The organism is Streptomyces sp. BRA346 (genome assembly GCF_052851135.1).
In genome coordinates this window covers 281,224-337,149 of record NZ_JAIWIH010000003.1, presented here as the reverse complement: position 1 = coordinate 337,149, position 55,926 = coordinate 281,224, and the positions used below count along the sequence as shown (strand labels likewise).

Here is a 55,926-nt window from a genome sequence, read left to right as displayed (position 1 = left end):
GGAGACCAGTCCGGAGCGCTGGACGGCGTCGAAGTCCCACAGCCGCCGGTCCGGCCACGGCGCGCCGGAGCCGTCCACGGCCAGCACCACCAGCGAGCCGGCCGCGCCCTTGGCGTCCGCGGCGCCCAGCACCGAACCGGGCCCCGGATCGGGCCAGTCGACCTCTCGGCCGAGCAGCCGGTCGATGAGCATGCCGATGAGGTCCACCCCGAAGACCTCCTCGATCTGGGGGACGGTCATCGCTCCGCCGAACCGGGCGGCGGTCTCGATGACCCACATCCGTCCGTCGGCGCCCAGTTTGATCTCGGTGTGGGTGCCGCAGGTGCGCAGGCCGAGCGCGTCCACGGCGGCCGTCGCCAGCTCCACCACCTTGTGCTGGGCGTCCTCGGGGAGCAGGGCGGGGGTGATCCCGGCGCGTTCGGTGAACGGCTCGACGGTGGGCATCCGCCCGCTCAGGCATACCGGGTGATGGACGCCCTCGGCCACGACGCCCTCGACGCTGACGTAGTCGCCCCAGCCCGGCTCCTCGAACCAGTCCCCTGCCGTGCCCGTCACGATCTCCTCGACGAGGAAGTCCGCGTCGGCCCCGGCCACATGGAGCTCGGCGTAGCCCTGGCGTGCGGACTCCTCCATCACCTCACGGGCCCGGGCCAAGGCGGGCGCGATGTCCTCCGGGCCGCGCAGGATCTGATGGGCGGTGGACCCGGCGCTCCAAGCGGCCTTCATCAGCATCGGGTACGGGATCTCGGCGGCGGCCTCGTGCAGATCGCGCTCGGTGGCCACGGTGCGGAACCGTGGCTGGGACACCCCGTGCGCGTCCCAGGTGCGGCGCATCATCCGCTTGTCCCGGGCCAGCACGCAGTGCGCACCGGCCCCGGCGAGACCCAGCCGCTCGCAGGCGTCGGCCACCGCCACCACGGCGTACTCGGACGGGGTGAACACCGCGTCGGCGCCGACGGCCCGTGCCTGAGCCGTGATGAGTGCGACGAGGTCCTGGGACGCGGTGTCCACGGGGGCGACCACCGAGGCGCACAGCCGGGTGGCCACCTCGTGGGCAGAGGGCGGAAGGGGACTGAGCACGAGCAGATGCACTTCGGCCTTCGCGGCGACCCGGGACAGCGCGTATTCCAGCGGCGGCCCACCCTTGGCGTGGACAAACAGCACCTTACTCACAGATAACGACTCCTCGGTTCAGAGTTTCCCGACGGCTCAGCAAAAACCGGCGAGCCGGCACATCCGCCGCGATCCGGGCCCGTCAAGCGAACCAGTCGGGCATGACGCCTACCCGCCGAATCGGGGGTGGGCACTCAGGCAAATGCCTGAGTGTCACGAGGAGTTCACGGTGAGCGAGGTCGTCGGGTATGGGGTTTCAGCCCTTCTCGGCCCCTTTTGCGTACCGGCTGGTTACGCCGCATGTGAGCGTGGGGCCTGGGCAATCCTTAGCCATGCCTTCGGCGGTTCGTACCCGGAGGCCGGACCGGAAAGGCGGCTGGTGTCCGATATGGGCCTGAGTACGCTGCTCGAGCGCATGCCCGTGTCATGGTGGGAAGCCGATGAGGGGCTGCGCATCGTCAACTGCGGCGGGGGCGCCTTCCATGACCCCGGCACCGCACAGCGGTTCGTCGACAGTCTCGGCGGCGCGGCCGGCGCCGCGCGGGAAGAGGCGGCCGCCGAGGGCCGGGAGTCGGGGATCGACCGTCGCCAGGTCCGTTTCGGCGGGCGGCTGTTCGACGTCACCTCCTATCCCGGCCGACTGGCCGGTGACGGCCGGGGCGGGGTCAGCGGGCTCGCGGTGGACATCAGCGCCCTGGAGCTCGGACGCCACGGCTACGCCGCCTTCACCGACTTCGCCGACTTCGCGCCCGCCGCGGCGTTCATCCGTGACGCCCACGGCCGCTACCTGTGGGCCAACCACGCCTACGCCCATCTGTACGGCACCACCCCCGACGCCGTGATCGGCAGCAGCGTCACCGACGTCGACGCCCCCGAGGACGTGGCGACCTTCCAGGCCCTGGACCGGCAGGTGCTCAGCTCGGGCAAGCCGGTGCGGCACACCATCGGCTACCACCGCCCCGACGGCTCACCCGGGCGCGCGGTCGGCCATCGCTTCCCGGCGGCCGAGGGTGGCCGGACCTGTGTGGCCGGGATCTACATCGACATCACCGACTACACCCTCGCCCTGAGCCAGCGGCGCGCCGCCGAGGAGGACCTCCAGGCGCTCAGCGAACACAGCGGTCTGCCCTGCGCCCTGCTCTCCCCGGGCGGCCGGATACGCCGGGTCAGCGCCTCGGCCGCGGAACTGCTCCGGGTCCATGTGCCCGATCTGCTCGGCCGCCCCGCCCACCGCTATCTGGCTCCCGCCGACGATCTGGCCGGACTGCGCCACGCCTGGCGGGATCTGGTGAACCGGCGCTGGCGCCGGTTCCAGACCTCCGCGGTCTTCCTCGACGCCCGGGGCGACCAGTGGCGGGCCCAGGTGCTGCTCACCGCCGTCAGCAGCGGTTCACGACGAGCCCGCGGCGTCTGGGCGGTACTGCCCCACCACACGCTGCCGCACCCGCCGCTGCCACCGCTCACCGCGGCGCAGTTGCGCATCCTCACCCTGCTGTCCGCCGGGCACGGCAACAACGAGATCGCCGCCTCGCTCCGGCTCTCCCGGCAGACCCTGGACTACCACCTCGGCCGGCTGCGGGAGTTGCTGGCGGCACCCACCAGACTGGCGCTGGTCAGCCGGGCGTATGTACTGGGCATCCTCGATCCGCAGGCGTGGCCGCCGCGCTCGACGGTCGGCTAACGTTCGGCGGCCGCGCCCCCGAAGAGCACGCGGACGTCGACGATGTCGTCCAGGACACCTAGATCAGGGCCCTCGGCGGGCTCGGCGGACTGCGCGACCCCTCCGCCTGCCGCTCCTGGCTCGTGGCCATCGCGATGAACCAGGTACGCCACCACTGGCGGGAAACGCCTTGCTACGCACCGACGGTTCGCCAGCGCTCCAGCTTCCCAGCTTGAGGATGGGCTTGGGCCGCTCGTGCGAGGCGCGCCGGGCAGGGCGCGGTCCTTGGGACGGCGGTGACGGGTCCTGCCATCTTGCTTTCATGACGCCAGGGGGGACTGATCATGAGACGTTGGCTCTTGCTCTCGACCATGCCTGGCGTTGGTACGAAAACCGTAGGGGGCGTGCTTACCAGGTACTCAATGCGCTGTTGGTCTTGTTGGCTGTCGCGGCTACGGCCTATGCAGCTGCTCTCAATGCGGACATGCACGGCGCAGCGGCGGTGATCAGTCTGCTGGCGGGTGTCGTCCTCGCGGGGGCGTATTCGGAGAGCATGAGGCTTCAAGCTTCGGCGCTCTTGGCTGAGGATGTGATCAAGAAGATTCAGGAGCACTTGGCGGCGACTCTCAACATCGATTGTCTACGCCTCATTGAACGTGAACATGCTCTCCACCAGCCGCCGAGGCTGCGGTGGATGCACCCGGTATCGAGGGTGCTGGTGTTCATAGGTGTGCTCGCGTCGCTCGGTGGTGCCGTCTACACCTGGTTGGCGACTCCGTGATGGAACGTGGAGCGACGGTGCCAGCTTCACGTTGGGCCACCAGGGTCGTCACGGGCGTATCGAGGGGACACGCTTCCTGGCCCCTCCCCCTTCCGTCTCACATACCTCGAGCCTCACGCCCGCCCAGGCCGCCCCGCAGATCGCAGAGGCCGTCAACAGCTAAGGCTTGATCCGCCCGCCACGCGCAGGTGGCAACAAAGAACGACCTCCCGGCGTCAAACGGTGCGAACAGACTCAACCGGGGCCCAGCTCAGTACGGCACCGCGGCGTCATCTGCAAAGGCGCACGGGAACCCGCCAGCGTAGAAATGCACCGCCTGTTCGACCACGCCAGGCAGGATGCTCCCTGTGCACCATGTACTCTGCGGGCTCGCCGCCAACGCCGCCCTGCCCTCCGAATTGGTCGACCGGCTGATCGCGGTCGCGGACACGGACGTCTCCGACAGCCTTGCCAGTCGGACGGGGCTCAGCCACGCGCAGGCCGTTGCCCTGGCCTCGCAGGCCGAGGAGATCGCCGTGCGGCTTGCGTACGAGGGCCTGCTGACCGCCGCCGACATCGATCCCGTGGCGCAGCCGCGTGCCGCGCTCGCCTTGCTCGAGGAGCGTTCCGGTGACCTGGAGTGGGCGCTGCTGTTCGCGTCGGATCCGGATGCCGGGCGCCGGGAAACGGTCCTGATCTCGTGGGCGAGCGTGCGCGGCAATCGCTGGTTGGGATGGGTGCCCGTGTCATATCGCCATCGATCGGGGCGCCGGGGCGCCTCCGTCGTGACCATCTCCGTAGGTCACGGCCAGCGGGCGGGCGAATTTTCTGTGGCCGGAGAGCATGATGAGTTGAGATATCTATCCCGTTGCGCGAATCGACATTTCATGGCCTGCTTCAGAGGCCGGTAGCGTCGGATTCATGGAGTGGAGTTTTCAGACGGCCGAAGAGTTGGCGGCCGCATTGCGTGCCGGTGAAGTGACCTCGGCGCAACTGACCGATGAAGCGATTGCCCGTATCGAGCGCGACGACAAGGTGATCAACGCGATTTGTGTGCCGGACTTCGACCGTGCGCGGGCCGCCGCGCGCGGTGCCGACCAAGCGCGCGCCCGCGGCGGGGTACGGCCGCTGCTCGGTATTCCGGTGATGGTCAAAGAGTCCTACAACATGGCTGGGCTGCCCACGACCTGGGGCATGCCGCAATACCGGGACTATGTGCCGGCCGAGGACGCGGTGCAGGTGTCACGGCTCAAGGCCGCGGGGGCGGTGGTGCTGGGTAAGACCAATGTGCCCTTGGGGCTGCAGGATATCCAGAGCTTCAACGAGATCTACGGCACCACTAACAATCCGTGGGATCACGATCGCACGCCGGGCGGATCATCCGGCGGATCAGCGGCGGCCCTGGCGTCCGGATTCTGCGCGCTGTCCATCGGTTCTGACCTCGCCGGTTCGCTGCGCACCCCCGCGCATTTCTGCGGCATCTATGCGCACAAGCCGACACTCGGACTGGCGGCAACCCGCGGCATGGTCGCGCCGCCGTCACCGCCATTGCCGGTCGACCTCGACCTCGCCGTCGTCGGTCCGATGGCGCGCACTGCCCGCGACCTCACGCTCCTGCTCGACGTCATGGCCGGACCGGACCCGCTGACGCACGGTGTGGCGTACGACGTGACGCTGCCGCCCGCGCGCCACCAGCGGCTCGGCGACTTCCGGGTCTTGGTCATCGACGAGCATCCGCTCATTCCGACCGGGTCCGCTGTGCGGGCGGGTGTGAACCGGGTGGCCGACGCGCTTGCCGACGGCGGCGCCCGCGTCGAACGGCACACTCCGCTGCTGCCTGATCTGACCGAAGCCGCCATGCTTTACAGGCAGTTGCTGTTTTCGGGCTCTGTCGCGCGTTTTCCCGTCGAAGCGTACGAGCAGCTGCGGACCCGCGCCGCCGGACTGAGCGCAGACGACCAGAGTCTCGACGCGGCGGTGCTGCGTGGCATGGTGTCCAGCCACCGCGACTGGATCGAGGCGAACAACCACCGCGAACTCCACCGCCACGGCTGGCGGCAGCTCTTCGCCGAGTTCGATGCCGTGGTGTGTCCGATCACGCCCACTCCCGCGTTCCCGCACGACCACAATCCCAATCCGCTGGAACGCCGGATCGACATCGACGGCGTCGGGTACCCGTACTTCGACCAGCTCGTCTGGGCCGGTCTGGCCACCATGCCCGGCCTGCCCGCCACCGCCATACCAGCGGGCCGGTCCCCCGAGGGTCTGCCGGTGGGAGTGCAGCTCATCGGTCCGATGTTCGAGGACCGCACCCCGCTGCGGCTGGCCGAACTGCTCGAGCAGAAGATCGGAGGCTTCCAGGCACCGAGGTAGGGCGTACTACCGGCTGTCCGTCGATGGTGGCCGTGCTGCTGGGACCGGAGGCCGCGCGCCAGGGGCAGCATCCGCTCGACGCGACCGCCTATGCGTTGGTGGTCCTGGTCCACCTGCCGCTGGTGTTCCGCAGCCGGGCCCCTGTTGTGGTCTCCTCGTGCACGCGACCTGGCTGGTGTACATCACCGCCGATTACTGGCCCGGGGTATGCAGCTTCGGCCCCATGCTCGCCGTCTACACGGTCGCCTCTCTGCGAACGCCGCGCGTTTCCGTCCCCTGCGCCGCACTGATGGGAAGGGGCTGGATCTATGCGGGCGCGGTGTGCCGTCCGCGGGACCAGCGCCGGTGCCGGTCGTAACAGAATGCCGTCGGGCGGTTGCCGCCGGTCTCAGAGGGGGCGAGAAAGGGCTCGGTGAACACCCGACAAAGGCGGTGCTGGGAATGTCGGGTGGTCGGGACCGGTGTCGCCACACGATGGGGGCATGGATGACACGACCTTGGTATCCCGCTTCCTCCGCGACGGCTTCGTGAAGCTGGACGGTGCCGTCGCGCCGCGCGTGGCGGCGGACTGCGCGCGGCTGCTGTGGCGGGAGACGGGCGCCGCCCCTGACGATCCGGCGACATGGACGCAGCCCGTGCACTGGGTGGCGGGCATGGCGCAGGGGCCGTTCGCCGCCGCACCCAACTCCCCGTCCCTGCATCGCGCGTACGACCTGCTCGTCGGCGCGGAGCGCTGGGAGCCGCGCTACTCGCTGGGCACGTTCCCGCTGCGCTTCCCGCATGAGGAAGAGCCGGACGACGCGGGCTGGCACATCGAGGGCAGCTATCTGCCGGAGGGCGAGAGCTGGTACTTCACGAATCTGCGCTCCAGGGGCCGGGCGCTGCTGATGCTGTTCCTGTTCAGCGAGGTCGGTGAGGAGGACGCCCCGACCCGGATCAGGGTCGGCTCACACCTCGACGTGCCGAAGGTGCTGGAGAAGTACGGGGAGGACGGGGCGAGCGGGCTGGCGCTTGCTCCCGATCTGGTCGCTGCGTCCGACCACCGGCCGCTCGCCCTCGCCACCGGGTCCCCGGGCGACGTCTTCCTGTGCCATCCGTTCCTGGTGCACGCGGCGCAACCGCACCATGGGATGCGGCCGCGCTTCATGGCCCAGCCGCCGCTGATGCCGACCGTGCCGTACGAACTGGAGCGGGCCGACGGCGCGTACTCACCCCTGGAGATCGCGATCCGTCGAGGCCTGGGACGGGACACCCCCGGTCCGGACGGGGACGGAACCGACTACAGCTCCGGGTAAGCAACCTTCATCCGGTCCTGGAACTGGGCGGTTCCGGTAACCGGTTCCGAAGCCGACCGGCAGCCCGGCGTCCCCAGTTCCGCCGCGGACAGTGGCGCTAGGAGACGGTAAGCCATCGACGTGCGCACCCTCCGCCCAGCAGGACCACCCGGCCCGCGTATGGATCGGGGGTGCCGGTGCGCCTACGGCGAGGGTGCCCGGCCCCAGCAGTGGGCGGGGCGAGTTTCTGGACTGTCTCAGTGCATGTTCGGACGCCCGTGTCTCAGCTCCGCGGCATCTCGTCGGTATCGGCGTCAGCAGCCATCCGCTCTGCCCACTTACGCTGGGTGACAGCTCGCTCAATACGGCTCACGATGTCCTTCCTGGATGCTGCGTCCAGGGTCTCCGGGACCTCTCCTGCTGTGGTACCCGCCTCTCGACCCCAACCAGTTGACCGTACCGGCGCTGGACAGCCACACCGGAGCCGCACCAGACCTCGACGCCACCGTGCCCGTGGATCACTGGGTCCTGCTCTCCACCGACCAGGCCCCCTCCGACTGGGGCGAACCCGTCGACTACCCCAAGAACATGCGTCACGGCCTGCGCAGCTTCCTCCCCACCACCGTCGTGGGTCGGTACTACGGCCAAGGACAAATGCTGCCCAACGGGGACTTCACCATCAGCCACCGCGCCCTCCTCACCGGCGACCTCGACTCCATCACGCGCCTCCAGCCGACCCGCCGCTGAACGCACCGGCACGCCACTGCCCGTCGGCAGGAGGACTCGTCACGTTGTGATCACCAAATGACGGAAGCACTCGTGGATCAGCCTGGATGAGTTCGCAATGGCGGATCGATGTCGGCCTGCTCGAAGGCTCGGGCATCGCTCACACGGGCCCGCTCGTCGAGTTCGGTTCCGGGCAGCACGTCAATGTCCCACCGGATCGGTAGGCCGTTGCGCTCGGAGCATTGATGGGGATGCCCAAGATTATCCAGGGTCTGCTCGATGCCCCAGTTTGGTTGAGCAGTGAACGATGAGGTCGGGGCCGTGCCCCGGCCTGCCTCCCGCCATGGCTGCGCCACCAACTGCACTTCTTCTGAGAACGCCAGCCCGTCCCACACCCGCCACTACAGCCGCTCGCTCGCGGCCGCGGCCAGCACCCCGCCGACCTCCTCATACGCCTCAGCGAACCGCAGACGCCACGCCGGGCCGTGCAGCAGCGCGAGATTGGTGGAGCAGTGCGCCACATGGAGATCCGCCGGGCCCCAGGAGGCAGCCGCCCCGGTAGTAGACGCCGACCACCCCGAAGAACTCACCGGGCAGAGATAAGTCCGCCAGCAGCGCGTCGACCTCTTCGGACAGCTCACAAGGCCAGCCTTCCGGTTCCTGGCCGCGTGGCTCACTCAACAGGGAGCCCGGCCGCCTGGCGGCGCGCGATGGCTGTAGCGATGTTCTTCGTGGGGAGGGTGCCGTTCAGCGCGACGTCGGTAATCCGGTCGCCCGACGGGTCGGTGTCCGGGTCCGCATGCGGGCGAGGTTGCGGTGGCGTTTGTGGGCCGCCGCGGTGTGGGGCGCCTCGCGGGGGCCGTGTCGGCCAGGTCCTCGGCCAATCTTCCTTCGTCGGCCACCATCACTGAAGTGAGAACGGCGGCGGCCACGAACCCCGCTCGAAGGACTCCAGCAATCCCGAGCTGGGCAGGAGGCCCTGCTTTCATGCCTGCTTCGATTGGACATCACCCAATCGAGACGCCGCACTCGAGGTGTGTGACATGGTGGTTCTGCCCGGAGAGCGCCCCGATCGGCTTTGCTTCGCGTAGGCATGGGGCACGTCGTTGTCGTCGCTGGACGTGTACTCAAGATCGAGGGAGGACGGCTTGGAGGCATCGGAACTCCGTCGCGCAGTTGAGGCCGGGAGGGCGGCTGTTAGTGCGCTGGGCCTTCAGGCCGACGATGCGGTGGTCATGAACAACTCCGACCGCATCGTGGTGCGGCTGCTCCCATGTGAAGTCATCGCTCGAGTCTCACCGTCGGCGCATCGCGACGGCGCTCAGTTCGAGCTGGAGGTCGGCCGCCGTCTCTCCGAGGCCGATGCTCCGGTGGGTGCGCTTGAGCCTCGGGTGGAGCCACGCGTCTACGAGCAGGATGGTTTCGTCATCACACTGTGGACTTACTACGAGCCGACTGCCCCTACGGACCTTGCGGCGGCCGGGTATGCGCAGGCACTCTTCCGGCTCCATGGCGGACTGCGCCGCATCGATGTGGCCGCTCCGCACTTCATGGACCGCGTCGCGGGAGCGCAGACGTGTGTCGCCGACAGGGAGCAGACCCCAGATCTCGGCAGCGACGACCGCGAGCTCCTCGCCGATGCACTCGACCGCTTGAGCAGCGTGGTCAGCGAAGGCGGTTCCGGTGGCCAGCTGCTGCATGGCGAGCCTCATCTGGAGAACGTGCTGAGCACGCGGAGTGGGCTGCTCTTCGTCGACCTTCGGGACCTGCTGCCGGGGCCCAGTCGAGTTTGATCTCGCCCATAGCCTCGTTCCGAGCGCAGAGGGGCACTTGCTGCGGTCGGCCAGTGAAGTCTGTGAGCATTATCCAGGGGCGAACCAGGACCTGGTCGAGCAGTCTCGGCTCCTCATCTTGGCCATGATTACGACCTGGCGCTGGCACCGGGGCGACCAATTGCCGCATGGACGCCACTGGGCCGTGGAGGGGCTCAACCAGCTCCGGGCCGCACTTGCCCGCTGAGCCATGGCCGAGCAGCCGAGCAGACCTCAGTGACCACCGTGCCGGTAGCTCGCAGCGGGCGGAGGCCGACGTGGGCATCGTGCCCGGGACCACCAGCACGGATGCTGTCCGGATCGCGGAGTTGGAGCGGGAGGTGAAGGAACTGCGGCGGGCGAACGTGATATTGAAGTCCGCCTCGGCTTTCTTCGCCGCGGAGCTGGACCATCCACGGCGAAGAAGGGCACCTGGCGGGACCGCGCGGTAGGCGGCCACGGCAACACCGTGATCACCACCGACCCGGGCCTGGAAGGCACGCCGAGCTGATCGCCACCCATGCCCGTAGGAAGAGGTCGTCCTCAAGGTCTTCCACCCCGACTGTATGTCCGTGTACGTCGAGGTGGGCTGCCCGGTGCACCGCGCCCAGGTCGGGCAGCCCAGTCCGGAGTCGGTCGGCCGTACCACCTCGATCGGACAACAGACCGTCGCATGGCCGGGACGCGTCAAGGGCCGGGGCCAGGGTCGGTTGGTGGCTCGGCTTCGGCCAGGTCATGGTTCATCGGGGTTCGACTTCTCGATCCAGCAGTACCGCGGTGACGAGGGTGTCCTTGAGCCATGTTTCGTAGTCCTCGGGGGCCCAGCCGGCGTCGAGGACGAGGCTGTCGTGGACGCCGGCGCTCATCAAGGCGACGGCGATGTCCACGGCCTTTGGGTGGACGTCGCAGCCGGTGGCGCGGACGCGCTCGATGACCCTCTCGACCCCGAGCCTGTTCCGTCGTGCTCCTTCGGCCTGAGTGGTCGCGATGTCCGGGGAGACAGCGGCGCCGGTGTTCAGCATGGTGACGATGTCGCCGCAGCGTTCCCGCACTTGGCGGCCGGCCCTGGCCAGCAGTCCCAGCAGGGCGTCGGGATCGCTCATCTCTTCCGCCTCCGCCAGCAGCTCCGGCAGACCGGCTTCCTCGTCCATCAGGTCGACCAGCCCGTTGAGCACGCCGGCCTTGGAGCCGAAATGCGCGTAGATGGTCTGCGGCGCGACGCCGGCTTCCTTGGCGATGGAACGGATCGGTGTGCGGGCATAGCCATGTTCGGCGAACAGCCCGCGCGCGGTGGTGAGGATCGTGCGCAGCGTGAGCGCCTCGCGCCGATCACGCAGCCGGACGACTCCCGGCAGATCCGACATGTGTATGCTCCCGATTAGAACGCCGTTCCAATTTCTGGAACGTCATTCGGTCAGCCTATCAAGCTGCCACAGCAGGAGGGAGAACCGTATGAAGCTCGTGGTTTTCGGGGCCAACGGCCCGACAGGACGGCTTGTCACCCAGCGGGCGCTGGCGGAGGGCCATACCGTGACGGCCGTGACCCGGCGGCCCGAAGCCTTTCCGATCGAGGATCCGCGCCTGCGGGTGGCGGGCGCCGACGCTCTGAACGCGGCGGCGGTGGATGAGGTGGTGGCCGGCCATGACCGCGTTGTGTCGACCCTCGGCGTCCCGTACACCAAGGATCCGGTCACGATCTACTCGCAAGGCGCGCGGAACATCGTGGCGGCGATGAACCGGCACGGCCTGCGACGGCTGGTATGCGTGACCTCGATCGGCGTGCACCCCCAACTCGCACCCGAGGAGAAGTTCTTCTACCGCAAAGTGGTCGGGCCGATCCTGCTGTCGATGGGACGCCCGCTGTACGAGGACGCCCGCCGCATGGAGGAGATCGTGCGCGCCACCGATCTCGACTGGACGATCGTCCGCCCCTCTGGGCTTTTCGACGCCACGACGGTCACCGACTACCGCATCGCCGTCGCGCCCGAGCGGCTGCCCGGCATGTTCACCTCCCGCACCGACCTGGCCGACGTGCTCCTGCGCGAGGCCACCGGCGACCAGCACGTTCGCGCCTGCATCGAGGTGATCACCACTCAGGGCACCCCGAGCTACGCACGCGTGTTCCTCAAAGAGGCGTTGCACATCGGCACATGACCCCGCACTGGCGGGTGTGGTGGGTACGGGAGATCGACGGTGACGAAGGCGGACGGCTGCTGCGGCTCACCCGGCGGGGTGGCGGGCGTCCGCGCATCCCCGAGTCGAAGGACGAGCGGGCCCACCGGGAGCGGCGCGGCAGCAAGGGCGGCAGGGTCAAGGCTACGACCAGGCTGCCCGCTGACCTGCGCGGACGCGTTACCCGGCAGTCACAGCCAGCCGTTGCGGCGGAGGTCCCGGTGCAGCAGCCCAGCCACCGTGGCCATCACAGTGATGGCGAGCGGATAGCCGAACGTCCCGTTCAGCTCCGGCATATGGGCGAAGTTCATGCCGTAGATGCCAGCGATGAGGGTCGGGCCGGCCAGGATCGCAGCCCAGGCGGAAATGCGGCGCATGTCGTCGTTCTGCCAGGTCCCGACCCGTGCGAGGTGGGCGTCGAGGGCTGAGTTGAGCAGCTCGTCCAGCGAACGCACCTCGGTGTCGGTGCGGTGCATGTGGTCGGCGACGTCACGGAAGTACGGCAGCGCTTCCTCGGGCCATCCGGCGTGGGGTCCCGCGAAATCCTGCACCACCGGGGCCAAGGGCTGGACGGCGTCGCGGAATTCGACGACCTCGCGTTTGAGCGAGTAGATCTCCTCGGTCAGGTCCTCGCGATCCGGGGAGAAGACGCGTCGCTCCAGCGCGGTCAGGTCGGAGCGGACCTGCACGGCGGCCTCGGTGTAGGAGTCGACCACCGTGTCCAGGACGGCGCGCAGTACGGCGATGGGCCCGAACCGGAGCATATCCGCGTCGCCGTTGAGCCTCTGAGCCGCCGCTGAAGTGGGGTCGACCGGGCCGTGGCGGACGGTCAGGGCGAACCGCGGACCGGTGAAGACCATCACCTCGCCGGTTTCCACTTCACAACCGTCCTCGACGTACCACAGCGTCTTGAGCGCCACTGCGAGCACATCTCCGTACCGCTCCCGTTTGGGCCGCTGATGCGCCTGGACGGCATCCTCCACCGCCAGCGGATGCAGCCTCGACGCGAGCGCACGTGCCCGTCTCCATCGGGCGGTCGCCGCTCCCGTCCTGCACCTGCTGGACAACCCGGGGCGCTCCTGGCGCCCCTACGTCGCCGCGGTCGGCGCCCGAGCGGGCGGTCGCCTCGCGCAGGACCCGGTGGTCGTCTGGGTCGTCCGAAAACGCCCAGGTGTGCAGGGCCTCGCCGCCGGTGCCCAGACCGTTGTCCGGGCCGGGGTCGGGCCCGGTGACGAAGCTGTCAAGGGAGACCGAGATGTCAGCGATGATTCGAGTCATGCCAGGGTAGACCCGAACCGCCGCCCGAACTCATCGCTCAGCATGAAGCGTGTGCCGGAGGGCTGCCGGTGCACCGCCGGTGAGGCGGCTGTCCGGGGACCCTCGTCGCGAATGCGGGGGCATGGGCACATGGCAGACTCGTCCTGAAGGATGCAGCCGGGTGAAAGCACTCTCGGTCAGTCCAGTCGCCGGGGCAGGGAGGGTCCATGGGCGGGAACGATCCGCACATCCACGTTCAGTCGAAGGTGGTCCACGGCGATGCCGCTACCCGCAACGTTTTGGCATCCACGTTCGGTCTGGCCGGTGACCTGCCGAGTCTCGTCGCTACTGGATGCGGGCTGCGGGTGCCCTACGCGATGACCTCTCCTCGCCCTGATCGTGTCACCTGCCTTGCCTGCCGTGAGCATGCGCGGCGCGAACGCCTGCGCTTCTCGGAGGAGGTCGAACGCTTGAGCCGCATGGCTGGATCGACCATCAGCCCTGCCCAGGGGAAGTTGGCCGCAGAGAAGCACCGCAATCTCGCGCAGAGGTTTTCGGACGCGGAGGGCTGAGTCCGTAGCCGGACGACGGCTGGCACAACGCCACGCGCACCTGCCCATGCGGACCTGACCCTGGGAAACGTCACCACCTGCGCCGACACCTCCGTGTGGAGGCGCGGCGGTGCGGCGTGCTTTTGGTCCTGGGGCTCGTACGCTCCGGACAAGGCCACCGCAAAAGCATCCAAGCCGGGGTTCGTGGTCATCGTCGAGGTCCCGGACGGGTCGTTGTGTGCCGTGGTTCCTGGGGCGGGCAGGCGAGAGCAGTCGCCTGGTCAGGGTCGGTTGGTGGAGATGATGCGGCAGGTCCGGTGCACGCCGCGACCACCATCACGGCGAGGCCGAGAGCCACGACCGCGGCGCCGACGTACAGCGGTGCGGTGTAGCCCAGGCCGGCGCTGATCGCGAGGCCGCCGAGCCAGGCGCCCAGGGCGTTGCCGACGTTGGAGGCCGAGACGTTGGCGCTGGCGGCGAGCGGCGCGCCGTCGGCGGCGTCCGTAACGCGGGTGATCATGCCGGGGACGCTGGCGAATCCGAAGAGGCCCATCAGGAAGACCAGGACAACCGACGCGACCCGCCCCTCGGCCAGCAGCCCGAACACCACAAGGGTGGCGGCGAGTCCCGTCAGGGATACGACCAGAGTACGGTCGCGGTTGCGGTCGGCCGCCCGGCCTCCGGCGACGTTGCCGATGACCAGGCCGCTGCCGTAGACGACGAGCAGCCAGGCGACATCGGCGCTGGAGAATCCCGTGACCTCGGTGAAGGTGTACGCGATGTAGCTGAACGCCCCGAACATGCCGCCATAGCTGAGCGCGGTGGCGGCGAGGGTCAGCCAGACCTGCCAGGAGCGGAAGGCGCGTAGCTGGGGGCGCAGGCCGGATGTCCGGTGGGCCTCGTCGACAGCGCCCGCCCGCGCCGGGACCCACACGGCTATGGCCGCCACGGCCAGCACACCGATCCCGGTGATCGCCCAGAACGTGGCGCGCCAGCCCCAGCGTTCGCCGACCAGGGCGCCGAACGGCACGCCCAGCACGTTGGCGACCGTAAGCCCGGCGAACATCACGGCAACCGCGCGGGAGGCCCGCTCCGGCGGGACCATCCGGCGGGCGACGAGCGAGCCGATACCGAAGAAGGAGCCGTGGCACAGAGCGGCGACGATACGGCCCAGCAGCGCCACGGCGTAGGTGGGCGCCACGGCGGACAGCAGGTTGCCGAGGACGAACAAAGCCACCAATCCGACCAGGACGGCCTTTCGGTGGATGCGCGTGGTGGCGGCCGTCAGCAGGATCGCACCGATCGCGACGCTCAGGGCGTATCCCGAGATGAGCCACCCGGCCGCGGCTTCGGAGACGTCCAAGTCGCGGCTCACCTGGGGCATCAGGCCCGCGATCACGAACTCGGTCAGGCCGATCCCGAAACTGCCGACCGCCAGCGCGACCAACCCGGCGGGCATCCTCCGCCTGTCCCCGTCCCGTCGGATGTTCACGCAAACATCGTAGGGGAATCGGGGATTCGCGGCCGTCTTGCATCCGGCAGCACAAGGCTGGCGATCCCCCCGGTAGGGCTCCCCGCTCCGCCTCGGAGCGATGCGCCAGTACGGCGGCGATCTTCTGCCCCGTCCAAGGGCCGACATCGACGGCTGCGGTGCCCCGCAGCGCCTCGGCTCACTCCGCGGCCCGCGCAGTGTTACCGCGGCCGGGCGCGGGCCGACGACATGGGGCGAATCGCGCTCTCAGGGTCGAGGGCGGCCTTCCGTATCTGCGGGCACGGCATGATCGGCAAGGGTCGGGGCCGGGACGACGATCTTGCGTGGCTCGCCCAGAGCGCTGTGGTGGGCTTCCTCCTCCCGGGACAGACACTCGATCAGGTAGTCCCCGGTTTCGGAGTCGATGGTCACCCCGTGAGTCTCGCTGCGGAATCCGGGGAAGCGGCGGTCGAACGACTCAAGGGCGGTCAGATAGCGCAGCAGCGGACCGTTCCCGGTGCCGATGCTCTCGCCCGGCATCAGCACAGGGATGCCGGGCGGCGTGACGGTGACCATGGCCGCAGCCACCCGACCCGCCGCGTCGGCCAGCCGCACCCGCTCGGTGCCGCCGCGGATCAGTCGCTGGTAGCAGAGCTGCGGAGGGACGACCGGCTCCGGAAGCTCCTGGAAGGCGGTGTCGAGCAGCTGGACCAGACTCACCTCGCGCAGATAGTCGTGCATCTCCTGGCACAGACCGCGCAGTGTTCCGCCGGTATAGCGGTTCGGATATGCGGTGACCAGTCCGGGCAGTACACGGTCGAGCGGCGTGTCCTCGTCGTAGAGGGACTTGAAGTCCATCAGCGCGTCCAGGAGGGTGCCCCACTTGCCCTTGGTGATGCCCATGGAGAACAGGACCAGGGTGGTGTAGCTGTCGGTCTTCTCCACCACGACGTTCCGGGTGGCCAGATAGGACGTGAGGATCCGGGCGGGAATACCCCAATCGGCCATGTGGCCCGTTGCGTTGGTCCCCGGGCAGGTCACGGTCACCTTGAGGGGATCGAGCATGCAGTAGCCCTGGCCGAGCCCGGGGAATCCGTGCCAATCGGCCTCGGGCTCCAGCTCCCAGCACGAGGGCTCCGTACGCAGCAGCTCGGCCGGGGCCTCGTCGAAGGGCAGCCTCTCGCCGCTGGACGGGTCGGTCACCGTCTCCGGCTGCCAGACCCCGAAGAACCAGGCGGGACGGTCACCGGCGGCCTTGATGCGACGGCCGATCCGCACCACCGCCTGGCGGAAGCGGACCGCCTCGGTCACCGCTTCGTCGATCAGCCAGTGGCCTTGTGGCCCGTCCATCATCGCGGTGGCGACGTCCAAGGAGGCGATCATCGGATACAGCGGGGAGGTGGTGCCGTGCATCATCAGCACCTCATTGAACCGGTCGTGCTCCACCGGGGCTCGGGGGGCGGACTTGATGTGCACCATGGCGCTCTGCGACAGCGCGGCCAGCAGCTTGTGGGTGGACTGGGTGGCGAAGACGGTGGGCCGATCCGGGCCGGGGAAGGTGTCGGGTCCTACCGACATCCCGTAGCGCCCGGCGTAGAGGGGGTGGAAGCGGGCGTAGGCGAACCACGCCTCGTCGAAGTGGACCCGGGGCGTGCTGGCCGCGAACGCTCGGGCGACCTGGACCGCGTCGTAACACAGGCCGTCGTAGGTGGAGTTGGTGAAGACCGCGTACTGGGTCCGGGGAGACAGCGCGTCGCGCGCCAGCGGGTTTCCGCCGATCCGGGCGGTCACGGTATCCGGATGGATCTCGCCCGGGGGCAGCGGCCCGGAGAGACCGTAGCCATTGCGCGTAGGGATCAAATACACCGGTCGCGAGCCGGAGATGACCAGGCCGTGCAGCACCGACTTGTGGCAGTTCCGGTCCACGAGGGCGATCTCGTCACGGGTCACGCTGAAGTGGCCGACCAGGCGATCGCAGGTCGAATCGCCGTGGAGGACGAAGTACGTGAGGTCGGCGCCGAAGACCCGGGCGGCGTTCCGCTCCGCCTCACCGATGGGCCCTGTGTGCTCGAACAGGGAGCCGAGCGCCTCGACCGAGATGGACAGATCGCTGCGGAACAGCCGCTCCCCGAAGTAGTCGTGGAAGGTCCGGCCCACCGGTGACTTCAGAAAGGCGACGCCGCCGGCATGGGCCGGGGTGTGCCAGGAGTACTCGTGCGTATCGTCGAAGTGGCGCAGCGCCTTGAAGAACGGTGGCAGCACGGCCTCGCGGTAGGCACGGGCAGCGCCGGTAATCCGTCCGGCGATGAAGGTAGCGGTGTCCTCCTCCGGCCACACGTACCCGACCACGGTCTCCGACACCCACAGCGGCAGGTCCTCGAACCCTTCGTCCGCCGCGATGAGGAAAACCGGCAGGCCCTGGAACCGCCGGCCGATGTCGCGCAGCACCGCGGCGCCACCCGCTTCGCCGCCCGACCCGTCGTTCGGGCCATCCTTCGGCCCGGCGTTCGGCCCGTCGTTCGGATCAAGCTCCCAGTCCACCAACGCGGCCGCCATGCCGGCCTCGGTTCGCAGCACTGTCCGGGCCTCGGCGCCCGTCCCGGCCCACCGCACCGCGAACCCGGCTGCCTCGACCGCCTCACGGATCCTGCGCAGCTGTTCGGCCCCGGCCGTGTCACCCCCGGGGTGCTCCCGGACCGCGAACAGAACGGTATTGCCCGCCATATCCCCCTCCTCAGCCTGCCGCCCTCTGTCTGTCAGAGTTTCGGGGGACGGACCCACGCATGGCGGTGCAGCCGGGGAAGACCACCCGAAAGAAGGAAAATCACCCGTACCGTCTGGACGTATCCAGGCGGCGTCGGCGACCGAGAGCCGGCGAGTGGCGAGGACGGACCATCTCCGCTCGTCGCCCGCCGCAATCGCCATGACAGGGACGGCTGCTGCCCAAGACCACCAGGTCACCCGTGCGCAGCCCCGTGTCAGCCCTGCCTGCGGATACGAGCCCCTCCCTACCGAGATAGAAATTGATCAGGTACACCTCAGGATCAGACTGCCGGATCAGCTTCGCCGTCCGCGCGATCCCCAGATGTGAGTACGCCAGGGCGGACACCTGCATCTCCCCGAAATCCACGACACGCATCCTGGCCCGGAAGTCCTCGCGGTCATCGCTGTGCAACCGGTTGCGCATGTGCGACTGTGTCGTGGTCTCTTCCCATAGCGCGAATCGCTCGGCGCTTCCACGACCTCCGTACTGAACTCCGTTACCAACATGCCCAGCCCCCAGTAGCCGGCCCCCGCGGCTTTGAACGTGGCATCACCCCGAACCGAATCTCCGTAGCATGGCCACGTGATCAAGGCCTGGATGGAATGGGGATCCCTCACCGACCCTGGGCGCTTCAACGACTGGTACCGGAAGGAGCGGCACCGGTTCTCGGACATGGCCCGGGACGCCGACTGGAACGCCCTGTTCGAGGAGTTGCTGAGGAGGCAACCGGGACCGGGGTGGGTCAACCTCCCCCGGATCGGGAACCGGAACCGCAGTGGATTCGCCCCGCTGCATCAGGCGGCCTGGCACGGCGCGGAGTTCGCCGTCGTCTCCCGGCTGATCGCGTACGGCGCTTGGCGCACGCAGCGCGCCCGGGACGGGCGGCGTGCCGTGGACGTCGCGCGGGAGCGGGGGCACACGCATCTGCTGAAGCTTCTGGAGCCGGTCATGGTGCGGCAACTCCCCTCCCCTCCCGAGATGCTGGAGCGCCACTTCCACTCGCTGCTGTGGGAGCGGCTCGGCCCCTGCTTCGAGAAGACCGAGCATCTGCTGCCGCCGCTGGCCCCACTGACGGAAGGACCAGCCGTAGAGATCACCTTTACTGTGTGGGGGCTGATGGGTGGCGTCACCTACCGCCTGGAGGCGGACCATCTGCACGTGCACATCCACTCGCGGATGGACGCCGACGACGGCGAGCACTACCGGGTCACCCCCGAAGGCTGGGGCAAGATCCGATCCCCGCGTCTGCCCCCGCCCTCTCCGCCTGCCCCGCAGCGCCCCACGTCGTAACCGGCGAACGGGCCAGACCATCGTCGGCGGCCGACATGACTGAGCTCGACCCCGTCGCCTGGCCACCTGCCCCGATCAGGGCCGAGAGGGTCGTGCTCCGAGAACCCGAGGCCCGGGACCGTGCGGCGGTCATCGCGCTGCCAGCTCCACCAGAGGTGGGCACCTACCTCGGTGGCCCTCGACCACCTGACGAGCTCACCGGCCGCGAAGAAATACCACGGAACGGAGACGCCAGTGCGGGGACTTTTCCTGAGACAGCTCGGAAGCCAAGCGACGCCTTTCCCTTCTCCGCGCCGGAGCACGTGGTCCAGGCAGGAGAAAAGCGTTGCTGTGCCCTGGTGCAGGTTGGCATGCTCACGGCCGTGACCACCGCACACGAATCCACCGATTCCACCATCGTCATTCCCGTCAGCGTGCGCGACCTTGTGCCCCGCGACCTGCCGTCATGCACCTGGTCGGGCTCAGCCGCCCACCTTCGCCAAGTAGAGCGCGCGTTGGAGCGGGCTGCGGCCAGCGAGGTGGACTACCTGGCTGTATGCACCCCTGTGGATCTGCCGGTGGCGATCGGCGGCATCGACTATCAGGTTTCCGAGGAAGCCGGAACCTTGTGGCAGCTCGCGGTCCTCCCGGCGCTCCAGTCCCGCGGCCTGGGAACGCTGCTGATCCGAACCGCCGAGCAAAGGATCAGGAACCGCGGCAGGCGCAGGGCCGAACTCGCCGTGGAGGAGAACAACCCTCGAGCTCGCGCCCTGTACGAACGTCTGGGCTACACCGCGTACGCCCGCAAGCCCGATGCCTGGGACGAGGAAGGACCTGACGGGACGATCCGTCGCCACGAGACGATGTGCGTTCTCATGCGAAAGGGCCTTTGAGCCCCACCCGATGGCAGACACCCCACGGGAAGCCAGATGGTCAGATGCCGACTTTTCCCATCGCTTTCGGAGGAGCTGGACCCCGGTCCCGAACGGCTGATCGCGGGGCGTCAGCGTAGTGCAATCTCGCCCGCGTGAACGGCACGCATGGCGCGCTCGACGGTTTCCTGGTTTTCGCCGACCGGAGCCACGTAATCGATGACCTCGCGCGCGGCGTCCTCCCCGAGCGTTCGGGTGATCACCCACGTGGCGAGATACTGGGACGCCAGGCAACCGCCCGCCGTAGCGATGTTCCCCTCAGCGTGGAACGGTGTGTCCAGCACGGTGACATCGCAGGCTTCGACGAAGGCCCGGCTCTTCATGTCCGTGCACGCCGGCATCCCCTCCAGCAATCCGAGCCGAGCGAGCACCAGCGCGCCGGAGCACTGCGCGCCGATCAGCTGTCGCGAAGGGTCGAGCGGCAGCCTGGAGATCAGCCGGTCGTCGGCGACCACGTCGCGCGTCTTCACCCCGCTGCCGATCAGCACGACGTCGGCCTCGGTCACGAACTCCATCGGGCGCTGGCCCGTCACCTCGACACCATTCATCGACGTGACCACCGGCGTCGGCGTCGTGATGAAGGCTTCCAAGCCGTCCTGGCGGCGCCGGTTGATCAGCGCAGAAGCGATGAAGCTGTCGAGCTCGTTGAACCCGTCGAAGGTGACCACGGCTACCTGCATCACGACTCCTTCAGATACGGCATCAGTTCTCCAGTCTCCCCGAGGTGCCGTTCCGGTTCGAGAGCCAATGAGCGGCCGGTGGCATGCCTGTCGCCGCTCGGCGTTTCGAGCTCTCGGCGTGAGTCATCGACAACGAGCTGGCCAAGATCCCCGGCATCCTCGCCGTCAGCGTCGACGTCATGCTCGCTGAACCGCGCCGCTGCTGGCTGGACCGCGACCTGGACTCTGGCCTCGGCGCATTCCACGCGTCGGCGCTGCTGTAAACACCCCCCAACGGACCACTTGGTTGTCGACGTGGCAGGACGCGGCCCGCCGGGCACGTGCCCGCCTCTGCAAGGGACCGGGCCTCGCCGGGAGTGCGGCACCGCAGGCCGGGGACCCGGCCCAGGCTGTCGGCTTCGGCCTCGTACCCCCTCTCAACCACCAGTTGAGGCCGTACGTTGTGCCGATGACCGATGCCGTGCCGCCCGGCGGCGCTGTCCTTGATGCGGATGAACTGGACGCTCGGTGGGCGGACGCCTGGCGCCCGGAACAGGTCGCGGAGCGGTTGAGCGGGGTCAGTGCACCCGGTGCATCGCGGCAGGTTGGGCGCTGGAAGTGTTCCGCGGAGGGCAGTCGCGCCCCCACGGCGACCTGGAGATCGCGGTGCCCGCGGCGGGGTTCGCGAAGGTTCGGGATTGCTTCCCCGAGTACGCGTTCGACGCGGTGGGCTCGGGACGGGTCTGGGCGAATGCAGGAGCTGAGGCACTCGCGGCCACGCATCAGACCTGGCTGCGGGATCCGGCGAGCGGACACTTCCTTTTCGATGTCTTCCGCGAGCCGCACGAGGGCGGGACATGGGTCTGCCGTCGCGACGAGAGCCTGCGGCTGCCGTACGACGCGGTCATCGAACGGACTGCGGACGGCATCCCTTATCTGGTGCCGGAGCTGGTTCTGCTTGGTGCACGACTTGTAACAGCAGTCATCATCGGTAACCTTGCTGCCCAGCGGAAGGCTCCCGCCATCGCCAAGGCCCGCGCCACTTACGACACCGCGGCGGAGCAGAAACCTGACGCCGACTGAACCCGCCCGGACAGGTCGTGGGCGGGGTGGGCAGCGCCCGCGGGGCGACGGATAACCTGGGCCCGTCAGCGAAGATCGCAGAAGGGCGGAAGCACATGGCAGACATCATGGAGACGGCGGCGCGGAAGGTCTTCGAGCGCTACGACGTCGATGGGGACGGCCTGGTCACCGCGGACGAGTACCGCAAGGTCGTGGCGGAGTTGGAGGGCTCGGAGATCACCGAGTCGCAGGCCCAGGAGCTGATCGACTCGCTCGACACCAACGGCGATCGCCAGATGTCGTTCGAGGAGTTCTGGGCGGCCATGAATGGCTGACACTGCCGGGTCCGGCACGTTCACGTGCCGGACGCGGTGTGGCCCCTTCCCGCCATCGGGTGGAATGCGGGGGCGGCACGTGCACCCTGACGGCGGTGGGCACCGCCGTCGGGGCCCGTACAGCCCTCTCAAGGCGCTCCCGGGCTGTCAGCGGGAAAGCTGGGCGGCAGCCAGGACGTATCCCAGTGCCAGGCCGCCCACTGGCCGGCGTCTGCGAACGGCCCCGTGCGGCCTTCGAGCATGGCCAGTACCTGGGCCCGGGCGCGTTCCACCGCCTGGTGCTCGGTGTCGGAAACGATCCCGAGGCGCCGGATGTGGGCGTACTCGTCCTCGTCCTTCCACCGCAGCGTGCTGAGGTCCGGGTCGATGACGAGGTCCACGGCCAGGTCGAAGGTGTCGAATCCGTTGGCCGTGCGGCGGGTGGGGTGCTCGAAGTTCACGTACCAGTTCCGCAGCCGCTGCCCGTCGCCGTCGGGGGCGTAGAAGGCGTTGATGCCGAACCACGCCGTGGGCGGCTTCCACAGCATCAGCACCGTCTCCTGCCATACCGCAGGCGCCAGCTCCCACTCCCCCGTCGCCATCGCCTCGAACGCCTCCGTGCGCACCGAGGGTTCGCCGGTTCTCCGGGCCCGGGCGTACAGCGAGGGCCACAGGGCCTCGGCTCCGGGGCAGCAGGCCGTCACCAGCGCCGTGTCGGTGTCGGCGATGACCCGCAGCGCCTGCGCGGTCCACACCCGCCCCTGGTGGACATCGCGCCGTACGATGGTCTGCCCGACCTCGAAGCTCCCCATCGTCTCACCTTCTCCTGGCCCCACCGCACCGCAGCGGTTGCGGGCTGTGCTCCATCCGGTCGCCTTGGTCTCGGTAACACAGGTGGGGTGGCCCCAGGCGTCAGGGTTTCTCGCGATGAGCTCCCCCTTGGCGTACGGCTGGCCGCGGCGGCAGCGGCCGACAGGGCGCGGGTCGGGTCCGGGATTCCCTTTGGACGCCCCGTCACACGCGGCAATGATCCGTTCACCCACACCCCGATACTGCCAGGGTGCGCGATGACGCGTGCGGGCCGCCGGATAACGTTTCCGTCCATGGCCATGCAGCTACTGCCCTCCCACAACACCCTCGTGGACCACATGATCGAACTCGCGGACCTGCCCTGGAGCCGACAGGCATTCGAGGACGCCTTCGCGCGCAACGGCTGGTGTCATGGCCAGGACCCCGATGCGCCGGGCGTGGGCTGGGAGGAGCCCTGGTGGATCAGCGGAAGGGAACGGGTGGACGACTGGTGGCTGCTCCTCGGAGAGGCTCCCGGATGTCGCCGGCGGCCGGACCCCACCGCCGTCTGCGGTCACCCCGGCTGCCGGACGGACTGCTTCGTGGAACACCCCTTCGCCTATTTCACCGATCCGCAGGACCCGCAGGAGTGGGACAACGAGTTCGGCCCCTTCCACAGCCGGGCGGATGTGGACCCCGAGGCCACCGCCGAGGACTTCGCCGCCCTGTACCAGCGCATGTCCGAGCTGCTGCGCACCCGCCTCGGCGCCCCGCTGCCCGCGGGCGCCTACCAGCTCCCCGACGATGAGGAGACGTTCCACGAATACCTGGTGTGGGAGCGGAGCAACTCCTGGGTGGTACTGCTCATCGCCGAAGACCAGATCACCTACGGCGCATACGACCGAGCCGGAATCCACGTACGCCCCAGAATCTGACGCCATAGCCAGCTGAACTACGCGTCCCTCGCGCGTCGCGTGGAGACCCGAGTGGTAAGGACATCTCGCCCGCGAGCACAGCGCAACAGGGCAACGGCCACCTGGCGTGGGCGTGTCTTGGTCCTGACTGCCCGGCGGTGGCCGAAGGCAGCAGCAGATCCGCGGCGCATGCCCATATGCTCACAGAGGCGTGGCGTGCGCGCGGACAGGGGGAGCATATGGCCAAGGTCGTGGAGCTGGTGTCGTATCCCATCAAGGGGTGCGCTGGAATGCGGACGCACACCGCGGTGCTGACGCTCGCGGGTCTCGCCCATGACCGCAGTTTCATGGTCACCAGTGAGGAAGGTGTCTTCCGCAGCCAACGGCGCGACCCGCGGCTGGCCTTGATCCGCCCCGAGATCAGTTCCGACGGGCTGCGGCTGATGCTGCACGCCCCGGCGCTGGATCCGGTCGGGATCGACGTCGATGTCTCTGGTCGGCCTCGAGAAGTCGATCTGTTCGGGGCGCCGTTCAAAGGCATCGACCAGGGTGACGAAGCCGCCGCATGGCTGTCCGAGGTTCTCGGCGCCCCGAGCCGTCTGGTGCGGGTTCCGGCCGGCCACGACCGGGTCACCGACGGCCGTACGCCCGGCACGTCCGGGTACGCCGACAGCTGTGCCATCCACGTGCTCTCCCGGTCCACCGTGGATCTGCTGAACGAGCGGCTGGGCGAGCGCGGCGCCCCGCCCCTCCCCATAAACCGCTTCCGCCCGAACATCGTCGTGGACGGCTGGAACACCCCGCACACCGAGGACCGCGCCCACCGGATCACCATCGGTGACACGGAACTCGGTTACGCCAAGCTCGCCATCCGCTGCGCGGTCACCATGGTCGACCAGCGGTCCGGCGCCAAGGCGGGGCCCGAGCCGCTGCGCACCCTGGCCACCTATCGTCGCGCTGCCGAGGGCGGCATCGCCTTCGGGACGAAGTACGCCGTGCTGCGCCCCGGCAAACTGTCCGAGGGCGACGACGTGCACGTCACCTCCTGGGGCGAGTCGGAGGTCTGATGGGGTGCTCCTCGGCCTGCCGCGCGGTCAGCCGACGCGTACCGCTCGGGCCAGGAAGTGGTGTGCCGCGTCCTCGTGGCCGAGCAGGTCCCAGCCCGTCACGTGCAGGGCGGGGTGGAGGTTCTCCTCGGCCAGCAGGTCGTCGGGGTCCAGGGGGCGGCCGTGGCGGGCTGCGCGTTCTGCGCGGCCGGAGCGGTGGAAGAGCAGCAGGACGCCGCCGGGGGCGGTGATGCGGGCCCATTCGCGCAGAGCGGCCGTGGAGTCGGGAACGTGGTCGATCAGGTCCGCGCTGAAGATGCCGTCCAACGATCCGGTCGGCAGGGGCAGTCGGCAGGCGTCGGCCAGGAGGAGATGGGCGAGGCAGGCACGTCCTTCTCAGGCGGCAGCCGTGAGCATTGCCGGGGTGAGGTCCACGCCGAGCACGGCGACCTTGGGGCCGACTCCGGTGCGCAGGGCGGGCAGGGCGAGGCCAGTGCCGCAGCCCATGTCCATGACCCGCTGCCCGGGAGCAGTTCCATGCGGGTGACGGCTGCCGCGTACCGGGGGCCGTCGGCGGCGAAGTGTTCCTCCCAGGTCGCCGCCCGCGAGGTGAAGACGGCGCGGGTCGTGGTCCGGGCCGCGTGGGACGCCACGTGGGCGGCGAAGCGTTCGAAGACGCCGTCGCGGTGCGGGGCGAGCGCGGCCAGTTCGGCGGGGGTGGAGTCCGGGAGGTCCGGCGCGGTGGCCGCCTCGTCCGGGAAGGCTGTGACGAAGGCGTCGACGGCGTCCTTGTCCACCTCCAGGTGGAACTGGAGTCCCCAGGCCGAGCCGCCGATCCGGAACGCCTGGACCGGGTAGCGGTCGCAGGAGGCCAGCAGGGTGGCATCGGGCGGGAGGTCCATGGTGTCGCCGTGCCCGTGCAGTACGCGCAGGCGCTCGGGTGCTGCGGCGAACAGCGGGTCGGCGGGCACGGCCGAGGTCGTCCGTAACGCTGCCCAGCCGTTCTGCGGGCCGTCGCCGGGCCGGGCGCCACTGCCAGCAGTTGTGCGCCGAGGCACACCCCGAGCACGGGGACCTCGGCCGCGAGCGCGGCCCGTAGCAGTGCCAGTTCGGCGGAGCGGTTCGGAAACGCCGGGGAGTCGTCGTACGCCGCCATGGGTCCGCCCATGACCACCAGCGCTGCCAGTCCGTCCGGCGATTCCGGGACCGGGTCCCCGGCCCAGGTCCGGCAGACGCGCACCGGCAAGCCCGCCTTCAGTGCGGTGCCGATGGCGTACGGGCCCTCGTGCGGCAGGTGCTGGACGATCAGGACGCCCGTCGGATTCGCCCAGCTCATCGGGTCACGTCCATGAGGTGTAGCCGTCGTCGACGCGGATCGCGGTGATGCCGCTGATGTGCCGGGCCCCGCAGCGGTCCTGGGGCAGGACGAGCTGGGGACCGGCGCGGTCGAGGGAGGTGTCGTCGATGGTGACCGCGAGCAGGACCGGTGCGCGGCCGAAGTCGGGGTCGATCTCCGCCCAGGAGAGGAGCGCGCGGTGGCCGTCTGTTCCGGATACCGCGATCAGGAAGCGCAGGCGGTCCTTGCGGCGGGCGGGGTCGAAGCCGGGGCGGGCGGTGGCCAGCACGTCGTGCAGCAGCGGTCCGGTGAAGCGGTGGTGCCGGGTTCCGCTGGTGGCGCATTCGAAGCTGACGTCGGCGTCGTGCTGGGGCCAGGCGAGCAGGTCGGGCACGGTCAGCCGGGCCGGATGGTCGAGATCGCCGGTGAGGGCCAGTTCCGCCGGCGGGCGGGTGGCCGTACCGGCAGCTGCGAGGGACTGGCTCACGGGCCACCACCTCCCGGGTGTACGTACCCGAGCCCCTGTCGGATACAAACGCATATGCCAACCCTATGGTGCAGTGCTCTGGCGGTTGCGGTATCGAGGGAGGCTTTCCTCTCGCATGTGCGGCTTCAACGCCGGGTGGCTCCGTGCGGCCTGAGGTCCTTTCAGCCGGGGAGCAGCGCGGGCCGGAGGGGCGGAGGTCTCGGCGTGGGCCTGGTCGTCGTCCGGGCGAGAAATGCTTCAACGCGCCCCTGACAAGTCAAGATTCCCGTGGCACGCTGCCTCTCGCACGTCTATCCGCACCGCTCTTCGTTCCCCCACCCTGTCCGGGCCCACCAGTCCGGGCACGGCAGAAGGAGACATGCGTGAGACGCCATCGCACTGCCGCGGGCATCCTGCTGGCCGTCGGAACCCTGTTCACCGGCGGCCTGCTCACTCCCGGCGCGGCCAACGCGGCGACCCCCGAACCGGCCTCCGGGCCGTCGGCGGCGGCCCGCACCGCCTCCACCGCCGAACAGCACGCGGCCCGCACCTTCTGGACCGCCGAGCGGATGCGCTCGGCCACCCCGCTCGATCTGCTGCTGACCCGGAAGGCCGCCAAGCGGCTGAAGACGCCCGAGCCCGGCGGGCCGTCTACGGTCGTCGAACCCACCGCCGCTCCCGCCTCCTTCCCGCAGGCCGGTGGCCCGTGGACCGGCAGCGGGAACGTGGTCACCACCTCCGGCCGGGTGTTCTTCACGTTCCAGGGGCGTACCGCTTCGTGCACCGGTAATGCCGTGACCAGCCAGAACGCGAGCACCGTCATCACCGCCGGGCACTGTGTGAAGTACCAGGGCAGCTGGCACACCAACTGGGTCTTCGTGCCCGCGTACAACAACGGCAGCGCGCCGTACGGCCAGTGGACCGCGTCCACGACGCTCACCACTCCGCAGTGGGAGGCGAGTGAGGGCATGAACTACGACATCGGCGCCGCGGTCGTCGCCCCGCTGAACGGTCAGAAACTCACCTCGGTCGTGGGCGCGCAGGGGCTTCAGTTCAACGGCGGCTACAACAAGAAGATGTACTCCTTCGGCTTCCCCGCCGCCTCGCCGTACGACGGCACGAAGCTCATTTATTGCAGCGGCAACAGCTCGAAGGACTTCCTGCTCACGCAGGACCACGGCCTCGCCTGCAACATGACGGGCGGCTCCAGCGGCGGTCCCTGGTTCACCGGTTTCAGCGAGGCCACCGGCACCGGGTTGCAGGTCTCCGTGAACAGCTTCGGCTACGTCTTCCTGCCGAACACGATGTTCGGCCCGTACTTCGGTGATGTGGCGAAGGCCCTGTACGACAAGGCCCAGGCGTCCTAGCGAGGTCCGCCGCCTCGCCTCGAGCCCGGTCGTACAGGCGCGCAGTGCCCCGGCCGGCGGGACACGCTGGTCGGGGCCGCAGGGCCTGCCGCGGCCTTGCACAACCCGGCGCGCGGGACCCGCGCGGACGCGAAGCGGACCTGTACACGAGGATGGGCACGGCACTCCTAGCCACGCGTACGCCCGTACTCGCCCGCACAGACCGACGGAACCCCCGATGACCGATCCCCTCTCCCGGGTCCCGGCCCGAACCGGCCGGGCCGCCCGGGTCCCCAAGCCGCCACGCGAGCGGACCTGGAAGGACCTGTCGCCGCTGCTGCGGCTGCTGATCCTGACACAGCTCGCCTTCAACGTCGGTTTCTACGCCGTACTGCCGTTCCTCGCCGAACACCTCGGCGCCTCGATCGGTATGGCGGGCTGGCTGGTCGGGTTCGTCCTGGGCTTGCGGACCTTCAGCCAGCAGGGCCTGTTCGTGGTGGGCGGCTGGCTGGTGGACCGGTACGGTGTGCGGCCGGTCGTGCTGGCCGGGTGTGTGCTGCGGATCGCCGGGTTCGCCTGGCTGGGGTACGCGGGAGCGGTCTGGAGCGTGGTCGGCGCGGTGTTGCTGATCGGGTTCGCCGCCGCGCTGTTCTCCCCGGCGGTGGAGTCCGAGGTGGCCCGGCAGGCGGTGATCTGGGAGCAGCAGGGCCGTGGCCCCCGTACGCGGGTGCTGGCCCTGTTCAGCGCGGCGGGGCAGGCCGGGGCCTTCGTCGGACCGCTGCTGGGTGGCTTGTTGCTGGTCGTGGACTTCCGTACCGCGTGCCTCGCCGGAGCGGCGGTGTTCGTCCTCGTCCTGGCCGGGCACGTGCGGCTGATGCCGCAGCACATCCCCGGCCGGGTCCGCACCCGGGAGCGGGGCGGGGTGCGCGCGATGCTGGTGAACCGCCGCTTCCTCGCCCTGTGCTGTGCGTACGGCACCTATCTGCTCGCCTACAACCAGCTCTACCTCGCCCTGCCCGACGAAGTGGAGCGCGCGACGGGCTCGCAGACTCCCCTGTCCTGGCTGTTCGCGCTGTCCTCCCTGCTGGTCGTGTGCGCCCAGCTGCCGGTGACCCGGTGGGCGGGCGACCGGCTCGATCTGCGCCGCTCGATGGCGGGCGGGCTGCTGCTCATCGCGGCCGGTTTCGCGGTGGTGGCCGCCACGCGCCCGGCAGGGTGGTCGGGTGCCGTGGGGCTGCTGCCCGCCGCGGGGTTCGTCGTCCTGCTCACCCTGGGCCAGATGCTGGTCGTCCCGGCCGCTCGGGCCTGGGTGCCCGACCTCGCCGAGGACGGACGACTCGGCCTCTACACCGGCACGCTGTCCTCCGTGTCCGGCCTGATCGTCCTCGTCGGCAGTTCGGCCACCGGCTCCCTGCTCGACCTGGGCCTCCCGGCGGCTGTGCCCTGGCTGGTCCTCGCCGCCGTTCCGGCCCTCGCGGTGGCGCTGCTGCCCCGCCGCGAAGCGTCTTGAGCCTCAGCGCTGTTCGAAGTAGCTGGGTGTGCCGTCCCGGTGTCGGCGCGGGCCACCTTCGCTCGTATGTCGATGCGGCCGCCGTGCTCGAAGTGGAGGGTGAACGGTACGAGGTCGCCTGCGCGCCACGCCGTCTTCGCCCGTAGCCTCACGTCCAGCCCGTGCGGGGACATGGTGATGCCGCCGCCTGCCGGGACGTCGGCGGACGCCACCTTCTGCCCGTACGCAGCCGCCCCGCCGGTTCGACGTCCTCCAGTCGCACATCGAACGTCCGGAGAACACGATCCGCTGGCAGTGGCGCGCCGGTGACGTCGCCATCTGGGACAACCGCGCCACCCAGCACTACGGCGTCGACGACTCCGACGCCCACGAGCGCACCCTGCGCCGCGTCACCATCGACGGCGACGTGCCGGTCGGGGTGGACGGTCGCCGCTCGGTGCTGCTCGCGCCGGAGTCGGTGCCCGACCCCGCCTATGGCATTGCCTCGGGTGCTTCCACCGATGGGGTGGTCGCGCAGGCCTGATCCGGCGATGGCCCGCGGCGCCTCTTCCTCTGGTCCGCCGCGCCTCGTCCGCCTACTTGGTGTCGACTCGTCCGAGCGGGTCGGGGCCGGCCGTCAGAGTGTCACGCGCCGCCTTCCAAGCCGGGTCCCCGGGATACAGCTCGGTACGGAGATAGGCCCAGGTGAGCCGCTGAACCGCGGAGACGCGCTCGGGGTTCTCGTCCGTGGTTTCGGCGACGTCATATCCGGCGACCCCGCCGAGCCCGTGCTCCGCGTCGAACAGCGTGAGCAGGGACTTGGGGCCCGGTGAGAGGACGTACGGATCGGTGTGCCACTCCGGGCCCATGACCGTCAGATGGCCGGAGGCGTCCTTGTCCCCGGCGACCACGAGCGCGGGTGTCGTCATCGTGGAGAAGTCCGTGGTCAGGAAGAACGGCATGCTCTCGGCCACGGACCGGGTGAGGGCATCGCCGCCTCGGCCGGGCGCGGCAAGCAGGACACCCGCCTTGATACGGGGCTCGGCCAGATTCACTTCCCGGCCGTCCTGCGGATCGGTGAGCCGGGCGCCGAGGAGCAGGCTCGCGGTGTGCCCGCCCATCGAGTGTCCGGCCACGGCGACCTTGCTGTGGTCCAGTCGCCCGAGGAGGTGCGGGACGGCCGCCTCGATCGCGTCGAGCTGGTCGAGGATGCGCTTCATGTCCTCGGCCCGTGACCGCCAGAACAGGGGCGCCCCGGGGGTCTCGGGATCGAGGCTCAGTGTCCTGGAGCTCAGATGGGTGGGCTGGATGACGACGAAGCCGTGCGCCGCCCAGGAGTTGGCGAGGGGGGCGTAGCCGTTCAGCGAGGAGAGGTGGTTCGAGTACCCGTGGCCGTGTGAGAGGAGGATGACCGGCAGATCGCTCCCGGTCACGGGCGCCGAGACGCGCATCTCCAGGTCCACGGCCCGGCCGGGCGCGGGCAGCGCGACCGGGCTGACCGAGAGCACGGGAGCGGGCGCGCCGAAGGTGTCGGCGGTGTAGGTCGGTTCACTCATGATGCGGGTTTCCCTTCCATGCGGAAGCGTCCGGCTTCGGCCACGACCAAAAACGGAACGCTGTTCCGATTAATATACGGAGCGATGTTCCGTTTCGTCAAAGGGCATCGGACCGCGCACAGTTCCGGGCGGGGAAGGCGCTGGGCAGCGCCGAGGACGCTGAAGAAGAAGGCTCTGGATGCCGCCCGGGGGATAGGCGACTCCGCATCGCCCGCGGCGGAGGGAAGGGCAGCGCACGGCACGAAGCTCACCGCGAGGTCCGTCTCCGAGCGCGTGAAGCAGGGGCTACCGGATGCCCTCGGGCGAAGCCTGAGCGTTCCCCGCGTCCACGGCGGTGGTCGGAGCGCTCGCTTGGCCCTCCCGATCCGGCTCAAACCCCGCGCAGGCCACGATCATCTTATCGAGTTAATACTGACGGCTCCCCCGGCCGATCAGGCACATCGGGCACTACCGTTCCCCGGGTCTGCGCGGATACCCGGACGGCTGCTCCCCCCTTTCCTCGTTTCCGGTGACGCGCATGCGCGCGAGGCCACCGCCGTTTACGAAGGAGAGCTCGCCCGATGACTGTTGGTACCAGCCCGGAAGCACCCATGGAGCCGCCTCGGCCATCCAGCCTGGGCACGGCGGCTGCCCGCAACCTTGCCACCACGACCAAGTCCGCGCCGCAGATGCAGGGGATCACCTCGCGCTGGTTGCTGCGGACGCTCCCCTGGGTCGAGGTCAAGGGCGGCACCTACCGGGTGAACCGTCGGCTGACCTACACCGTCGGCGACGGGCGCGTGGAGTTCGTCCAGGACGGTGCCACCGTCCGGGTGATCCCCCGTGAACTCGGCGAATTGGCCCTGCTGCGTGGCTTCGAGGACGTGGAGGTGCTGACCGCGATCGCCGACCGCTGCGTCCAGCGCGACTTCCGTGCCGGTGAGACGCTGGTCGAACGCGGCACGCCCGCCGAGCAGTTCCACATGATCGCTCACGGCCGCGTCAGCCAGACCACGGTCGGCAAGTACGGAAACGAGACCGCCGTCGCCGTACTCGCCGACGGCGACCGGTTCGGTGAGGACGCCCTGCTGGACGCGGACGCCCGGTGGGACTGCACCGCCACCGCCGAGACGTCCGGCACCCTGCTCACCCTGTCCCGCGCCGACTTCGACGCCGTGCTGTCCGCTGCGCCGGGACTCCAGGCCCACGTACGGGAGTTCCGTTCGCTCGCCGGCCGGAGCCAGAACCGTCGCGGGGAGGCCGAGATCGCCTTGTCTGCCGGGCACACGGGGGAACCCGCGCTGCCCGGTACGTTCGTCGACTACGAGCTGAAACCGCGCGAGTACGAACTCTCCGTCGCCCAGACCGTTCTGCGGATCCACACCAGGGTCGCCGACCTCTACAACGATCCGATGGACCAGACCGAGGAGCAGCTCAGGCTCGTCATCGAGGCGCTGCGTGAGCGCCAGGAGCACGAGCTGATCAACAACCGGGAGTTCGGTCTGCTCCACAACGCCGACTTCAAGCAGCGGATCCAGACCCACTCCGGTCCGCCCACCCCGGACGACCTCGACGAACTGCTCTGCCGCCGCCGTGGCTCCAAGTTCTTCCTCGCCCACCCCCGGACGATCGCGGCGATCGGGCGGGAGTTCAACTCCCGCGGGCTCTATCCGACCCACGTCGATCTCGGCGGGCAGCAGGTCCCGGCCTGGCGCGGCGTCCCGATCCTGCCCTGCAACAAGATCCCCATCACCAAGGAGAACACCAGCTCGGTCCTGGTCATGCGCACCGGCGAGGACAACCAGGGCGTCGTCGGCCTGCGTCAGACGGGTCTGCCGGAGGAGTACGAACCGGGTCTGTCGGTGCGCTTCATGGGGATCGACGAGAAGGCGATCATCTCCTACCTCGTCAGCGCCTACTACTCCGCCGCCATCCTGGTGCCGGACGCCCTCGGCGTGCTGGAGAACGTGCAGATCGCCCGTAGCCGCGATTAGCGCCTCCCCTGCCGGACGGCCACCCACCCCACCGAGGAGCCATGGATGTCTGCGCCTGAGTTTTCCCCTCCGCCTTCCCTGCCCACCCCGCCACCGGTCGACGTCGCTCCCGTTGACGCGGCTGCTGTCGAGGCGCGCGGCGCGCGCGCCGGCCTGGAGCGGATCCTGCGTGGCCCCAGCGGGCTGGGCACGGCGAGCCTGTACCCGGCCGCCCGGCGCGAGGAGTTGCGTACGCCGCCGACGCCTCCGGAGGCGCCCGCGGAGGGCAGTCCGGTCCCGGGCCTGTACCACCACCCGGTGCCGGAGCCCGATCCCGGGCGGGTGGAGGAGGTCAGCCGCAGGATCAAGGCCTGGGCGCTGGACGAGGTCGACCTGTACCCCGAGGAGTGGGAGGACCAGTTCGACGGCTTCTCCGTGGGGCGCTACATGGTCGCCTGCCATCCGGACGCCCCCACCGTCGACCACCTGATGCTGGCCACTCGCATGATGGTCGCCGAGAACGCGGTGGACGACTGCTACTGCGAGGACCACGGCGGCTCCCCCATCGGCCTCGGCGGACGCCTGCTGCTGGCGCACACCGCGCTCGACCCGCTGCACACCGCGAAGGAGTACCAGCCGCAGTGGGCGGAGTCGCTCCACTCGGACGCGCCCCGGCGCGCCTACCGCTCCGCCATGGAGTACTTCGTGCGCGAGGCCAGCGCCTCCCAGGCCGACCGGCTCCGGCACGACATGGCGCGTCTGCACATGGGGTACCTCGCCGAGGCCGCGTGGGCGCAGACGGACCACGTGCCCGAGGTGTGGGAATACCTGGTGATGCGCCAGTTCAACAACTTCCGGCCCTGCCCGACCATCACCGACACCGTCGGCGGCTACGAACTCCCGGCGGACCTGCACGCCCGGCCCGAGATGCAGCGGGTCATCGCGCTCGCCGGGAACGCCACCACCATCGTGAACGACCTGTACTCGTACACCAAGGAACTCGCCAGCCCCGGCAAGCATCTCAACCTGCCCGTGGTGATCGCCGAACGTGAGGGCGTCTCCGAGAGGGAGGCCTATCTGAAGGCGATCGAGGTGCACAACGACCTCATGCACGACTTCGAGGCCGAAGCCGCGGCCCTGGCCGCCGCCTGCCCCGTCCCGACCGTGCAGCGCTTTCTGCGCGGCGTGGCGGCGTGGGTCGACGGCAACCACTACTGGCACCAGACCAATACCTACCGCTACAGCCTGCCCGACTTCTGGTAAGAGGAATGGACTTATCGATGACCAGCACCGATTTCACCGCCGCCCCCTCCATGTTCATCCCCGCCCCGGTGACGCCCTACCAGGGGGACATCGCCCGCTACTGGGATCGCGAAGCCCGGCCCGTGAACCTGCGCCTCGGCGATGTGGACGGCCTGTACCACCACCACTACGGCGTCGGCGACGTCGACCACGCCGCCCTCGGCGATGTCGGCGCCGATGATTACGAGAAGAGGCTGATCGCCGAGTTGCACCGGCTGGAGTCGGCGCAGGCCGAACTCCTCCTGGACCACCTCGGTCCCATTGGGCGCGACGACACGCTCGTGGACGCCGGATGCGGCCGCGGCGGCTCGATGGTCATGGCCCACCAGCGCTTCGGATGCACGGTGGAGGGCGTCACGCTGTCGGCCAAGCAGGCCGACTTCGCCAACGGGCGTGCCCGTGAACTCGGCATCGAGGACCATGTCCGCGCCCGTGTCTGCGACATGCTCGCGACGCCGTTCGAGACCGGGCAGGCCGCGGCCTCGTGGAACAACGAGTCGAGCATGTACGTCGACCTGCACGACCTGTTCGCCGAGCACTCCCGCGTCCTCGCGGTCGGCGGCCGCTACGTGACCATCACCGGCTGCTGGAACCCGCGGTACGGCCAGCCGTCGAAGTGGGTGTCACAGATCAACGCGCACTTCGAGTGCAACATCCACTCCCGCCGGGAGTACCTGCGCGCCATGGCCGACAATCGCCTCGTACCGCAGGCCGTCATCGACCTCACGCCCGAGACCCTGCCCTACTGGGAGCTGCGGGCCACGTCCTCGCTGGTCACCGGCATCGAGGAAGCATTCATCAACTCGTACAAGGACGGCTCCTTCCAGTACCTCCTGATCGCAGCCGACCGCGTCTGACCGCCTGCCTGAGGAAAAGGGCCGGGTCCGTCCCCGACGGGCCCGGCCCTTCTTCCGTGCCGCGGGGATGTGCCATCGGGTCACTGCACCGGCTGCTGCCGGACGGGGAAGACGCCCTGGGCGACGACGATGACCGGACGCCGGCCTCGCGAGGTCTTCCGAGCCGCTATACGAGGTGAAACCGATTGGCCACCGGTCACCCCGCCCAGTGGTGGCGGGCGAGATCGGCCAGGGTGGTGAGGACGGTGCTGGGCAGTCGGTCCTTGTGGCGCAGGTAGTGGATGCCGAGGACGGGTTTACTGGTCCAGGGCAGGGTGGCCACCTCGCCGCGGGCGAGTTCATCGGTGACGGCGGCCGCGGGAAGCAGGGCGACGCCCAGGCCCGCCGCGGCACAGCGCTTGAGTGCCTCCACGCTGACGAATTCCATGGTGGTGGGGTGGATGGCCGCGCGGCCCAACTCGCGTTCCATGACGTCGCGCTGGGCGCAGCCGGGCTCGATGAGGAGCAAAGTTTCGTCGGCGAGGTCGGCGGTGTCGACGTGGCGGCGGTGGAGGAGCGGGTGGCCGGGGTGGGCGATCAGCCGCAGGGGTTCTCGGGCGAGGAGTTCGGTGGTGGCCATGGGGGCGGTGATCTGCTCTTCGAGCAGAAACCCGGCGTCGAGGGTCCCCTCGTTCAGGGAGGTCAGGAGGGTGTTTCTGCCCGCGGGGCCGAAGACCACGCGGAGGTGGGGGAAGTGGTCCATCAGAGCGCGGAGGACCGGTGGCAGAAGGTGGGCGCACAGGCTTTCGGGGGCAGCGATGCGCAGGGTGCCTCGGATGGTGCGGGGGTCGCCATCGGCCCCTTGGACGGCCTGGCGGGCCTGTTCCGCCTGGTGGGCGAGTTGCCGGGCGTGGGGCAGCAGCTCGCGCCCGGCGTGGGTGAGGGTGATGCGCCGTCCCAGGCGTTCGAAGAGGGCGGCGCCGAGGTCCTGCTCGAGGGCTTTGATGTGGGCGGTGACGCTCGACTGGACGTAGTCCAGGTCTTGGGCTGCGCGGGTGAAGCTCATGTGGCGGGCGACGGCGAGGAACGTCGTGAGGTGCTTCAGCTCCATTCACTCATCGTAATTGGTGATGGTTTGGATCGAGGATGTTCGTTGGACCCGATGGGTCCGGCGGCCTACAACTTGAGTCATGGCCCTCTTCACCTTTCCGCGCCGGACCGATCCGGCGGACCGGCGCTCCCCCACCGGACTGGAGGGGCGGGACTTCGTCCTGCTCATCGTCGCCACGCTGGGGACGTTCTCCAATTACGCGCCGCTGCTGTCGGTGGTGTCCCTGTGGTCGGCCGAGGGGGGCTCCGGGCACGGCGGGGTGGGTGCGGCCACCGGGGTGACCATGGCCACCACGGTGGGCATTCAGCTGGTGATGAGCCGGTTGCTGCGCCGGTACGGGCTGCGCCGGATCCTGGCCGCCGGGGCCCTGCTGCTGGGCCTGCCCACGTTCGCGTATCCGGTCTCCTCCGGTCTGGAGTGGGTGCTTGCCGTGTCGGCGGTGCGGGGCGTGGGCTTCGGCATGGTCGCGGTGGCGGGCAGCGCCCTGGTGGCCGAGCTGGTGCCGCCCGGCCAGCGTGGCCGGGCGGTGGGCCGGTACGGCATCGCGGTGGGGCTGCCGCAGGTGGTGTGCCTGCCGGCGGGGGTGTGGTGTGCCCAGCAGTTCGGTTTCACGGCGGTCTTCGTCGTCACCGGGGCCGCGAGCGTGCTGGCCGCTCCCCTGGCCGGGCTGATGTCGGGGCGACGGGCGGAGGAGAGCGAGGAGGAGCACGCGGCGAACGAGGCGGCGTCGTCCGAGCGGGGTGGTACGAGCCGTCCCGAGGGGGGTCTGCGCCCGCTGGCCGGGCCGTGGACGATGCTCATCGTCTCCGCGTGTGCCCTGGGAGGGATGACCTCCTTCCTTCCGCTCGCCCTGGAGGGGGACGCGGCCGCGCCGACCGCGCTGTTCGTGCTGTCCGCGGCGGTGATCGTGGGCCGCTGGGCGGCCGGGTCGTTCAGCGACCGCGCCGGGTCGGGGCGTCTGCTGGTGCCCGGGGTGCTGGCCTGCGCGCTCGGCACGGCGGGGGTTGCCGGGGCGGCCGCCGGGCTGCCCGCGGCGGCCGTGCTGGCCTCGGTCGCGGCGGGGCTGTACGGGCTGGGCTTCGGCGCGCTACAGAACGACACCCTGGTGATGATGTTCCGCCGGGCGGGCCCGCAGGGGCACGGCATGGCCAGCACGGCGTGGAACATGGCCTACGACGCGGGCACCGGGGCGGGTGCCGTGGTGGTGGGCGTGGCCTCCCAAGTGGTGGGCGTGGACGGCGCTTTCGCGGCGGCGGCCGCCCTGATCGGGCTGGTCGGTCCGCTCGCCCGGCTCGAGCGCGGCCATGAGAGGGCCCACCGGGCAACCCCGGCTCCGGCGGGCGAGACCTGCTGAACAGCGGTTGGCCGGAACGCTTCAAGCCGGCTTGCCGCGGACGTTCCCGGCACCGACGCTACACATTCCAGCGAACAGGAGAGCAGTTCGATGGCCATCACGTCACACTCCACCGGAAAGACCCGCAGCGGCGGGAGCGGAAGTGCCTTCGTCGACCTCAGTCACGAGATCACCTCGGGAGCGACGGCCTATCCCGGGATGCAGCAGCCGGTGCTGGAGGACTACATCTCGCGCGAGCAGTCACGGGAGATGTACGCGCCCGGCACACCAACCTGAGGAAGGCGCCCGAGCCCCACACCCCGGGGGGGCTGGCGATGACCGTTGCCGTGGCCCGGGCAAGGCACGCCACGATGAGCGTGCGGGGCTCCGCCATCCATCACGCACGCCTCCTGATCAACGATGTCGTCCCCTACGCGCTGCGCGTCTCCTGCGCCGACGACGTCATCCGCATCGAGGCCCCCGAGGCCGACCTCCGCATCCAGCTGCGCCCCACCCGCGCGGGAGACGGCACCCGGCTGAGCTTCTGTGCCACGTTCCGGGAGGACAAGCCCGCGGGGGCACCTGGTGGTCCAGCTGGGAGACGGAGGTCCGCGCCCAGCCGCACAGCCGCCACGTGGCGGGATCATCGCCGATGAGATCCGGCGAAGCCGTACCTGCCTCGCCCATGCCCTTCCCGATCCGACACACGATCCGGCACACGACCCGGTACGCGCCGAACCCGGCTGAATCGCTCCGGAGGCAGGCTGCCCGCCCCCGCGCACCACCCGGCGCTGGCAGCCTGCCTCCGTATGCGTCCGAGCGGCCGCTGACCAGGAAGCAGTGACGACATGGAACTGACCGAAGCAGTCCTCACCCGCCGAAGCCGGCAGCAGTTGACGGATCCCGCACCCGACGACGAACAGTTCACCCGGCTCCTGCGGACCGCCTCCGCCGCGCCGGACCACGGGCGGCTGCGGCCCTGGCGGTGGATCACGACGCCTTGGCGCTCCGGTTCGGGGAACAGCTGCTGGGGTGGCTCTGCATCGGCACTCCGCACCCGCACCGCTCGACGGTGCCGAAGCCGGTGCGCGATGTACGGGACACCATCACCCGGCTGGGCGCCTCGATCGAGTCGTCAACGGCGTGAGCTGGCCCTGGTGGTGGTCTTGCGGTAGCCGAAAGGGCCGGGGAGGTCCATCGAGGTCGTCCGGCGGCCGGTCGAGGAGTAGGTGCGCTTGGCGTCGCCCTTGCCGACCGTGACGGAGACGGACTTGCGGTTGATGTTGAGCCGGACGCCGGGAAGGATGCGGAAGCTCTTGCGGAAGGTGACGGGCACGATGACTCCTTTCCTCGCCTCTTCGCGTTCCCCGCACGCACGTTCGTACGCGGCCCGGGCTCCCGGAGACGCTTCACCAACAGGGCGGTGACGGCCGCGTCACGCCCGTGCTGGCACTCTCACCGGGAGAAATGTGCAGTGAGAGGGGTTTCGCCCGATGCCACCCCCGAAGGCCCTCGCGCTGCGGCCCAGGGCGTCGAAGAGGATTCCCGCCCCGGCGAACCCGGCGAAGGAGCGGCCGGACGTACGCGGCCCCGCGCGGCCCCCGTTGCCCGCATCCAACGCGGCGGTATCGGCGGCACTGGCCGCCGGGCGCGGACCGGCGCCGCTTCTGCCTCCGTCGGACCGGCTGCCGGACGCCGGGCAGGACACGGTCGGCAATGGCGCGGTCGCGGCGTCCGCGGCCTCCGGGGGCGCGCCGGAGGTGACGGCGCGTCCCGGCCCGGATGCGGATCCGAAGTTCACGGCGCTGAAGAAGGACGTACGGCACAAGAAGCGCTCGGTGGCGGCCTCGCACCCGCCTCCCCGGGCCGAGGCGACGGCGGCGCAGGACGCGGCGCTGGCGCCCAAGGACGACGCAGAGGCGCAGGGCAAGACGGCCAACGCCGAGAAGATGAACGAGGCCGAGCCGAAGGAGTTCGACAAGGAAGCGTTCATCCGGGCGGTCGAGAAGGCGATCGCGGAGAAGGCGCCGAAGAACCTGGACGAGGCGGACAAGTTCGCCGACTCCGGCAAGGCCGAAGAGGTACGGGCGGAGGTGCAGGGCCAGGTCGGTCAGGGCAAGTCGGACTCGGCCGAGCAGATCTCCACGACGACCGCGGCGCCGCCGGACACCTCGGCGGCGGTGCCGAAGAAGGTCGTCCCGCTGGCCGCCGACCGGCCGCCGGGGACGCCGGGGACGCCGGATCCGGCGAACGCCGTGCCGGACACGCTGCCGCCATCGGCCACCGACATGTCCGCGGGGCCCGCGCAGGTCGACCAGCACATGGCGGACGCGCAGGTCACCGAGGCACAGCTGAAGAAGTCCAACGAACCTGCGTTCGGCAAGGCGCTGGGCGAGAAGAAGGCCGCCGAACGGCATTCCGCGGCGGCGCCGGGACGGTTGCGCAAGCACGAGGCGGGCGAGCTGCGTGCGTCCACCGCGCGGGCGAAGCGGCTCGGCGCCGCGGCCATGGGCGCGATGGGCGCCCAGCGGGTGCGCACCGGGCAGCAGGTCGGCGCGGGCAAGTCCGGCGCCAAGGGCCGGGACGAGGACAAGCGGGCCCAGGTCACGGCGGTCCTGCAAGGCGTCTTCGACACGATGAAGAAGGACGTCGAGTCCATTCTCGACGGCCTCGACAAGCTGGTCGACGACCAGTTCGGCAGGGGTGAGAAAGCGGCCCGGGACGACTTCACCGCCGAGCACAAGCGGAAGATGGAGGAGTACAAGGAGCGTCGGTACTCGGGCTGGTCAGGCAAAGCGCGCTGGCTCCGGGACCTGTTCGCCGGACTGCCCGCGGAAGCCGACAAGATCTTCGACGAGGCCCGCGCCAACTACGTCCGCCGGATGCGGCAGGTGATCTCCGATGTCGCGGACACCATCGGCGCGGAGCTGAACCGGGCGAAGCGGCGCATCGCCCAGGGCCGGACCGAAATGCAGACCGCGGTGCGCAAGCTCCCGGCCGATCTCCGGTCCATCGGGCAGCAGGCGGCCGCCGAGTTCACCGCCACGTTCGACGAACTCACCCAGTCCGTGGACGACAAGGGCACCCAGCTCGTCGACACCCTGGCCACCAAGTACACCGAGGCGCTGAAGTCGGTCGACGACGAGGTCGCGGCGGAGAAGGAGAAGAACAAGGGCCTCGTGGACAAGGCCGTGAGCGCGGTCAAGGCCGTCATCGACACCATCCTGGAGCTGAAGCGGCTGCTGCTGTCGGTGCTCGCCAAGGCCGCGCAGGCGGTCATGCTGATCCTCAAGGACCCGATCGGCTTCCTGCGCAACCTGGTCTCGGCGGTCGGCGCCGGGCTGCGGCAGTTCCTGGCGAACATCGGCCGCCATCTGCAACAGGGCATCATGTCCTGGCTGTTGGGCAAGACGGCCGAGGCGGGCATCGAGGTGCCGTCGAAGTTCGACATCCAGGGCGTCCTCAAGATGCTCGCCTCGGTGCTCGGGCTGACCTGGCAGTCGGTCCGCGCCCGCATCGTCCGCAAGGTCCCCACGATGGAACCGGCGGTCACGGCGGCCGAAACCGCGGTGCCGCTGGTCTCGGAGGTCCGCAAGCGGGGCGTCGCGGGGATGTGGGACGACCTCAAGACGCGCGTGGGGGACCTCAAGAAGGACCTGCTCGACAAGGTCATCGCGTATGTGACGCCCACGATTATCCAGGCCGGGATCATGTGGGTGCTCTCGCTGCTCAACCCCGCGTCCGCGTTCGTCCGGGCGGTGAAGCTGATCATCGACTTCGTGCGCTTCATCGTCACCCAGGCGCGCCAGATCTTCGAGTTCGTGAACGCCGTGCTCGACGCGATCATCGCCATCGCCAGGGGCGGCAGCGGTGGCGTACCAGGCCTGATCGAACGCGCCCTGGCCCGGTCCATCCCGGTCCTGCTGGGCGTGTTGGCGGCGGTCCTGGGCGTGGGCGGCATCGCCTCCCGGGTGAAGCAGATCGTCCAGGCGATGTCCAAGCCGGTGAACCGGGCGGTGGACTGGGTGATCGACAAGATCGTGGGCCTGGTGAAGAAGCTCTGGGCCAAGATCAGGTCGAAGTTCGACAAGAAGAAGCCCAAACCGAAGCCCAAGCCCAAGCCCGAAGCGAAGGACAGGAAGCGGCCGGGCAGGCCGCGTCGGCGGAAGCGTCCGGACCAGCGGCGCCGCCCCCGCAAGGACGACCGGCGCAGGCCCAAGCGCAGACGCGACCCGAAGAAGAAGCGGCCGGACAAGAAGCGGCGGGACAAGCGGACGGAGGCGGACAAGAAGCGCGCCCTCGACGCCGCCGTACGGGACGCGACGCGGCTGCTCAACGAGGAGTCGGCGACGGTCAAGTCCGTACGGCGCGGGCTCCCGGCCATCAAGCGGCGGCACCGCCTCACGCGGATCCGGCTCACCAAGGTGACCGGGGACAAGTACCGCATCAAGGTGGCCATCAACCCGAAGGCGGAGACCCCGGTCGAGGACCTGGGCGACAAGTTCCCCTACAAGATCGGCCCGGCCGAGGGCACTTTCGAGATCAGGAAGCATGGGAAGGTGGTCGACCAGCTCAACGCGATCACGAACATCCCCATGGCGGGGAGCGACCGGAGGACCGGCTTCGTCGTCAACATGGCGGCCGTCCCGGGCGAGGTGAAGAAGAACCCGGGCATGGCCGCCCGCTACCTCCACGACGCCTGGAAGAGCCCCGAGACCAAGCACTTCGGGCCGGTGAGCACCGCCGTCGTGATCGGTGTCAACACCTTCGAGCACCTCGACCAGAAGGACGACAGCAAGGTCCTCAACGAGGCCATCGACGTCGTCGAGCGGCCGCTCAAGCTCATCATGGCCGTGTTCGGCTTCATCTGGACGCCCAGGTGGCTCCACACAGACGGCCGTGAGGTCCCCATGGCGGAGGTCCGCACGAAGTACCGGGAGCTGACGAACGACGAGAAGCGGGTGGCCGAGAAGCAGGAAAAGGGCCTGCGCGACAAGGGCGCGCTGCCCTACGGCCTCTTCCGGGAAGAGGTGACGAACTCCTCGTACACCCGCAAGGCGACGGACATCCTGTCCGCGGCGAACGACCAGGTCCACATCCTGGGCCAGGACGCCGACACCGGGGTCGCGGTGTCCGAGACGACGGGGGTCCTCGCCGCGTACAAGCGGATCCTGGACGCGATGGCGAGCCATCCGCAGATCACCATCGGCGGCTACCGCTTCAAGGGCTTCAACTGGAGCCCGGAGGGCGACCAGCGGCCCAAGCAGCTCACGCTGCTCGCCAACGAACTGGACCGGGCGATCCGCGTGGTCATCGGCAAGAAGTTCCCGCAGATGCTCTACCCGACCGAGCCGAACATGCTGATCAAGGCGTGGGACCGGCACCGGCCGGACGGCCTGTTCCAGGACATCCGCCTGGCCGCCCTGCTCAAGATCCAGGGCGGGCTCTACGGAGTCGGCAGTGCGGAAGGGCGCACCCTGCGGATCCGGTACATGGAGGTCTTCGGCGAGGAGTTGCCCGTCGCCTACGTCCCCGAGGCCTCCACCACCACCAGCCCGGAGCCGGGCGACCGGGACCGCGGACTGACCGTGGAACCGTCGGACGTCCAGCTGGCCGCCCGGGGCAGGATGCGGGCCAAGGGCGGCGCGGAGGAGGCCATCCGCGTCGCGCACCGGATGTACGCGCTCATCATCCAGGCGCAGTCCTACACCAGCGCGCACACCCTCTCCCGGGAGTACTTCCACGCGAATCCCGGGATGTCCAAGAAGCTGCGGTTCACTCTGCGGGACACCGTCTTCGTCCATGTGGAGAACGTCGCGATGCTCATGGCCGACAACCCCAGGCTGACCGCCGAGAGCCCGGGCATCAAGGCGGAGCTTCAGCAGCTGGCGGAAGCCGTCGACCGGCTCGTCCGCGGCGCGGGCGGCGACGAGGGGCGCAAACGGGCCGTGCAGCGGGCCCGCGATCTGACCTCGGACATCATCAAGGCGATGACCGCGCCCGAGCTGCGCACCTACTGGGAGAGTGTCAGTACGGCCCTCGACGAGGCCATGAGGGACGCACCGGAGAGCGGAGGAGAGGCGCAGTGAACCCGGAGACCGTCGAACGGCTGCGGGAGGCGGCGTCGCGCGACGACTACGGCTCGATGGCGCGCCTGGCGCGGGCGCTGTACGACAGCGGGCTGGGGCCGCGCGAGGTGCTGCGCGAGGCGTACGGTGCCTCCTTCCCCGAGGAGGTCTTCGTCATCGTCGGCGCGGGGCTGTCCTCCCTGGACCTGCTGGCCTACTTCGCCAATCAGCCCTGGCAGCTGGCCGTCCCGCCCGAGCGGGGCGGCCCCGCCGACGTCCCCGGCCCGCTGGACGACACCGAACGGCTGGTCCTGGCCCTGGACCCCGGTCTGGTGCCGCTGGTGCAGATTCCCGCGGCCACGTCCGCCGGGGACGACCACATCGTGTGCTACCGGACCGAGGAACTGCGGGCGGGCCGGTCCACGGTCTTCTGTCTCCGCTCGGCGGCCTACCCCTACAGCGAGGTGCGCGACGCCGAGGCGGTGCGCTGCGGGGATTCCCTGCTGGACGTGTTGTACGAGGTGCACGCCGACGAAGCACGCCGACTTGACGAGGAATCGCGGCAGCCGTGGAACCGGGGCGCGGGGGCCGTGGACCGCGCGGAGGTGGAGCAGGCGCACGCCTCCCTCGAACTGGTCGAGGAGCTGCGGCGGAAGGCGGCCGGGCGTCAGGAGGGCTGAGCGGCCTTCGCCGCCTTCGGCGCCACCACCGCCACCACGACCGGCGGAGCCGGGACGGGGCTCGCCTGGGCCGCCGCGCCCGCCACGGCCGCGTTGCCCACCTGGTTCTGGCCCGCCGCCAGGAGCCGATCGAGAGGGGTCGGCGACTGCGGCACGGCGGGAGCGGGGGCCGGGGTCTGGCGGGTGGCCGTGGCCGCTTCCTGCGGCCGTGCCGGTGGGACGGGGGCCACCAGGCGGTGCAGGGAGAGCGGGGGTTCGGTGGGCAGCATCGGCGGTCACCCCTGGGTCGCGTCGTCGAGGAGGTGGGCGTGGGGCCCCAGTTCGGCCGGGCGCAGCAGGCGGGCCTCGCGCTGGAACTGGCGTGCCACGCCGCGGACGATGTGGCGCATGCCGATGGTAGCGCTGTCGCCGTCCGCTGCGGAGAGGGCGGCGGTGCGGGCCGCCGCGGTGATGCCCGCGCCGGTCATGTCGAGTCGGGCCAGGGCGTCCAGGTCCACGTCGGGGGCGAGCGGGGCTTCCCGGGGGAAGACGAGGCGCCATAGTCTGCGGCGTTCGGCGGCGGACGGGCGGGGGAAGTGGACGACGAAGTGGAAGCGGCGGGTGAACGCCGGGTCGATGTTGTCCTTCAGGTTGCTGGTCAGGATCACCAGGCCGTCGCTGGCCTCCAGGCGCTGGAGGAGGTAGCCGACTTCGAGGTTGGCGTACCGGTCGGTGCCGTGCTTCACCTCGCCGCGCTTGCCGAACAGGGCGTCGGCCTCGTCGAAGAGCAGCACCGCGTGGCTCTCCTCGGCCTGCCGGAACGCGGTCTCCATGTTCTTCTCCGTCTCCCCCACCCACTTGGAGACGACCTGGGCGAGGTCCACCTTGAGCAGTTCCAGGCCCAGCATGCCGGTGACGATCTCGGCGGACATGGTCTTGCCGGTTCCGGGCTCCCCGGTGAAGAGCGCCTTGACCCCGCCGTGTCCGGAGCGGCGGGCGAAGCCCCAGCTCTCGGCGATCCGGGGCCAGGCGCGGAACGCCGAGGCGATCTCCAGGATCTGGCGGAACTGGACGTCGGGCAGGACCAGGTCGTCGACGGTGCGGCGGGGCACGATGGAGTGGACGGCGCTGCCGCTGCGTCCGCGGGTGACGGTGGCGATGGCGGGCTCGACGTGGTCGGCGACCGGCTCCGGGCGCCCGTTGCCCGCCAGGCGCGCCCCGGCGTCCGCGACCGAGGCGACGGCGCGCAGTTCGCCGCCGCTCATCCGGTACCGGACGGCGAGGTCTTCCAGGAGCGGCCCGTCCAGGTCCGGGAGCGCGGCGGACCACATCGCCCGACGGTCGGTGAACCCCGGTGCGGGCACGGTGAGTTCGGCGTAGGCGCGCGCGGCCAGCAGACCCGGGGGACGCCAGGGCTTCAGCCCGGTCAGGCACACCGGCACGCGTGAACGCAGCAGTGCGGCGGAGATCGCGTCGGCGTGGGGCCGCCGCTGCTCGCCGTGGAGGTCGTCGGTGGGGATCCACAGGACCGCGCCCAGCGCCGCGGCCGTCCGCAGGTCGGCCTCGGGGTCGGCGGTCAGGGCGCGCAGCGGTGCCTCCGCGGCCCGGGTCAGGGCCTGGACGGCGTCGAGCTGGCCGTCGGGCGGGCAGCCCCACAGCCCGGCCAGGTCGAGGTCACCGGAGCCGAGCGCGCGGCCCAGCCGGGTGAGCTGGTCCGAGGACAGGTAGGGGGACAGGACGCGTGGTTCGGGTGGCGCGACCTCGCCGGGGTCGTGGCCGAGCAGTCCGACGTCGCCGCCCCAGCCGAGCAGGAAGTCCAGCACCCCGGGGCCGAGGATCAGTTCCTGGGCCAGCTCGACCGCGGCCTCGCCGTGCGCGCGCAGCAGACCGTAGCGGCGCAAAGGTGCGGACGGGCCGAGGGAGCGGCGCAGGGCGAGGCGGGCGGGTGCGCTGTCCGCGCCGACGGTCACCAGCAGTTCGACGCTGGGGAGGCGCCGGTTCAGGTTGTCCACGATGTAGGCGTAGATCCGCTCGTAGCCGCGGTCCAGTTCGGGCGCGGCGACCAGCAGCAGCGCGTCCTGTTCGGCGCGGGTCAGGCCGAACCGGGTGGCGAGGGCGTCCAGGGGCAGGGTGGTGCCCTCGGCGGACGCGCGCCGCCTCAGGTCGCGTTCGGCGTCCGGCTCGGGCCGCGGGGGTGCGTACGGCTCGGCCATGGTGTCGGTGAAGGTGTGCACTTCGCCGAGGAGGACGTCGACCTGTTCGTCGGTGACGCAGTACGGGGTGAGGTCCGGCCGGGTGAGCCGGGCCGCGAGCCGCGCCTGCCGTTCGACGGCGGCCCGCAGCGCGCGGTGTGCGTCGGCCAGCCGGATGCGCAGGTGCTCCACCGCTGGTTCGCCCATGTGTCTCACCCGGCCGAGAAGGTCAGGGTCCGGCCGCCCAGCCAGACCACGTCGGGCACGTCGGCGAGCAGGCCGCCGCGCAGGAGGTCCGCGTGGCGCCGTCCCATCGGTACGCGCACCCGGACGGCCGAGGGCTCGAACCGCACCGTGGCCTCCAGGTCGGCGAAGCGGCGCAGGGCCAGGAGCGGGTCCGGTGTCTCGCGGTCGCGCCAGAGCGTCCAGGCGATCGTGGACAGGCCGAGGGCAGCGGCCAGGGTGACGGTGCGTTCCAGGCCGCCGTCCGGCGCGAGCGGTACCGCCCGGCGCTCGGTGACCAGGGCGGTGAGCAGGTCCGCGAACCGGCCGGTGTGGGCGGGCAGTTCGGCGGCGCGGCGCAGGTCCGGTGCCGTGCCCGCGGCGGCCCACAGCGGGGTGCGCCAGGGCAGCCGGGTCACCGGATCGCCGCGCAGCGGGCGTACGCCGGTGAGGAACGGCACGCCGCCCGAGGCCAGTTCGCGCAGGGTGCCGGGCGGCAGGGGCCCGTCGCAGAGCAGTACGGTCGGCCGCCCGCACGCCTGCCAGTGCGGCAGCAGCCCGGCGGCGTCCGCGGCCCAGGCGATGGGGAACATGCCCTGGGCGTCGACGAGGAGCAGCGCGTCGTCGGCGGCGCCGATCAGGAGCGGGTCGGCGGGGTCGTGGCCGCGGCACACCGAGAGCGCGAGGACGCCGTCGAGAACCGGGAGCGCGGGGCGCACGTGGCGGGCGAAGGCGGTCAGATGCTCCTCGGGGACCGATGGGTGGAGGCCCGCGAAGGCGGCCGCGGCCTCGGTGTCCCGTTCGGCGCGGCGCCAGCCCCGTGCGGTCGCACCCAGCACCTTGTACGCGAGGGCCGTCGCGAACAGCGGTGCGTCCTCCACGAGTTCGAGCCCGGCCAGGGCGGGTCCGATCGCGTCGAGGTAGCCGATGCGTGCCAGCGGCCCGGCGAGGAGGAAGGGCAGCGCGGACCACACCCGTGCCTCGTCGGTGGTGCGCGGCGCCCTCGTGGTGGCGCCCGCCGCCGCGGGCTCCGCCGCGGTGGTGGCGGCCGATGGCGGCTCGTCGGTGCGGCCCGGGGTGGTGGGCGGCTCATGAGCGGTTCGGCCGGGCCGGGTGGGCGGGCCGGTCAGGGTGCGGGCCGCCCGTATCGCCTCCTCGGGGTCCACGGACGCCACGTATGCGGCGAGTGCCCGGGGCAGGTCGGTGGCGTCGGCGCCCGCGAGGACGGTGCGCAGCGGCTCGGGCAGCGCCTCGGCGGGCGCGGCGGCCAGCGCCCGCCCGACGAGTTCGGCGAGCAGCCGGGCGGCCGTGGTGGCGTCGGCTTCGAGGAGGGCGGGCAGATACGCCCGTACGGACTCCTCGGGCAGCAGGGCGAGCAGCGCGTCGAGTTCGCCGCGCTCGGCGAGTTCCGTGAAGAGCGCCGCGGGCGTCGGGGCGGTCCACGGGTCGGGCTCCGTCGCGAAGGACGCCTCGATGGACAGGGCGCCGGTGTCGGGGTCGGGCGTGTCAGCCGGGATTTCCACCACGGGCACGGGTGCGAAATGGACCTCGACGGGCGGCCCGCCACCGATGGCCCGGCCGGGGCCTCCCCACCGGCCCGGCCGGACGGTGACGGTCAGCGGTTCGGTGATCTCCACCTCCGGTCCGTCCGTCCCCAGCCGCTCGGCGAAGTGGTCCGCCAGCAGCTCCGGGAGGGAGTCCACCACCTGGCGGACCAGGCCGCGTGGGTCGGGTCCCCAGCTCCACCCACCGCGCCGGACCACCGTCACGGTGCAGCGGTGCACCGTGATGTCGGCGGGCTCGCCGGTCTCGCCGGTTCCGCCGGCGACCGGCGCGGTGGGCGCGCTCATGCCACCTTCTCCCTTCCCAGGTGGCCCGCCCAGCCCGCCGCGAGCACCAGCACGCCGTGCTCGCCGCCCGGGGTGAGGGTCACCGGTAGTTTCACCTGGGTCTGCTGGGCGGTGATCTCCCCGGTGAGCACATGGGTGTCCTGCTCGTCGGAGATCAGGGCGACCACGGGGGTGGTGCGGTTCGCCGGGACCTGCACCTTGATGGTGATCCCGTCCTTGGCCAGCACGACGTCGTCGTCCCACCCCGCCAGGCGCACCAGTTCAGGTTTGGGTTTGCCCTCGGGCGTCAGCTCGACGCCGAAGGCCAGCGGATCGGCGAGGGCTCCGGGTTCGTCGTCCACGGCCGCCACGCCGAGCTTTCCGGCGCTCAGCGGTAGGGTCGCGATGCGGCCGTCGCCCAGGGAGACGCGCAACGGCAGCGCGCGTCCGACGAGTGCGGCCGCGTCGGCCGGGGCGTCGGCGCCGGTCTGGGCCAGGGAGCCCACGACGTGGCCGGTGCCGACCGCGTACACCACGTGAAGAGCCATCGTCAGCCACCGCCGTTCGTTGCCGTGACCGTCGCCACCACCAGGAAGTCGGCCGCCCCGGGCTGTTCGGCGACCGCCGAGTCCGGGTCCGCCTTGGGGTTGTACAGACGCACCCGGCACCGCAGCCGCCGGTCGGCGTCCACGGTGGCCTCCACCGGGCTGTACAGCGCGGTGTTGGCCAACGGCGGTGTGCGCGGGGTCAGATGGACGTGGAGCACGACCCGTCCGTCGGCGACCTGTTCCGGGGTGACGCCGGACGGCAGCGGCAGCAGCATCCCGTCGGTGGCGGTCCCGGACACGACGAGCGTGCTGCCGGTCTGCGTCCCGCCGCTGAAGCTGCCCTCGATCGTGAGGTTGCCGTTGGCCGCCACGGTCATCAGCGGGGCGACCGTGCCGCCGCCCTGGTACAGGCCGAAGACCAGGTTCGGCGTTTCGCCGCCGGACAGGACGAGCGCAGGCTTGCCCTCCTGGGCCTCCGGGGCCGTGCGCAGGGTCAGTGCGCCGGACGCGGCCGAGACGGTGTCCGCGCGTACGCCCACGAACCGCGCCGCGACACCGCGCGCCTCGGTCACGACGCCGCTGAAGTGGCCGTCCGTCCACTGGACGTAGCCCAGCAGGATGAGCCAGCGGACGGGCGGATCGGCCGGCGGTGCGCCGATCGCGGGCGGCTGCTGCTCCGCGACCAGCCGTTCGTCGCCGAGGCGCCCGAAGAGGATCTGGTACGACTCCTCCACCCGGGTCTTCGTGGCGCTGCCGGAGCAGGAGACCGGAGCGGCGGACCGGTCCGGTTCGCGGTCGGCGGCGGTGAGGAAGACCGGGTAGGGCTCGACCGTGAGCTGGTCCGCGCCGTTGACCTCGTCGAAGTCGCTCTCGCGCAGCACCACCGGCTCGGTGACGACCACCTCGCGGCCGGTCCCGTCGACGGCGATCCCCGGCGACACGCTCACCTCGACGTAACGGGCGCCCGTGGCCGGGTCGGTACGGGGCTGGGTGACGAGGCCGAGCCCTTCGGCGATGCCCCATTCGTGCAGGTGCCGGGCGTGGCGGGCGGCCGGGCCGCGCGCGTACGCCACCGTGGCCGACAGGTCGGCGGCGGCCAGTACCTGGCCCTCGTGGAAGGCGGGGCGCTGGGGGCCCGTCATGGCGTCTCACCGGGCTTCTGGTGACGGGTGCGGGGCGACCGGGTGCGTTTGGCCGGGGGTTTGGGCGGCTCGTCCGTACCGTCCGGCGCCTGGTCGGCCGTCTGGTCCGCTCCCCCGCCCGGCGCCGGGTCCGGTGTGTCGTCCCGTTCTCCGAGCCGTTCTTCCAGCTGGGTCATCTGCGTCTCCGCGCTGCCCATGTGGGAGCGCAGGCCCTCCACGGCGGCGGTGAGGTCGGCGACCTGGGTCCTGAGCCGGGCGAGTTCCTGCATGCTGTCGGTGACTTCGCTGGGCGTCGTGTAGACCTGCTCGTGCAGGGCCTTGGGCGGTGTCTCGCCGGGGGCCGGGGTCAGCAGCAGGGACAGCATCTCCTCCAGGTCCCCGCCGCGCGGCCAGTCGCCGAGCAGTCCGTCGGCGTACGGGCGCGCCATCGGGCCCTCCGTCGGGAGCGGCAGCGTCCGGTGCACGGGCAGGGGCTGGCAGCACACGCGCTCGGCGAGTTCGCGCAGCCGGTAGAGCTTGGGCAGCCATTCGCCGTAGGCCGAGCCTCCGGGCAGCACCTGTTCCCGGGTGGCGGAGCAGACCCGTACGACGTCGCAGCCGTCCAGTTCCACGTGTGCGAGCAGGACGTCGGTGTCGGTGCAGTCGCCGCACGGCGGGTTCAGCGTGGCGCACGCCGCGTCGGTCAGGAACCGGGTCATCGCGGTGCCCAGCGCCGTGGCCGCTTCGGCGATCTGCTGCGCCTCGGCGATGGTGGCCTTCTCGGTGCTGTCCGTCGGCGGGGCGGGCAGCGGCGCGGGGACGTCGGCGGCGGCGACGTCCTGGCGCAGCGCGCAGTCGGCGAGGTCGGCCGTCTGGTCCAGGCGGCCCAGCAGCCACTCGCGGAGCAGGGCGAGGTCCGCGCGGAACTCCACGCGCAGCGCGTGGCCGAGCGGGGTGCCCTGGGCGAGCATGCGCACTTCCAGTGGCGCGTCCGGGTCACCCCGCTCCGGTACGACCCGGGCCGCGGTCTCGGTGACGACGGCGTGGGCGAGCGTACGGCGCAGCGGGTCGGGCCATGCCGCTTCCATGTCGGCGTCACGGAGCCGTTGGCATGCCGTGCCCAGGGCGCCGCGGGCCTCGCTCACGGTGGCGAGGTCCGGGTAGTCCTGCCTGAGCTGGCCCTGCCCGGCCGCGTCGTGGGTGTCGAACCGGGCGATGGCGGCGGCGAGTCCGCGTACGTGCTCGGTCATCTCGCGGGCCGTCGGCGGGGGCGGCGGGCCCTCGCCGCCCGCGTTGTCGCGCAGCCACGCGAAGGCGGTGGCGTACCGCTGGGCGTCGGCGGCGTCGAATCGGAAGGTGCGGCCGGTGCCGGTCGACGCGAGGGTCAGGGCGTCGGCGTAGTGGCCGAGCCGCCGGTCGCGGGTGCGGGCCCGGTCCGCCCGCGGGAGGTCGCCGATGGTCGCGAGGAGCCGGGTGCCGGGGTTGTGGCGGTGGTCCTCGGAGTCGTCGCACCTGACGACGAAGCGGAATCCCTCCTGGATCCTGGAGGGCACGCATCCGGGTGAGGGGCAGGGTTCCTCCGTGGCGTACGGGGCCACCGGTTCGACCGGATGCTCCTGGTACTGCACGTAGAGCCCGTAGCGGCGGCCGCCCTCGTCGGCGTCGTCGCCGCATTTTTCCCCGCAGTCCACGCCGAGGGCGCTGATGCGCCGCTCCCGCACCAGGGCGGTGACGTCGACGCGTTCGGTGCAGGACACGACGATGTCGTTTCCGGCGCAGTCGAGGGCGTGTCCGGGATGGACGGCCACGGTTCCGCCGCCGCACGGGTCGCAGGTGACGCCGAGGCCGCAGATGACGCCCGGCCCGTACAGGGACCGGTTGTGGAGTCTGCGCTTCGCCGTCGTGTACTCCACCAGCAGGCTGAGGTCGTCCTCGGTCAGCAGTTGCCCTGCGAAGAAGCGAGGACGTACGAAGGCGGAGGTCCGGGTGGCGTCGCCACCGCAGCCGCATCCGCAGTCTGTTCGCATGATCAGCGCTCCTTCACGAAGAACCAGCTCTCGAAGACGTCCCCGCCCGCACCGGTGCCGGACGTCCAGGGGCCGATGCCCGAGGGCGGGAGGTCGCAGCCGCCGTGCGCGGCCGACCGGGTGGTGTGGTCGTCGATGGTCGGTACGCGTCCGCCGACGTGGGTGCCGTCGACCGGGCGGCAGCAGCGGTCGAGGAGGAACGCGGCGCGGACGGTGATCAGTACGCGGTCGCCGTCCTGAAGCGTCTCGCGGGTGGTCTGGCGGTAGCGGAACTCCTGGGTGAACTCGCCGCAGCCGTCGCCCGTTCCGGAGTCGGTTTCGGAGTCGGTTTCGAGGTCCGGTTCGGCGAACCTGCCGCCCATGTACCAGGTGGAGGCGTTGCGCCCGCTGCCGCCCTCGATGACCTGGATCTCCACCACGCCGGGCCGCAGGGTGTCGGTCCGTACGCCGGAGGAGAACCGCACGACGAGGCCGCCGTCCTCGTCCTGGGTGCCGAGCAGGGCCTTGGCCTCGTCGATGGTGTAGGTGTGTCCGTGGATCCAGTTGATGCCGGTGATCACGGTGGGCACGTGGCGGCCGAAGGGGCGGCGCACGTTCATGTGGATCTGGTGGCGGCGCACCGGCTCGTACCAGTCGACGCAGTCGATCCTGGCCAGCCACAGCGTCTTGTGCTCGCAGGACGAGCAGCAGGTGTCGCAGCGTTCGTCCGCCGGTGGCTCGCACCCGGTGACCCGCACCGTGTAGCACTCCTCCGTCCAGCCGAACTCGCAGTCGGAGGTGTCCGCGCAGGCGTCGTTGTAGACGGCGCGGGTGGGCTCGACGGGCCGCTCGGCGTACTCGATGCCGACCCAGACGGTGTCGGTGTCCCGTTCGTGCGGGGGCAGCGCCTTCCACAGGTCGATCACGCAGCCGCCGCGCACCACGACCTCGTTGCCGTCGCAGTCCACGCCGAGGCCGGGGCTGATCGTCACCTTGGCCCTGCGCCGGGTGTGCCGCGGTGTTCCGGCGTCGCTCTGCTCGGCGGATGGTGTTTCCCCGCCGCCGTCCGGCGGGCAGTCGTCCTCCTCCCGCGGCGCCGGTTCCACGTACAGGCCGCACACCACGCCGTAGCCGAGCAGGGCACGCAGGCGCAGTTTCAGCTTCTCGCGGTGGTAGTCCTGTTCGCGCTGGAAGTCCCTGGCGCCCAGCATCTGGCCGTGGAAGTACCGCAGCCTGCGCAGCGGTGGCGCGTCGAACTCCTCCGCGCCCGGCCTCGTTGTCTCTGTCTCCGTCATCGCCCCGTCCTCTCACGACACCTGCGTATGCACACCGACGGCGGAGACGACCCCCACGCCCACCCCTCGGCGCAACCCTCTCGGTCCCGGTCTCAGCACCCCGTCGCGGCCCAGCCGCACGGGGTGCGCGCCGCCCAGCACGGGTGCGGGCAGCGGTACGAACGCGGTGTCCACGCCGACCGTGGACCGCGCCCCGACCACGAACCCCGCGCCACCGGTCCGTACCGACCCCACCGTGTGCGCGGGCGCCTGCCGCTCCACCAGCCGCGCGAGCGCCGTCCCGTCCGCCGACCCGGCGGGCAGGGCCAGCCGGAACCGGTGGGCGTGCGCGGTGAACGGGTCGCTGTCGGGCGTGCCGAACGCGCGCAGCGGCGCCGCGCCCAGCGCCGAGCCACCGACCCGGAACCGGCTCGCCGACCGGCCGAACAGCCGTATGGCGCCCAGCCCTTGGTCCTGTCCGGGCCCCGCGCGGGAGCCGTCGACGGCGTCGCGCAGATGGGCCCAGCGGCGGTCCGTGGCCAGCTCGTCGACGACCGGGGTCACCCCGAACACGATGCGTACCGCCTCCCGCAGCGCCCATGGTGTGCCGCGGCGCCGGTACAGCTCCGGGGCGGCGGCCAGCAGCGCGCGCCGGGTGCGGGCGTCCCAGCCCGCCTCGAACGACAGGCCCAGCAGCCCGGCCAGCCACGGCAGCACCCGGTCGGGGACCCCGGCCGGGTCCAGGAGTGCCGGGTACCGCTCGATGACCCGGTCCAGCTGGGCGAGGGTGGCGTCGAACAGCGACAGGAAGCGTTCGGTGAAGTCGTCGGCCGCGGGGTCCTCGCGGAAGGCGGGCGGCAGCAGGTCGGCGCTGGTGACCCGGGGGAAGTCCAGCCGGATCCGGCGTACGACCGGAGTGGCGGCGCCGTCGCCGGAGAGCCCCAGCCGCAGCCGCAGGAAGCGGCCGGGCGGCTGGTCCACGAGGAAGTCGGTGGCTCCCGGGGCCGACGCCTGCCAGTCGCTGTCGTCGTACCGGCCGTCCTCGCTCACCACGATCCGGACGGCGACGGCCGTCCCGTCGGGCACATCGGCGTCCACGCGGACGCGGTGCCAGCGGCACCGCGAGATGCCGCTGTCGATCAGGGCGGTGACGTACGACCCGCTGGTGGCGTACGCGTCGGTGGCGGGCGGCGCGGGGTCCCGGGGCAGGCCCTGCCAGGTGTGGCAGGTGGTGGCGGGGCCGTCCGGGCCCCGCTCGCTCAGGCAGAACCCGTCGTCGTCGGCCGAGGTGAGCGCGGACGGCGGGAGGGCAGCGGCCAGTTCGTCCACGGTGGCGGTGCGGAAGGGGCGGCGGTGGCCGCCCCGGTGGATCGTGAGCCGTCCGCCGTCGTCGGTGAGCAGCCACACGGACCGCTCCGGACCGGTGCGCAGGCCGATGACCTCGCCGCGGGCGCCGGTGCGGAGCACGCCGCGGAAGCGGCCCGCCGGGTCGTACCGTCGCAGGTCCGTGCTGCCCTGACAGGCCACCAGTATCTCGGCGCCGGGGGCCGGGGCGGCCCAGCGGGCGCGCTTCGCCCGGATCACCCCGGCGAGCTGTGCGCCCTCGCGGTGCCACACCAGGACGCGGCCGGAGTCCACCACGGTCAGCCGGTGTCCGCGCGCGGCGACCGAGACCGGCTCGCGCAGCAGGCCGGGGTCGCAGCCGGGCGGCCACACGGGAGTGAAGGCGCCGCAGGCGTCGCGGCGCAGCAGCCGCCGCTCGCCGGGGATCAGCAGGTACCAGGCGCACGGCCCGCACCCCGGTGCGAGGCGGGGGTCGGGGAACCAGGGCAGCAGCTGTGCCCGGGTGGGGCCTTCCGGCGCGGTGCCGCCGTAGGCGAGGCGGAGGCCGGACAGGTCGTCGAAGCCGACGATGGCCCGGGTCTCCTGCTGGTCCCAGCCGACGTAGGTGTCGAGGAGACGGAAGGTCGCGGGATGGGGTGTGCACGTCATGGCTGGTCTCCTACCGGGATCAGCAGCGGGCGCTCCGGCCAGACGAGGGTGTGGGGCGGGAGGGCGTGGTCGGTGCAGGGCGGCAGGCGCATGCCGTCGACGGTGAGCGAGAGCCGGGTGACGGCCAGCACCCCGTCGACCGCCAGGAGCGCCCGGACCAGCGCGGTGTGCCGCAGTGCGCCGCCGAACGGCCAGCCCGCGCCGTCCTCCCCGCCGCGCAGCGGGTCCAGGTAGGTGCGCACCGCGTCGCCCGCCCGGGCGAGGACCGCGGCCCGGTCGAGGTCCGGGTCGAGGGTGACCCAGGACTCCACGCCGACGCGGGCGTACGGGGCGGGGGCGGCGACCACGGTGACTCCGGCGGGGGCGGCTTC

General features: G+C 70.8%; 48 protein-coding genes and 8 pseudogenes (2 of these 56 cut by a window edge). 28 read left to right on the top strand and 28 right to left on the bottom strand.

The genetic code is table 11. The annotated features are described in order from the left end of the window. On the bottom strand, nt 1-1,173 hold the 5' portion of the coding sequence (locus LCH29_RS05550) for an ATP-grasp domain-containing protein (RefSeq protein ID WP_446460543.1). 210 nt of this gene lie to the left of the window's left edge; only the first 1,173 of its 1,383 coding nucleotides appear in the window; its start codon is at nt 1,171-1,173; its stop codon lies off the left edge, out of view. 355 nt (nt 1,174-1,528) lie between these two features. Here LCH29_RS05550 and LCH29_RS05545 point away from each other — a divergent pair, with 355 nt between their 5' ends. The 6 genes and pseudogenes from LCH29_RS05545 (at nt 1,529) to LCH29_RS05520 (ending at nt 7,927) form a co-directional block, all read left to right on the top strand. After that, a complete protein-coding gene (locus LCH29_RS05545; protein WP_446460542.1) occupies nt 1,529-2,794 on the top strand; it encodes a PAS domain-containing protein in 1,266 nt (421 codons plus the stop codon). A 331-nt stretch (nt 2,795-3,125) separates the two neighbouring features. Further along, nucleotides 3,126-3,554 carry a hypothetical protein gene (locus tag LCH29_RS05540; protein ID WP_446460541.1) on the top strand — a complete coding sequence of 143 codons (429 nt, stop codon included), beginning with the start codon at nt 3,126-3,128 and terminating at the stop codon, nt 3,552-3,554. Nucleotides 3,555-3,901: 347 nt separating this feature from the next. Then, nucleotides 3,902-4,219 (top strand): annotated as a pseudogene (locus LCH29_RS05535) (hypothetical protein); the annotation flags it as partial. 235 nt (nt 4,220-4,454) lie between these two features. After that, nucleotides 4,455-5,906 (top strand): amidase, encoded by a 1,452-nt coding sequence (locus LCH29_RS05530; protein ID WP_446460540.1) that lies wholly within the window; start codon nt 4,455-4,457, stop codon nt 5,904-5,906. A 482-nt stretch (nt 5,907-6,388) separates the two neighbouring features. Next, a complete protein-coding gene (locus tag LCH29_RS05525) occupies nt 6,389-7,201 on the top strand; it encodes a phytanoyl-CoA dioxygenase family protein (protein WP_446460539.1) in 813 nt (270 codons plus the stop codon). Between the two features lie 366 nt (nt 7,202-7,567). After that, nucleotides 7,568-7,927, top strand: coding sequence for a hypothetical protein (locus LCH29_RS05520; protein ID WP_446460538.1), 360 nt, complete (start codon nt 7,568-7,570; stop codon nt 7,925-7,927). 298 nt (nt 7,928-8,225) lie between these two features. Here the strand turns inward: LCH29_RS05520 and LCH29_RS05515 are convergent. After that, nucleotides 8,226-8,460 (bottom strand): annotated as a pseudogene (locus LCH29_RS05515) (aminoglycoside phosphotransferase family protein); the annotation flags it as partial. Between the two features lie 594 nt (nt 8,461-9,054). On the opposite strand from LCH29_RS05515, the gene LCH29_RS05510 reads away from it, so the two are divergent. After that, on the top strand, nt 9,055-9,699 hold the full coding sequence (locus LCH29_RS05510; protein WP_446460537.1) for an aminoglycoside phosphotransferase family protein: 645 nt from the start codon (nt 9,055-9,057) through the stop codon (nt 9,697-9,699). Nucleotides 9,700-10,457: 758 nt separating this feature from the next. Here LCH29_RS05510 and LCH29_RS05505 read toward each other — a convergent pair. Further along, nucleotides 10,458-11,081: a TetR/AcrR family transcriptional regulator gene (locus LCH29_RS05505; RefSeq protein ID WP_446460536.1), complete on the bottom strand. Its 624-nt coding sequence runs from the start codon at nt 11,079-11,081 to the stop codon at nt 10,458-10,460. An 88-nt stretch (nt 11,082-11,169) separates the two neighbouring features. Between LCH29_RS05505 and LCH29_RS05500 the strand changes: the two genes are divergently transcribed. Then, a complete protein-coding gene (locus LCH29_RS05500; RefSeq protein ID WP_446460535.1) occupies nt 11,170-11,871 on the top strand; it encodes an NAD(P)-dependent oxidoreductase in 702 nt (233 codons plus the stop codon). Nucleotides 11,872-12,080: 209 nt separating this feature from the next. Here the strand turns inward: LCH29_RS05500 and LCH29_RS05495 are convergent, their stop codons facing one another. Together LCH29_RS05495 and LCH29_RS05490 are read right to left on the bottom strand one after the other, a co-directional pair. Then, nucleotides 12,081-12,872, bottom strand: a complete 792-nt coding sequence (locus LCH29_RS05495) for a magnesium and cobalt transport protein CorA (RefSeq protein WP_446460534.1) — start codon at nt 12,870-12,872, stop codon at nt 12,081-12,083. A gap of 121 nt (nt 12,873-12,993) precedes the next feature. Beyond that, nucleotides 12,994-13,167: pseudogene (locus LCH29_RS05490) on the bottom strand (dihydrofolate reductase family protein); the annotation flags it as partial. A 206-nt stretch (nt 13,168-13,373) separates the two neighbouring features. Between LCH29_RS05490 and LCH29_RS05485 the strand changes: the two are divergent. Further along, nucleotides 13,374-13,718, top strand: coding sequence for a hypothetical protein (locus tag LCH29_RS05485; protein ID WP_446460533.1), 345 nt, complete (start codon nt 13,374-13,376; stop codon nt 13,716-13,718). A 187-nt stretch (nt 13,719-13,905) separates the two neighbouring features. On the opposite strand, the gene LCH29_RS05480 is transcribed toward LCH29_RS05485, so the two are convergent. The 3 genes from LCH29_RS05480 to LCH29_RS05470 all read right to left on the bottom strand — a co-directional run bounded on the left by LCH29_RS05480 (nt 13,906) and on the right by LCH29_RS05470 (nt 18,451). Then, entirely contained in the window at nt 13,906-15,156 is a 1,251-nt protein-coding gene (locus tag LCH29_RS05480; RefSeq protein ID WP_446460580.1) for an MFS transporter, read from the bottom strand. A 279-nt stretch (nt 15,157-15,435) separates the two neighbouring features. Next, on the bottom strand, nt 15,436-17,892 hold the full coding sequence (locus LCH29_RS05475) for an Orn/Lys/Arg family decarboxylase (protein ID WP_446460532.1): 2,457 nt from the start codon (nt 17,890-17,892) through the stop codon (nt 15,436-15,438). A 100-nt stretch (nt 17,893-17,992) separates the two neighbouring features. Continuing rightward, nucleotides 17,993-18,451 carry an AraC-like ligand-binding domain-containing protein gene (locus tag LCH29_RS05470; RefSeq protein WP_446460579.1) on the bottom strand — a complete coding sequence of 153 codons (459 nt, stop codon included), beginning with the start codon at nt 18,449-18,451 and terminating at the stop codon, nt 17,993-17,995. A 63-nt stretch (nt 18,452-18,514) separates the two neighbouring features. Here LCH29_RS05470 and LCH29_RS05465 point away from each other — a divergent pair, with 63 nt between their 5' ends. Both LCH29_RS05465 and LCH29_RS05460 read left to right on the top strand, forming a co-directional pair. Beyond that, nucleotides 18,515-19,222, top strand: coding sequence for an ankyrin repeat domain-containing protein (locus LCH29_RS05465; RefSeq protein WP_446460531.1), 708 nt, complete (start codon nt 18,515-18,517; stop codon nt 19,220-19,222). 350 nt (nt 19,223-19,572) lie between these two features. Further along, the gene (locus LCH29_RS05460) at nt 19,573-20,094 is read left to right on the top strand and encodes a GNAT family N-acetyltransferase (RefSeq protein WP_446460530.1); all 522 of its coding nucleotides are present in this window, start codon (nt 19,573-19,575) and stop codon (nt 20,092-20,094) included. A 110-nt stretch (nt 20,095-20,204) separates the two neighbouring features. Here the strand turns inward: LCH29_RS05460 and LCH29_RS05455 are convergent, their stop codons facing one another. Together LCH29_RS05455 and LCH29_RS05450 are read right to left on the bottom strand one after the other, a co-directional pair. Then, on the bottom strand, nt 20,205-20,813 hold the full coding sequence (locus tag LCH29_RS05455) for a DJ-1/PfpI family protein (RefSeq protein WP_446460529.1): 609 nt from the start codon (nt 20,811-20,813) through the stop codon (nt 20,205-20,207). Then, nucleotides 20,813-21,058, bottom strand: a complete 246-nt coding sequence (locus LCH29_RS05450; protein WP_446460528.1) for a hypothetical protein — start codon at nt 21,056-21,058, stop codon at nt 20,813-20,815. The genes LCH29_RS05455 and LCH29_RS05450 overlap by 1 nt, the downstream gene beginning before the upstream one ends. Nucleotides 21,059-21,261: 203 nt before the next feature. Between LCH29_RS05450 and LCH29_RS05445 the strand changes: the two are divergent. Both LCH29_RS05445 and LCH29_RS05440 read left to right on the top strand, forming a co-directional pair. Next, nucleotides 21,262-21,752, top strand: a pseudogene (locus tag LCH29_RS05445) (hypothetical protein); the annotation flags it as partial. Nucleotides 21,753-21,970: 218 nt separating this feature from the next. Next, nucleotides 21,971-22,189, top strand: a complete 219-nt coding sequence (locus LCH29_RS05440) for an EF-hand domain-containing protein (RefSeq protein WP_039940291.1) — start codon at nt 21,971-21,973, stop codon at nt 22,187-22,189. A 128-nt stretch (nt 22,190-22,317) separates the two neighbouring features. Here the strand turns inward: LCH29_RS05440 and LCH29_RS05435 are convergent, their stop codons facing one another. Further along, nucleotides 22,318-22,980, bottom strand: a complete 663-nt coding sequence (locus LCH29_RS05435; RefSeq protein ID WP_446460527.1) for a DUF402 domain-containing protein — start codon at nt 22,978-22,980, stop codon at nt 22,318-22,320. Between the two features lie 291 nt (nt 22,981-23,271). On the opposite strand from LCH29_RS05435, the gene LCH29_RS05430 reads away from it, so the two are divergent. Both LCH29_RS05430 and LCH29_RS05425 read left to right on the top strand, forming a co-directional pair. Continuing rightward, nucleotides 23,272-23,892, top strand: coding sequence for a hypothetical protein (locus tag LCH29_RS05430; RefSeq protein ID WP_446460526.1), 621 nt, complete (start codon nt 23,272-23,274; stop codon nt 23,890-23,892). A gap of 218 nt (nt 23,893-24,110) precedes the next feature. Beyond that, a complete protein-coding gene (locus LCH29_RS05425; RefSeq protein ID WP_446460525.1) occupies nt 24,111-24,938 on the top strand; it encodes an MOSC domain-containing protein in 828 nt (275 codons plus the stop codon). Between the two features lie 27 nt (nt 24,939-24,965). On the opposite strand, the gene LCH29_RS05420 is transcribed toward LCH29_RS05425, so the two are convergent. The 4 genes and pseudogenes from LCH29_RS05420 to LCH29_RS05405 all read right to left on the bottom strand — a co-directional run bounded on the left by LCH29_RS05420 (nt 24,966) and on the right by LCH29_RS05405 (nt 26,740). Then, nucleotides 24,966-25,244 carry a methyltransferase domain-containing protein gene (locus tag LCH29_RS05420; RefSeq protein WP_446460524.1) on the bottom strand — a complete coding sequence of 93 codons (279 nt, stop codon included), beginning with the start codon at nt 25,242-25,244 and terminating at the stop codon, nt 24,966-24,968. Continuing rightward, nucleotides 25,217-25,888, bottom strand: coding sequence for a type 1 glutamine amidotransferase (locus LCH29_RS05415; RefSeq protein WP_446460523.1), 672 nt, complete (start codon nt 25,886-25,888; stop codon nt 25,217-25,219). The genes LCH29_RS05420 and LCH29_RS05415 overlap by 28 nt, the downstream gene beginning before the upstream one ends. 89 nt (nt 25,889-25,977) lie before the next feature. Then, nucleotides 25,978-26,073: pseudogene (locus LCH29_RS05410) on the bottom strand (hypothetical protein); the annotation flags it as partial. A gap of 184 nt (nt 26,074-26,257) precedes the next feature. Next, nucleotides 26,258-26,740 (bottom strand): molybdopterin-dependent oxidoreductase, encoded by a 483-nt coding sequence (locus tag LCH29_RS05405; protein ID WP_446460522.1) that lies wholly within the window; start codon nt 26,738-26,740, stop codon nt 26,258-26,260. A gap of 362 nt (nt 26,741-27,102) precedes the next feature. Between LCH29_RS05405 and LCH29_RS05400 the strand changes: the two genes are divergently transcribed. Together LCH29_RS05400 and LCH29_RS05395 are read left to right on the top strand one after the other, a co-directional pair. Continuing rightward, on the top strand, nt 27,103-28,086 hold the full coding sequence (locus LCH29_RS05400; protein WP_446460521.1) for a trypsin-like serine peptidase: 984 nt from the start codon (nt 27,103-27,105) through the stop codon (nt 28,084-28,086). A gap of 217 nt (nt 28,087-28,303) precedes the next feature. Continuing rightward, on the top strand, nt 28,304-29,575 hold the full coding sequence (locus LCH29_RS05395; protein WP_446460520.1) for an MDR family MFS transporter: 1,272 nt from the start codon (nt 28,304-28,306) through the stop codon (nt 29,573-29,575). A 128-nt stretch (nt 29,576-29,703) separates the two neighbouring features. Here the strand turns inward: LCH29_RS05395 and LCH29_RS05390 are convergent. Next, nucleotides 29,704-29,748, bottom strand: a pseudogene (locus LCH29_RS05390) (hypothetical protein); the annotation flags it as partial. A 71-nt stretch (nt 29,749-29,819) separates the two neighbouring features. Between LCH29_RS05390 and LCH29_RS05385 the strand changes: the two are divergent. Then, nucleotides 29,820-30,098, top strand: a pseudogene (locus LCH29_RS05385) (TauD/TfdA dioxygenase family protein); the annotation flags it as partial. Between the two features lie 52 nt (nt 30,099-30,150). Here the strand turns inward: LCH29_RS05385 and LCH29_RS05380 are convergent. After that, nucleotides 30,151-31,110, bottom strand: a complete 960-nt coding sequence (locus LCH29_RS05380; RefSeq protein ID WP_446460519.1) for an alpha/beta hydrolase family protein — start codon at nt 31,108-31,110, stop codon at nt 30,151-30,153. 560 nt (nt 31,111-31,670) lie between these two features. Between LCH29_RS05380 and LCH29_RS05375 the strand changes: the two genes are divergently transcribed. The 3 genes from LCH29_RS05375 to LCH29_RS05365 are packed head-to-tail and all read left to right on the top strand — an operon-like array spanning nt 31,671 to nt 35,221. Continuing rightward, nucleotides 31,671-33,083 (top strand): family 2B encapsulin nanocompartment shell protein, encoded by a 1,413-nt coding sequence (locus tag LCH29_RS05375; RefSeq protein ID WP_446460518.1) that lies wholly within the window; start codon nt 31,671-31,673, stop codon nt 33,081-33,083. Nucleotides 33,084-33,128: 45 nt separating this feature from the next. After that, entirely contained in the window at nt 33,129-34,325 is a 1,197-nt protein-coding gene (locus LCH29_RS05370) for a family 2 encapsulin nanocompartment cargo protein terpene cyclase (RefSeq protein ID WP_446460517.1), read from the top strand. A 17-nt stretch (nt 34,326-34,342) separates the two neighbouring features. Next, on the top strand, nt 34,343-35,221 hold the full coding sequence (locus LCH29_RS05365) for a geranyl diphosphate 2-C-methyltransferase (protein WP_446460516.1): 879 nt from the start codon (nt 34,343-34,345) through the stop codon (nt 35,219-35,221). 196 nt (nt 35,222-35,417) lie between these two features. On the opposite strand, the gene LCH29_RS05360 is transcribed toward LCH29_RS05365, so the two are convergent. Continuing rightward, nucleotides 35,418-36,311: a LysR family transcriptional regulator gene (locus tag LCH29_RS05360; RefSeq protein WP_446460515.1), complete on the bottom strand. Its 894-nt coding sequence runs from the start codon at nt 36,309-36,311 to the stop codon at nt 35,418-35,420. 79 nt (nt 36,312-36,390) lie between these two features. Here LCH29_RS05360 and LCH29_RS05355 point away from each other — a divergent pair, with 79 nt between their 5' ends. The 5 genes and pseudogenes from LCH29_RS05355 (at nt 36,391) to LCH29_RS05335 (ending at nt 38,791) form a co-directional block, all read left to right on the top strand. Further along, nucleotides 36,391-37,665 (top strand): MFS transporter, encoded by a 1,275-nt coding sequence (locus LCH29_RS05355; protein ID WP_446460514.1) that lies wholly within the window; start codon nt 36,391-36,393, stop codon nt 37,663-37,665. A 90-nt stretch (nt 37,666-37,755) separates the two neighbouring features. Continuing rightward, nucleotides 37,756-37,941, top strand: coding sequence for a hypothetical protein (locus LCH29_RS05350; protein ID WP_446460513.1), 186 nt, complete (start codon nt 37,756-37,758; stop codon nt 37,939-37,941). A 38-nt stretch (nt 37,942-37,979) separates the two neighbouring features. Continuing rightward, a complete protein-coding gene (locus LCH29_RS05345; RefSeq protein WP_446460512.1) occupies nt 37,980-38,300 on the top strand; it encodes a hypothetical protein in 321 nt (106 codons plus the stop codon). Nucleotides 38,301-38,492: 192 nt separating this feature from the next. After that, nucleotides 38,493-38,579: pseudogene (locus tag LCH29_RS05340) on the top strand (nitroreductase family protein); the annotation flags it as partial. A gap of 65 nt (nt 38,580-38,644) precedes the next feature. Beyond that, nucleotides 38,645-38,791, top strand: coding sequence for a hypothetical protein (locus LCH29_RS05335; RefSeq protein WP_446460583.1), 147 nt, complete (start codon nt 38,645-38,647; stop codon nt 38,789-38,791). On the opposite strand, the gene LCH29_RS05330 is transcribed toward LCH29_RS05335, so the two are convergent. Beyond that, nucleotides 38,780-38,980, bottom strand: a complete 201-nt coding sequence (locus LCH29_RS05330; protein ID WP_446460511.1) for a DUF4236 domain-containing protein — start codon at nt 38,978-38,980, stop codon at nt 38,780-38,782. The two genes, LCH29_RS05335 and LCH29_RS05330, sit on opposite strands and share 12 nt — an antisense overlap. Nucleotides 38,981-39,137: 157 nt before the next feature. On the opposite strand from LCH29_RS05330, the gene LCH29_RS05325 reads away from it, so the two are divergent. After that, a complete protein-coding gene (locus LCH29_RS05325) occupies nt 39,138-43,733 on the top strand; it encodes a hypothetical protein (protein ID WP_446460510.1) in 4,596 nt (1,531 codons plus the stop codon). Beyond that, on the top strand, nt 43,730-44,392 hold the full coding sequence (locus LCH29_RS05320) for a hypothetical protein (protein ID WP_446460509.1): 663 nt from the start codon (nt 43,730-43,732) through the stop codon (nt 44,390-44,392). The genes LCH29_RS05325 and LCH29_RS05320 overlap by 4 nt, the downstream gene beginning before the upstream one ends. On the opposite strand, the gene LCH29_RS05315 is transcribed toward LCH29_RS05320, so the two are convergent. The 9 genes in view from LCH29_RS05315 to LCH29_RS05275 are tightly spaced (at most 12 nt apart) and all read right to left on the bottom strand, a layout consistent with a single transcriptional unit that may run on beyond the window. Continuing rightward, entirely contained in the window at nt 44,380-44,661 is a 282-nt protein-coding gene (locus LCH29_RS05315) for a hypothetical protein (RefSeq protein WP_446460508.1), read from the bottom strand. The genes LCH29_RS05320 and LCH29_RS05315 overlap by 13 nt on opposite strands. A 6-nt stretch (nt 44,662-44,667) precedes the next feature. Continuing rightward, a complete protein-coding gene (locus LCH29_RS05310) occupies nt 44,668-46,770 on the bottom strand; it encodes an ATP-binding protein (RefSeq protein ID WP_446460507.1) in 2,103 nt (700 codons plus the stop codon). Between the two features lie 5 nt (nt 46,771-46,775). Then, a complete protein-coding gene (locus LCH29_RS05305; protein ID WP_446460506.1) occupies nt 46,776-48,635 on the bottom strand; it encodes a hypothetical protein in 1,860 nt (619 codons plus the stop codon). Then, the gene (locus LCH29_RS05300; RefSeq protein ID WP_446460505.1) at nt 48,632-49,162 is read right to left on the bottom strand and encodes a hypothetical protein; all 531 of its coding nucleotides are present in this window, start codon (nt 49,160-49,162) and stop codon (nt 48,632-48,634) included. Before LCH29_RS05300 ends, LCH29_RS05305 begins: the two co-directional genes overlap by 4 nt. A 2-nt stretch (nt 49,163-49,164) precedes the next feature. Further along, the gene (locus LCH29_RS05295; protein ID WP_446460504.1) at nt 49,165-50,304 is read right to left on the bottom strand and encodes a hypothetical protein; all 1,140 of its coding nucleotides are present in this window, start codon (nt 50,302-50,304) and stop codon (nt 49,165-49,167) included. Then, nucleotides 50,301-52,310 (bottom strand): hypothetical protein, encoded by a 2,010-nt coding sequence (locus LCH29_RS05290; RefSeq protein ID WP_446460503.1) that lies wholly within the window; start codon nt 52,308-52,310, stop codon nt 50,301-50,303. Before LCH29_RS05290 ends, LCH29_RS05295 begins: the two co-directional genes overlap by 4 nt. Nucleotides 52,311-52,312: 2 nt before the next feature. Next, on the bottom strand, nt 52,313-53,584 hold the full coding sequence (locus tag LCH29_RS05285; protein WP_446460502.1) for a hypothetical protein: 1,272 nt from the start codon (nt 53,582-53,584) through the stop codon (nt 52,313-52,315). Between the two features lie 12 nt (nt 53,585-53,596). Then, a complete protein-coding gene (locus LCH29_RS05280) occupies nt 53,597-55,555 on the bottom strand; it encodes a phage tail protein I (RefSeq protein ID WP_446460501.1) in 1,959 nt (652 codons plus the stop codon). Further along, nucleotides 55,552-55,926, bottom strand: partial view of a putative baseplate assembly protein gene (locus tag LCH29_RS05275; RefSeq protein WP_446460500.1) — the end only. 1,683 nt of this gene lie beyond the right edge of the window; only the last 375 of its 2,058 coding nucleotides appear in the window; the start codon falls outside the window, past its right edge; the stop codon is at nt 55,552-55,554. Before LCH29_RS05275 ends, LCH29_RS05280 begins: the two co-directional genes overlap by 4 nt.

Excerpts from the sequence above, each read along its gene's own strand:
- LCH29_RS05475 (WP_446460532.1), bottom strand. The coding sequence starts at position 17,892 with ATGGCGGGCAATACCGTTCTGTTCGCGGTCCGGGAGCACCCCGGGGGT.
- LCH29_RS05440 (WP_039940291.1), top strand. The coding sequence starts at position 21,971 with ATGGCAGACATCATGGAGACGGCGGCGCGGAAGGTCTTCGAGCGCTAC.
- LCH29_RS05380 (WP_446460519.1), bottom strand. The coding sequence starts at position 31,110 with ATGAGTGAACCGACCTACACCGCCGACACCTTCGGCGCGCCCGCTCCC.
- LCH29_RS05455 (WP_446460529.1), bottom strand. The coding sequence starts at position 20,813 with ATGCAGGTAGCCGTGGTCACCTTCGACGGGTTCAACGAGCTCGACAGC.
- LCH29_RS05505 (WP_446460536.1), bottom strand. The coding sequence starts at position 11,081 with ATGTCGGATCTGCCGGGAGTCGTCCGGCTGCGTGATCGGCGCGAGGCG.
- LCH29_RS05435 (WP_446460527.1), bottom strand. The coding sequence starts at position 22,980 with ATGGGGAGCTTCGAGGTCGGGCAGACCATCGTACGGCGCGATGTCCAC.
- LCH29_RS05325 (WP_446460510.1), top strand. The coding sequence starts at position 39,138 with ATGCCACCCCCGAAGGCCCTCGCGCTGCGGCCCAGGGCGTCGAAGAGG.
- LCH29_RS05525 (WP_446460539.1), top strand. The coding sequence starts at position 6,389 with ATGGATGACACGACCTTGGTATCCCGCTTCCTCCGCGACGGCTTCGTG.
- LCH29_RS05290 (WP_446460503.1), bottom strand. The coding sequence starts at position 52,310 with ATGCGAACAGACTGCGGATGCGGCTGCGGTGGCGACGCCACCCGGACC.
- LCH29_RS05370 (WP_446460517.1), top strand. The coding sequence starts at position 33,129 with ATGTCTGCGCCTGAGTTTTCCCCTCCGCCTTCCCTGCCCACCCCGCCA.
- LCH29_RS05485 (WP_446460533.1), top strand. The coding sequence starts at position 13,374 with ATGGGCGGGAACGATCCGCACATCCACGTTCAGTCGAAGGTGGTCCAC.
- LCH29_RS05395 (WP_446460520.1), top strand. The coding sequence starts at position 28,304 with ATGACCGATCCCCTCTCCCGGGTCCCGGCCCGAACCGGCCGGGCCGCC.
- LCH29_RS05365 (WP_446460516.1), top strand. The coding sequence starts at position 34,343 with ATGACCAGCACCGATTTCACCGCCGCCCCCTCCATGTTCATCCCCGCC.
- LCH29_RS05530 (WP_446460540.1), top strand. The coding sequence starts at position 4,455 with ATGGAGTGGAGTTTTCAGACGGCCGAAGAGTTGGCGGCCGCATTGCGT.
- LCH29_RS05360 (WP_446460515.1), bottom strand. The coding sequence starts at position 36,311 with ATGGAGCTGAAGCACCTCACGACGTTCCTCGCCGTCGCCCGCCACATG.
- LCH29_RS05460 (WP_446460530.1), top strand. The coding sequence starts at position 19,573 with ATGCTCACGGCCGTGACCACCGCACACGAATCCACCGATTCCACCATC.
- LCH29_RS05350 (WP_446460513.1), top strand. The coding sequence starts at position 37,756 with ATGGCCATCACGTCACACTCCACCGGAAAGACCCGCAGCGGCGGGAGC.
- LCH29_RS05280 (WP_446460501.1), bottom strand. The coding sequence starts at position 55,555 with ATGACGTGCACACCCCATCCCGCGACCTTCCGTCTCCTCGACACCTAC.
- LCH29_RS05425 (WP_446460525.1), top strand. The coding sequence starts at position 24,111 with ATGGCCAAGGTCGTGGAGCTGGTGTCGTATCCCATCAAGGGGTGCGCT.
- LCH29_RS05345 (WP_446460512.1), top strand. The coding sequence starts at position 37,980 with ATGACCGTTGCCGTGGCCCGGGCAAGGCACGCCACGATGAGCGTGCGG.
- LCH29_RS05295 (WP_446460504.1), bottom strand. The coding sequence starts at position 50,304 with ATGACGGGCCCCCAGCGCCCCGCCTTCCACGAGGGCCAGGTACTGGCC.
- LCH29_RS05285 (WP_446460502.1), bottom strand. The coding sequence starts at position 53,584 with ATGACGGAGACAGAGACAACGAGGCCGGGCGCGGAGGAGTTCGACGCG.
- LCH29_RS05310 (WP_446460507.1), bottom strand. The coding sequence starts at position 46,770 with ATGGGCGAACCAGCGGTGGAGCACCTGCGCATCCGGCTGGCCGACGCA.
- LCH29_RS05545 (WP_446460542.1), top strand. The coding sequence starts at position 1,529 with ATGCCCGTGTCATGGTGGGAAGCCGATGAGGGGCTGCGCATCGTCAAC.
- LCH29_RS05355 (WP_446460514.1), top strand. The coding sequence starts at position 36,391 with ATGGCCCTCTTCACCTTTCCGCGCCGGACCGATCCGGCGGACCGGCGC.
- LCH29_RS05480 (WP_446460580.1), bottom strand. The coding sequence starts at position 15,156 with ATGCCCGCCGGGTTGGTCGCGCTGGCGGTCGGCAGTTTCGGGATCGGC.
- LCH29_RS05375 (WP_446460518.1), top strand. The coding sequence starts at position 31,671 with ATGACTGTTGGTACCAGCCCGGAAGCACCCATGGAGCCGCCTCGGCCA.
- LCH29_RS05315 (WP_446460508.1), bottom strand. The coding sequence starts at position 44,661 with ATGCTGCCCACCGAACCCCCGCTCTCCCTGCACCGCCTGGTGGCCCCC.
- LCH29_RS05300 (WP_446460505.1), bottom strand. The coding sequence starts at position 49,162 with ATGGCTCTTCACGTGGTGTACGCGGTCGGCACCGGCCACGTCGTGGGC.
- LCH29_RS05305 (WP_446460506.1), bottom strand. The coding sequence starts at position 48,635 with ATGAGCGCGCCCACCGCGCCGGTCGCCGGCGGAACCGGCGAGACCGGC.
- LCH29_RS05520 (WP_446460538.1), top strand. The coding sequence starts at position 7,568 with ATGCTGCGTCCAGGGTCTCCGGGACCTCTCCTGCTGTGGTACCCGCCT.
- LCH29_RS05430 (WP_446460526.1), top strand. The coding sequence starts at position 23,272 with ATGGCCATGCAGCTACTGCCCTCCCACAACACCCTCGTGGACCACATG.
- LCH29_RS05500 (WP_446460535.1), top strand. The coding sequence starts at position 11,170 with ATGAAGCTCGTGGTTTTCGGGGCCAACGGCCCGACAGGACGGCTTGTC.